Genomic DNA, 55,891 nt, shown 5'->3' with positions numbered 1-55,891 from the left:
ATGCCGCCTGCCGGTACGGCATCGACGCCCGCTTCGTATGGCCGCGGCGGGGCCGCTACGGCGGCATCGGCGAGGTCGACGCGGTCACCCTCGTACGCGACGAACTGCTGCCGCTGGCCGCGGCCGGACTGGACGCGTGGGGCGTCGAGGCCGCCGACCGCGACCTCTACCTGGGCGTCATCGAGGAGCGCTGCCGGCGCCGGGTCAACGGCGCGGCCTGGCAGGCGGCGACCTTCCACCAGGCCCTGGAACAGGGGATGTCCCGCGACGCGGCGCTGGCCGCCACCACCCGTCGCTACGCCCAGCTGATGCACGTCGGTGAGCCGGTCCACAGCTGGCCGGTGGGGCTGCCGCAGCCGGCACCCCTGGGGTGAACCGACGGACACGGGACCGGGCTGCCGTGCGGTCCCCCGCCCGGCTCTCGTCGGTGGTCAACTCCGCCTCGTCGACCAGCGTGTAGGGACGGTCGAGCGACGGGGATCCGTCCGTGGGACAGAAGAGGTCGAGACGCCGGCCGGCGTCTCGTCGTGGCGTCGTGGGCGAACGCGGCCTGTTCTCTGAGGACCAGTGCCTGGTTGCGCTCGGGGCCGTCCTGCTCGGTGCCCGAGGAGTCGCGCGGCAGCGTGCGCGGGACGTGCTGGGCCGGCGCCTTCGTCATGGCCCCCGCCCGGTCGCGCTGCGCGCCGGCTCGGCCCACGTGTACGTCTTCTCCGGCCACCCCGGCGAGCGCGCGGCGGCCGGCAGCATCGCCACGCCGACCGGGGTGGCGGCGACCTGCCCCGCCGGGGTGACCTGTGTCGCCCTGGCGTCCGCCGTGACCCGCTCGACCCACACCGCCGAGTCGGGCACCCACACCTGTGCGCCGGGCTTCCCGCCCTTCCGCAGCGCAAGGGCCGGGTTCGGGGCCGCGTCCGGTGTCAGCCGTAGCAGCCCGCCGCGGACGGCTGCCGCCGTGCCGGTCAGGACGAGCACCGTCGCGATGGCTACGCTGCGGCGAGAGGCGCGGGGACGGGGGTCGGCCGCGCCCGCCCGGGACCGATCGGGCAAGCTGTGACGTCCCATGACCGTGGTGCGGCCTGTCGTGCGCGATCTTCGTAACTTCATTCGAGACCCTGGGCGGGCATGGGGCGGGATCAGTCGACTGAAGGCAGGTATGCAGGTGAAGGCGGACCCGGCGGCCGGTTCTGAGCCGTGCGAGCGGCCCTCGCGACGGATTCTCCGGGACGAGACACTGCTCGTTCTGGCGCTTTCGCTCGGTGCGAGCGGAGTGTCCGCTCTGATCAGCTTCATCGGATCGGTCACGAAACCGGGCGGCCTCAAGGACCAGGCCGCGACCCTCAACGCCTCGGCCGCGCCGGGCCGGCCCTGGCTGGATCTCGCCTGGCAGTTGTTCGGCATCACGACGGCGCTCGTCCCCGTCGCACTGGTCGCACACCTTCTGCTGCGCGAGGGGACGAGCCTGCGCACCCTCGGCTTCGACCGCACCCGTCCCTGGCCCGACCTGGGCCGCGGAGCCGGTGTCGCGGCGGTGATCGGCAGCGCCGGGATCGCCTTCTACCTGGCCGCCCGCGGCCTCGGGTTCAACCTCACGGTGGTGCCCGAGGCGCTGCCCGACGTGTGGTGGAAGTACCCCGTGCTGATCCTTTCCGCGCTGCAGAACGCGATCCTCGAAGAAGTGATCGTCGTCGGCTATCTGCTGCGCAGGCTCGGCCAGCTGGGCTGGAGCCCGGGCACCGCGCTCGCGGCCAGTTCCGTGCTGCGCGGCTCCTACCACCTGTACCAGGGCATCGGCGGCTTCATCGGCAATCTGGTCATGGGCGTCGTCTTCGTCCACCTGTACCGGCGCTGGGGCCGGGTGGGCCCGCTGGTGGTCGCGCACTCCCTGCTCGACATCGGCGCCTTCGTGGGCTATGCGCTGCTCGCCGGCAAGGTGGGGTGGCTGCCGACGGCGTGAACCGGATGGAGGGCGTACGACCGGCTCGTACGCCCCCTTGCGCAGGTCTCAGGCGAGCAGCTCGCCCTCGATGACGGTGACCGCGCGACCGGTGAGCAGCGTGCGCTCGCCGCGCAGCGCGGTGCGCACGACGCCGGCGCGCGCCGAGGCCTGGCGGCCGGTGAGCTCGGAGCGGCCGAGCCGCGCCGACCAGTGGGGGGCGAGGGCCGTGTGGGCGCTGCCCGTGACCGGGTCCTCGTCGATGCCGACGTTCGGGAAGAAGCACCGGGAGACGAAGTCGTGGCCGCGCGCCGGGTCCGCGGCGCGCGCCGTGGCGATGATGCCGCGCGCCGAGTAGGCGGCGAGCGCCTTGTGGTCGGGCGCGAGGTCCAGGACGGCCTTCTCGTCGGCGAGTTCCAGCAGCAGGTCGCCCACCTGCGGGCCGGTGTCGAAGGCGGCGACCGGCTCGGCGCCCAGGGCTCCGGCGACGCCGTCCGGGACCGCGACCGGGGTGAGCGGGGCGGTCGGGAAGTCCAAGGTGATCGAGCCGTCCGCGCCCGGGGTCGCGACGAGCACGCCGCTGCGGGTGGCGAAGCGCACCGGCCCCTCGTGCGCGCCGGTGGTGTGCAGGACGTGGGCCGTGGCGAGCGTGGCGTGCCCGCACATCGCGACCTCCGTGACCGGCGTGAACCACCGCAGGGCCCAGTCCGCCGAGCCGCCCTCGGGCAGCCGGTGCGCGAAGGCGGTTTCGGCGTGGTTGACCTCCCTGGCGATGTCCTGGAGCCGGTCGTCCGCGGGGAAGGCGTCGAGAAGCAGAACGCCGGCGGGGTTGCCGGCGAAGGGGCGGTCGGTGAAGGCGTCGACGATTCGGATGCGCATGCCGCCGACGCTAGCGGCGGCGGTGCGACACGGGCCAAGGCCAATCCACGGCCCCTGGCCCGATTCCGCTCCCGGCACCGGTCCCGTGGACGACTCATACTGACAGGGTGGTCGTTCGAGTGTTTCCGATATATCGTTGAGGCATCGCGACAGATCAACGATGGATGGAGTGATGGCGATGCGTACCCACGGATTCGAGCGTGGACATCGACAGGACGGCCCCTCGCAGTACGGCCGGGGCGGGTTCGAAGGGCGGCGGGCCGCGTTCGGCCCCTTCGGTCCCGGCGGGCACGGCTTCGGCGGGCCCGGTTTCGGACCCGGGCCCTGGGGGCCGCGAGGGCGCGGCGGACCGCGCGGCAGGGCGCGGCGCGGTGACGTACGGGCCTCGATCCTGGCCCTGCTCAAGGACCGGCCGATGCACGGCTACGAGATGATCCAGGAGATCGCGGAGCGCAGCGGCGGGGCGTGGAAGCCCAGCCCGGGCTCGGTCTACCCCACCCTCCAGTTGCTGGAGGACGAGGGTCTGATCACCAGCGAGAGCGAGGGCGGCAAGAAGCTGTTCTCGCTCACCGAGAGCGGCCGTGCCGCGGCCGACGAGGGGCCCGACGCCCCCTGGGAGGAGGCCTCGCGCGGGGTCGACTGGGAGGCGCTCGGCGAGATCCGCCAGGCCGGCTTCGGTCTGATGGAGGCCTTCGGCCAGGTCTGGAAGACGGGCTCGAAGGAGCAGCGCGAGAAGGCGCTGACCGTCATCAACGAGGCCCGCAAGAAGCTGTACCTGATCCTCGCCGACGAGGACTGACGTCCGCGGCCGGAAGGCGCCCCGTGGAGCGATCCGCGGGGCGCCTTGGTGCTCAGGTCAGCAGCCCCTCCAGCTTGCGCAGCGACTCGGTCAGGGCGGCCGTCGCCGAGTCCTTGAGCTTGCTCGCCATCAGCGACACGGCGGCGCCCGTGAACTCGCCGTCGATACGGACCGTCGTGGCCTCGCCCTCGGGTGTGAGCGTGTAGCGGGTGGCGACGGTCACCGCCATCGGACCCTTGCCGCGGATCGCGAGCACCCGGGCCGGCTCCAGCTCCTCGATGGTCCACTCGACCTCCGCAGGGAAGCCCATCAGCTTCATGTTCTCCTGGAAGGTCCCGCCCACCGCCAGGGTCTCGGGGCCGCCCTTGGGGAAGGTGGTGTGGGTCGCGTTCCACTCCCCGTACGCCGGCCAGTCCGTGAGCCGGGCCCACACCTTGTCGGCCGGTGCCTGGATGCGTGCCTCCGCGCTGACTTCGGCCATGCGACCACCCCTTCGAATCGGGCTACGGTGTCGCGGAACGTAGCCGCAGGGCCCCGAACATTCAATACTGATGAACCGTCAGGAAATGTGTGAGGTGCGGGGGAGCACGCTTGTGGGGCGTGCCGTGGTGCGCGGCGGTTGCCGCCGGAGTGCGGGGCAAGGCGGCGCGCGCCCTTGCGGTGAGAACGGCCTGATCTCCTCCGTAAGGAGGAGATTCCGGCGCACGGCGTCCACTTTGCGTGGGACGCCGAAATGCTTCCCCTCGATGACGACTCCGGCCTGCGGGGCTGATGGGGTGGGGGATGTGCAACCCCGTATTCCCCGTCAGTCAGCCCATGAGCAGGGCACGGACCGTGTGGGCGGCGATGCCGGGCTCAGTGGCGAGCTGGCAGCGGTGGTCGCCGGTGCCCGCCGGAGGGCCGTCCGGGACGGGGACCGGCAGGTCGACACCGCCCATCTGCTGCACTCGCTGCTGGAGTCCGATCCGGACGTGCGCGCCGTCATCGGCGACGCCCCGCAGATCGCCCGCCTGCTCGGCTATCTCGTGCAGCGCAGCATCGGCTACGGCCTGCGCTGGCAGAACTCCGTGGAGGACTCGGGCCCGATCGCCGTCGTACACGACCCCGAACCGAACGGTGCGGAGCCGACGGGACCGGTGCCGACGGGCGTGGACCCGCGGGAGGCGGAGGGCTGGTCGCCGCTGGCCGCGGTCGCCATGCGGTACGCGATGACCCGCGCCGTCCTCCGCGGCGAGGACCGCGCCGACGGCACCGACCTGCTCGCGGCCATCGTCGGCGACCCGCAGTCCCGGGCCGTCGAGGTGCTCGGCCGTGCCGGGGTCGACGTGCCCGGCCTGCTCAAGCGGATCGACAGCCGCACGGGGGAGTACGCGGCCGAGGGCGGGGCACCCTGAGCCAGGGCGGACCGCTGGGCCGAGGCCGGTCCCCGTCCAGCCGATGAGACAGGTGTCAACGGGGGTGACGGTCATGACGTCGCCTGTCATCATGGCCCGGTGCGTACGTCTGAGAGCGGTCCGGGCAGTCATGGGAAGGGCGTCGGCCTCGGCCTGGCGCTGGGTTCGGCGCTCGCCTTCGGCGGATCCGGTGTCGCGGCCAAGCCGCTGATCGAGGCGGGACTCGATCCCCTGCATGTGGTGTGGCTGCGGGTGGCGGGTGCCACCCTGGTGATGCTGCCGCTCGGGGTGCGCCACCGCGGCCTGCTGCGCCGCCGTCCCGGACTGCTCGCCGGCTTCGGGCTGCTCGCCGTGGCCGGCGTGCAGGCCTGCTACTTCGCCGCGCTCTCCCGTATCCCGGTCGGTGTCGCGCTGCTCATCGAGTATCTCGCCCCCGCCCTGGTGCTCGGCTGGGTGCGGTTCGTGCAGCGGCGGCCGGTGACCCGCGCCGCCGCGCTCGGCGTGGTCCTCGCGGCCGGTGGTCTGGCCTGCGTGGTCGAGGTGTGGTCGGGGCTGAGCTTCGACGCCCTCGGACTGCTGCTGGCCCTGGGCGCCGCCTGCTGCCAGGTCGGCTACTTCGTCCTGTCCGACCAGGGCAGCGACGCGGGCGAGGAGGCACCGGACCCGCTCGGCGTCATCGCGTACGGCCTGCTCGTCGGCACCGCCGTGCTGACCGCCCTGGCCCGCCCCTGGACCATGGACTGGTCCGTGCTCTCCGGCACCGCGCGGATGCAGGGCGGGGCGGTGCCGGCCCTGGCGCTGCTCGCCTGGATCGTGCTGGTCGCCACGGTCGCCGCGTACATCACGGGAGTGCTGTCCGTGCGCCGGCTCTCCCCGCCGGTCGCGGGGGTCGTGGCCTGCCTCGAAGCGGTCATCGCGACCGTGCTCGCCTGGGTGCTGCTCGGCGAGCACCTGTCGCTGCCGCAGCTGGCCGGTGGTGTGATCGTGCTGGTCGGCGCCTTCATCGCGCAGTCCTCGACGCCCGCTCGGGGATCCGCCGAACCTGTGGCGGGCGGCGGCGCTGAGCGCGAGTTGTCCGTTCGGGGGACGGCCGCATAAGGCACCGGGCATGCCGTCGACCGCACTTGTCCTTCCGCCTCCGGCCGCCTGAGGCGGGCCTCCGGACACCACGCCCGGCACATCACCGCCGGGCCGGACGGTGCTGCCCGCAGATGAAGTCCGCGCGCCCCGCCTGAGCGGGTCGCCTCCCGTACTTCTGCACCTCTGCGGAGAGATGTCGTGTCAAACCCTGCTTTCGGCCTGCCCGTCGGGCGTGGCCTGCTCTACCTGACCGTCGCCGGTGCCGCCTGGGGCACCGCCGGAGCCGCCGCCTCCCTGGTCTACCGGGCCAGTGACATGGGGGCCACCACCCTGTCCTTCTGGCGCTGCGCCGCCGGGCTCGTGCTGCTGCTCGCCGGCCGGCTGCTGCGCCGCGGCGCCCCGCGCCCGGCCGTCCCCGAACCGCTCGGCCGCAGGGCCGTGAAGGCGGTCGCCACCGGCCTCGGCCTCGCCGTCTTCCAGACCGCCTACTTCGCTGCCGTGGCCGCCACCGGGCTCGCCGTGGCGACCGTCGTGACCCTGGGCGCCGGACCCGTCCTGATCGCGCTCGGCGCCCGGCTCGCGCTGGGCGAGCGGCTGGGCCGCGGCGGGGCCGCCGCGGTCGTCGGGGCGCTCGCCGGACTGACCGTGCTCATGCTCGGCAGCGCGGGCGCGAGCGTCCGCCCGTCCGGGGTGCTGCTCGCGCTGGCCTCGGCGGCCGGTTACTCCGCCATGACGCTGCTGACCCGCTGGTGGGGCCGACACGGCGCCGCCGACACCGCAGGCACGACCGTATGGGCGTTCGCGGTCACCAGTCTGTGCCTGCTGCCGTTCGCGCTGGCGGACGGCCTCGTCCCGCACACCGCGCATCCCGCGCGGGTTCTGTGGCTGGTGGTCTACATCGCGGCGATCCCCACGGCGCTCGCCTACGCCCTCTACTTCGCGGGCGCCGCCGTCGTACGGTCGGCGACCGTCTCGGTGATCATGCTGCTGGAGCCGGTGAGCGCGGCGGTCCTCGCCGTCACGCTGCTTGGTGAGCGGCTGACGGCCCCGACGGTGGCGGGCACCCTCCTGATGCTGGCATCGGTCGGCGGCCTGGCGGCGGCGGAGGCGCGGGACGCCCGTAGAACGGCGGACGGCCCCGCGTTGGCCTGAAACACCCGGACCCCGCCGCCCTCCTGCTCCGCCGGTCCGCGAGGGTCCGGCGGGGGGTTCAGGCCCCGCGCCGCCGCACCAGGTGCTCCCGTGCCGTCCCGTCGCGCGGACCGCGGCGCCGCGCCAGCGCCCCGGCGATCCGCTCCTGGACCTCCGCGGGCTTCTGGCCGGCGTACTTGAACTTGGCCCGTACGCCGGTCACTTCGAGGCGCAGACCGCGGATGCCGGGCAGCATCCTGCCGTACGGCGGTCCGTCCGGTGTCGCGGGAGCCGAGCCGCCCGCGGGCTGGAAGTGGCCGAGCTGGCGGTTGAGGAGGTCGGCCTTCTCGGCGGGGTCGTCCACCACCTGGGCCGTGCAGCGGAGCTGGACGGCCGCGTAGAAGCTGGTCGGGACGCCGTGCTCGGCCGGGGTGCCGGGGGCGGCCTGCCAGGGGCCGGGCACATACACATAGTCGTCGACCACGCTCAGCAGCACCTGGGGGTCGGCCTCCAGCGCGGCCCACAGGGGGTTCGGACGGGCGAGATGGGCGACGATCTCGGCGCGGTCGGCGGCGTAGGCGAAGTGCAGGGGCTGGACGGCGGGCGGCTCGCCGGGCAGGCCGTTGACCGCCAGCTGGCCGAAATCGTGTGCGGCCAGCCAGGTCTGCCATTCCGTGTCGTCGTGCGGCGCGTCCCAGGGGTGGATCAGCATCACAGCGCCTTGAGGTAGCCGGGGAGGCCGACACCGGGGGCGAGGCCGGCGTCCGGGAGCGGGGTGTCGTAGCCCGTGCGCAGCGGGACGACGCCCGCCCAGTGGGGCAGGGCCAGGTCCTCCGGCTCGTCGTTCACGCCGCCGGTGCGGACCTTGGCGGAGACCTCGGCCAGGTCCAGCCGGATCACCGCGGTGGCGGCCAGCTCCTTCTTGTTCGCGGGCCGGGAGTCGGCCGCGCGCCCCGGGACGACATGGTCGACCAGCGCGTCCAGGGCCAGCCGCCGCTCCTCGGGGTCCGTGACCTCGTGGGCGGTGCCGTGCACCACCACGGAGCGGTAGTTGATCGAGTGATGGAAGGCGGACCGGGCCAGCACCAGGCCGTCGACATGGGTCACTGTCAGACAGACCGGGAGCCCGGGACCGGCCTGCCCCGTCATCCGCAGCGGGCGCGAGCCGGTGGAGCCGTGGACGTACAGCCGCTCGCCGACCCGGCCGTACAGCGTCGGCAGCACCACCGGCACGCCGTCGCGGACGAAGCCGAGGTGGCAGACGTAGCCCTCGTCGAGTATCGCGTGCACCAGGGCACGGTCGTACGACGCCCGGTCCGCGGAGCGGGTGGGGACGGTGCGGTCGGTCGGGGGGTAGGCGGCGGGCTGCGGCGGTGTCTGCTGGGGCCCCTGCATGGCGGTCTCCCTTGCACTAGTGCATAATGTGGTTTGTGCTAGGAGAGTATCGGATCGAAGGCCGTGGCGCAGCGGAGATTGCCGCCAGTGTCGAGGGCGCGGTGGGGGACGGCCGCCTGGAACCCGGCCGACTGCTGCCGCCCATGAGGGAGTTGGCCGCCACGCTGGGCGTCAATCCCAACACCGTGGCCGCCGCCTACCGCACCCTGCGCGAGCGCGGGGTCATCGAGACCGCCGGCCGCCGCGGCAGCCGGATCCGGTCCAAGCCGGCCACGACCGGCCGTGAGCAGCTGCACGTGGCCGTGCCGCCCGGGGTGCGCGACCTGTCCGACGGCAACCCGGATCCCGCGCTGCTGCCACCGCTCGCGCCCGCGCTCGCGGCGGTCGCGGAGGCGGGGGACAGGGCGCCGGTCCTGTACGGCGCCGAGCCGGTGGAGCCGGAGCTGGCCCGGATCGCGCGGGCCGAACTCGACGCCGACGGCGTGCCCGCCGGGCCGCTCGCGGTGACGTCCGGATCGCTGGACGCGGTGGAACGGGTCCTCGTCGCCCACCTCAGACCGGGCGACGCGGTCGCCGTGGAGGATCCCGGCTGGGGCCGCACCCTGGACCTCATGCCCGCGCTCGGGCTGCGCACGGTTCCCGTGGGCGTCGACGACGACGGGCCGCTCGTGGACGAGCTGCGCCGCGCCCTGGAGTCCGGCGCGCGTGCGCTGATCGTCACGGATCGCGCGCAGAACCCCACCGGCGCCGCGGTGAGCGCCGCACGCGCGCGTGCCCTGCGATCCGTGCTGCGCGCGCACCCGCACACCCTGCTGATCGAGGACGACCACGGCCACGGCGTCGTCGATCTGCCGGTGCACCCGCTGGCGGGCGGCACCCGGCACTGGGCCTTCGTCCGCTCGGTGGCCAAGGCGTACGGCCCCGATCTGCGCCTCGCCGTCCTCACCGGCGACGCCGTCACGGTCGACCGGGTGCGGGGCCGGCAGCGGCTGGGGCCGGGCTGGGTCAGCCGACTGGTGCAGCGCACGGTGGTCCGGCTGTGGGCGGACGGCGCGGTGGACGGACCGGCGGTCGCGGCGGCCTACCGGGCCCGCCGGGACCCGCTCGTCGACGCGCTCGCGGAGCGCGGGATCCGCGCCCACGGGCGCAGCGGCATGAACGTCTGGATCCCGGTCCCCGACGAGACCGGCGCGGTCGCCCGCCTTCTGCACGCCGGCTGGGCCGTCGCCCCGGGCGCCCGGTTCCGTCTCGCCGCCCCGCCCGCCATCCGCGTCACCGTCTCCACGCTCACGGAGCAGGAGACCGTGCCATTGGCGGACGCCGTCGCGGCGGCCCTGGCACCTGCACCCTTCCGGAGCTACGGCTAGCCGGGCGTTACCTCCGGCCGCGGGGTGCGGGGTTTCGGGCGGGCCTGGGTGAGGGCCGCGCCCGCCAGCACGATCGCCGCCCCCACCGGAGTCGTCCAGGTCAGCGACTCGCCCAGGATCGCGACGCCCGCGGCGGTGGCGATGACCGGGATGAAATAGGTGACCATCTGGGCCGTCGTGGGCCCGACCTCGGCGACCAGGCCGTACTGCACGAGGACGGCCAGACCGGTGCCGAGCGCGCCCAGCGCGGCGACGGCGAGCAGCGGGACGAGCGGGAAGCGGCTCGGGAAGGAGGTGAACAGGGGGGTGACGACGGCCAGTTGGACCGTCGCGAGGAGCAGTTGCGCGCCCGTCATCGACAGATGCGAGTGGCCGGTCCCGGCCAGCGTGCGGCGGACGTAGATCCAGCCGACGGGATAGCTGAGCGACGCCAGCAGCGCCATCGCCGTACCCGTGGCGTCCAGGCCGTGGAAGCCCTGCCAGGCGCCGAGGACGGTCAGCACCCCGAGGAAACCGAGGCCGAGCCCCGCGACCCGCAGCCGCGTCGGACGGTCCTCGGAGAGGGCGACCAGGGACAGGGCCATGCCCCACAGGGGCGAGGTGGCGTTGCAGACGCCGGCCAGCGTGGACGGGATCGTCAGCTCCGCGTACGCGAACAGGGAGAAGGGCAGGGCGTTCAGCAGGAACGCGGCGACCGTCAGCCGGAGCCAGGTGCGCGCCCCGCGCGGCAGCCGCTCCCGCTTCACCGCCATCGCCGCCACGAGCACCGCCGCACCGAACACCAGCCGGCCCAGCGTGACCTGGAACGGCGCGTAGCCGTCCGTGCCCACCTTGATCAGCAGAAAGCTGAAGCCCCAGATCAGCGACAGCGCGCCGAACCGGAGGCGCCAGTCGAGGCGGGCGCGGGGGACGGCGGCGGGGCGGACCCCGGCCCCGGGGGTGGTGACGGTGCTCATGGGCGCAACGATGCGGCAGCCCACCTCGTAGCACAATCGAAATTTCTCACCGAATACCTCTTAGTATTGCTTACATGTTGAACCTGGAGCGCCTGCGCACCCTCGACGCCCTCGCCCGGCACGGCTCGGTCAGCGGGGCCGCGGAGGCACTGCACGTCACCACCTCCGCCGTCTCGCAGCAGCTGGGCAAGCTGGAGCGGGAGGTCGGGCAGCAGCTCCTCGCCAAGAACGGGCGGGGCGTGCGCCTCACGGACGCCGGCCGGCTGCTCTCCGAGCACGCGGCCCGCATCCTCTCCCAGGTGGAGCTGGCCCAGTCCGACCTGGAGGCGCACCGCGGGCAGGTCGTCGGCGAACTCCGGCTCTCCGCGTTCCCGACCGCGGCCCGCGGGCTGTTCCCCACCGCGCTCGCGGCCCTGCGCGCCCGGCACCCGGCGCTGCGGGTGCGCTCGTGCGAGCTGGAACCGGAGAACGGCGTAGCCGGGGTGGTGCGTGGCGACCTCGACCTCGCCGTCGTCCTGGACTGGTACAACAAGCCGATGCCGGTCCCGGACGGGCTGGTGAAGGCGCCCCTGCTGGACGATCCCGCCGATGTCGCCATGCCCGCAGGACACCGGCACGCGGAGCGCGCGGAGGTGGACCTCGGGGAGTTCGCCGACGACGAGTGGATCACCTGGGGCGAGGGCGAGTTCTGCCACGAGTGGCTGATCTTCACGCTGCGCTCGCGGGGCGTCGAACCGATCGTCGGCCACCGCGCCGCCGAGACCCACACCCAACTGGGCCTGGTCGCCTCCGGGTTGGGCGTGTGCATCGCCCCACGGCTGGGCCGTCACCCGGTGCCGCCCGGTGTCGTCATGGTCCCGCTCACCCAACGGGTGCGCCGTCATGTGTACGTCGTCTGGCGGGCCGACGCCGACCGCCGTCCGTCGATCCGGGCGGCGGTCCAGGCGCTGCGGATGGCAGCGGAGACGGTGGGCTGAGCCCAGGGCGAGCCGGCCTAGGACATGCCCAGTTTGCGGAAGTCCCAGGAGACGATCTTCTCCGGGGTCAGCCGCGCCCAGGCGTGCCGGCCGTCGTGCGGCATCTCGTCGAGGCCGAAGTTCTTGCGGGCGAACAGGGTCTCCGGAGTGTCGAGTTCGGCGCGCAGCTCGCCGGTGCGTGGGATCTCGCCGACGAACTCCACGGTGCCGGACAGCTCGACACCGCGCAGTTGGTCGTACTCCTCGCCCGAGTCCACCACGACCGCCACCCGCGGATCGCGGCGCAGCTCGGACCACCGCTTGCTGCGCACCACCGAGTACAGCCACAACGAGGTGCCGTCCCAGGCGAACCAGAGCGCACTGACGTGCGGCGCGCCGTCCGCGGAGACGGTGGCGACCCGGCAGGTGCGCTGGCCGGTGAGGAACGCGTCCAGTTCACCGGGCGTCATCATGATCTTCCGGCCCCGGCGTTGAGCGACGGTCATACGGCCCCCTTCTTCCCCTCTCGGGCAATGCTGGTTAGTCTCGCCCGCCCCGCACCTCGGCGAAAGGGGGCGTCGTGCCGTCCTCGGAACGGCTCAGTGAACTCCTCGATCCCACGGCCACCGTGCTGCTCACCGTGGAGTGCCAGCAGGGCGTCGTGGGACCCGACGGCGCGCTGCCCGAACTCGCCAGGGCGGCCCGCTCGTCGGGCGCCCTCGGCAATGTCGCCCGGCTCGTCGCCGCCGCGCACGACAGCGGCGTCCAGGTGATCCACGCCATCGCCGAGCGCCGCCCGGACGGCCGGGGCGCCGGCCGCAACGCACGGCTGTTCCGCGCCGCCGAACGGCTGCCCGTGCAGCAGTTGACCGGAACCACCGCGGTGCGCGTCGCGCCCCCGATCGAGGTGGCCGAGCAGGACATCGTGGTACGGCGCCTGCACGGCCTGTCGCCCATCCAGGGCACCGAGGTCGACGCGCTGCTGCGCAATCTGGGCTGCCGCACGCTGATCGTCACCGGTGTCTCGGCCAACGTCGCGATCCCCAACGCGGTCTTCGACGCCGTGAACCACGGCTACACCGTGGTCGTGCCCGCCGACGCCATCGCGGGGGTGCCCGCCGACTACACCCCCGCGATGATCCGGCACACTCTCGCGCTGGTCGCCACGGTCGCGACCACCGAGGAGGTGCTCGGCTGCCTCAGACGGCGGCGCGGGTCCTGAACCTCACGCGAGCGTGATCTCGTCCCCGGACACCGTGATGTTCTGGGCGGGCAGCGGCTGGGTGGCCGGACCGCTCTGCACCTTGCCGTCCGCGACGGAGAACCTGCTGTTGTGGCACGGGCAGACGATCGCGCCGTCGGCGACGCTGCCCACCGCACACCCCTGGTGGGTGCACTTCGACGAGAACGCCTTGAACTGGCCCGCCGCCGGCTGCGTGACCACCACGCCCTGGTCCTTGAAGATCTTGCCGCCGCCCTCCGGGATCTCGGAGGTCTTCGCGAGCACGGCTCCGCCGGCCGCGGCGTTCTCGCCACCGCCCGAACCGCCGCCACCGGAACCGCCGTCGCCTTGTGCGCCGGTGCTGCCGGCCGGGTCGGACGAGCCGGAGCCGCTGTCCGATCCGCAGGCGGTCAGAGCGACGGCGAGCCCCGCCGCTCCGGCCGCCGCGACAACGGTACGGCGGGTCGGCCCCGCCGTGAGCTGGAGCGATGCGCTGGTCATGAGGGAATTCCCTTCCGCGGAGCTGTCTCGTGATCCGTTCAGGGGTACGGCCCGCAGGGGCCGCCCGTTCAGCCTTGTTCGAAATCCTGACGTGCTCGCGGTCGGAAGGCCGTAAGGCGCGGCCGTGACACGTCACGCGGTACCCGCGCGGGTGCCGGTGGCGCCGGCCTGCGGTGGCCGGTGTGATGATCGGTGTGCCGGACCGGGTATGCTCGTTCCAGAGCCGGTCGCCGCAACTCCGGTTGGCTGGTGCTGCGTTGGTGGTCCAAGGAAAGACGTCCCGCTTCCTGCGGGGAGATGCAGGTGCAAGGCCTGCCCGGCGCTCGATCGTGAGGGGCTGTCCGCAGTGTGCGGACGGCCCCTCACACGTTTGTCCCCGTTGCGGACAGCCATGGTCAAGGCGTGCGGCACCGGCAGACCGGGCACCGCAGCCGCGCGCTCCGGCCGCCTCGGGAGAGAGGCCCGAACCGTGTCTGATCCGGTCCGATATCCTCACGGCGTGACACGGCGACCCCTCCCTGACGAGCGGCGGCCCGCGAACGACGGGCCGAAGGCCGCCGCGCGCAACCGGGCTGCCCTTGTCACCGCCGCGAGGGAGATCTACACGGAGTCCGGCGTGCGGGCTCCGCTGTCCGCGATCGCACGCCGGGCCGGCGTCGGACAGGCCGTCCTGTACCGGCATTTCCCCGACCGGGCCACGCTGGCGCTCGCCGTACTGGAGGAGAACGTCCGGCAGATCGAGCTGGCGGCGGCAGCGGACGGCACGGACATCGCCCAGGTCCTCGGCGTGCTGACCTGGCATCAGACGGAGTCGGCCGCTTTCGTCGGTGTCCTGCACGCCGATGAGGCGGGCAGCCACTCCGGCACCCCCGCCTACGCCCTGACCCTGGCCCAGCGGGTCGAGCGAGCCCTGCGCAGGCATCTGCCGGACGGGCATCGGCTCGCCGGGGCGCCCGATGACCTCATGATCGCGGTCAGCATGGTCTCGGGCGCCGTCACCGGCCCCACTCGCGAGCAGCGGGAACGCCGGGCACTGACGGCGTGGCGGCTGCTCGGTGTCGAGGTGGGAGCGGTGCGGCCCTTCGAGGGGTGAGTGGCGGGGGTGTCAGCCGCCGTTGGACTGGCGGATCCCCTTTGCCAGCGCGTCGAATGTGTACACATAGCCCCCGGCGGGCCCGCTGACGGTCATGTACGCCTTCGTCCCGCCGGGCGTGATGGCCACGTTGGTCGCCGATTCGAGCCCTTCGGCGGCGCGGGCGGGTACCTCCACGGTCGCCAGGCGTTCACCGTTCTTGCTGTAGACCGCCATCGCGGGCCTGCCGTGCAGACCCTGGTAGAGGTTGCCGTCCGCGTCCACGGCGATCGAGTCGGTCTGCGCGATCCCGCCGTCGACCCGGATGGCGGTGTGCCGGGACACGACCCTGCCCTCGCCGTCGAGGCGGAGGTAGGAGATGCGGTTCTGCGTCAACTCGCTGAACCACAGCCCGCGGTAGTCCACGTCGAACGAGATGCCGTTCGGCGCGGCCAGGTCGTCCGCCAGGACAGTGGCGTCCTTCCCTGCGCGGTCGATCCGTACCACGCGGCCCTTCGCCTCGCCCTCGGACATACCGCGTGAGTCACTGATGTACAGGTTGCCCTCCCGGTCGAAGGCGAGGTCGTCGGGGTTCATCCGCGCGCCGTCGACCTCGCCGGAGAAGAAGGTCCGCACGTCACTGCCGTCCGGGGCCAGACTCACGATGTCACCGTGGGCGAAGTCGGTGAGGTAGATGCGCCCGTCGTAGGGGCTGAACTGGGCCGAGGTGTAGGCGCCGCGGTCGTCGGTGTGGACCTTCCGTGAGGTCTTCTTCCGGACGTCGACGCGCAGCACCTTCGGTTCCCCGGCGGGAGCGGTGACATCGACGACGAGCAGCGTGCCGTCCTCGTCGAGGACCGGACCCTCCAGCAAGGTCATCCCGGTCTGCTCGTGCACCTGCGTCAGCTGCATCACCTTCTGCGCACGGATGGTGCGGTCCCCGCCGGCGCCGGCCGCCGCGTCGATGGCGGATCCACCGGTCTGCGTACCGCACCCGGTGAGGGCCAGCACACCGACCGCGGTGAGCCCGGCGAAGGGGCGGATCGAGAGTCGTCGCATGTCAATCACACTTCCTGTCCGAGTATGCGGAAGCAACCGCCACAGTAACCGGACAACGCTGTCCGGTACTTGTTACCGTAGTGCATGGCTGCTCAAGTCCCGTGACTTCTCGCCCACTTCATGGGTGAGGTGGCTGCATCGCAGCGAACCGGAAGGAACAGGTTCCCCCACATGGCGAATTCACACATGCTGTCCACCGAGGCACTCGCCGACCTGCGGAAGCGTTATCGGAGCGAACGGGAGCGACGGGTACGGCCCGACGGCGTCCGGCAGTATCTCGGCGCCGACGCCGAGTTCGGCTACTACGCCGCCGACCCGTACGCGGGAGAGGCCGCCGAGCGCGAGCCGGTGCGCGACAAGGTGGACGTCGCGGTCGTCGGCGGCGGATTCGGCGGCATCCTCGCGGGGGCGCGGCTGCGTCAGCGGGGCGTCGAACGCGTCCGCGTCATCGAGACGGGCGGTGACTTCGGGGGAACCTGGTACTGGAACCGGTACCCCGGCATCCACTGTGACGTCGAGTCACACGTGTACCTGCCGCTGCTCGACGAGACCGGATACGTCCCGGAGTGGAAATACGCGCCCGGTGAGGAGATCCGCCGGCACGCGGTGCGGATCGCCGAGAAGTTCGACCTCTGCGCTGACGCCCTGTTCTCCACCTCCGTCACGTCTCTGACCTGGGACGACACCTCCGAGGCGTGGATCGTCACGACCGACCGGGGTGACACGTTCCGGGCCACGTACGTCATCACGGCCACCGGCACCCTGTCCGAGCTGAAGCTCCCGGGCATTCCCGGCATCGAGACCTTCAAGGGGCACACCTTCCACACGTCACGCTGGGACTACGACTACACGGGCGGCACCCCGGACGGCGGCCTCACGGGCCTTGCGGGCAAGCGCGTGGGCGTGGTCGGCACCGGCGCCACCGGCATCCAGGTCGTCCCGAAGCTGGCCGAGGACGCCGGACACCTCTATGTCTTCCAGCGCACCCCCTCCACCGTGGACGAGCGCGGCAACCGCCGTACCACCGCTGAGGACGTCGGCGCCGGCCGCCCGGGCTGGGCGAGGGAACGGCGCGACAACTTCCTGCGGATCGTCGCGGGCGAGACCACCGACGAGGATCTCGTGGCGGACCGGTGGACCGCGTCGGCGGGCCTTCTGGAGAAGCTCCTGCCGAGCTTCCGCCGCCAGGGCGACCGAGCGGCCTTCGAGGCGGCCTACGAGGCCGCGGACGCCGTCAAGATGAACGAGATCCGCGCCCGGGTCGAGCAGATCGTCACGGATCCGGAAACGGCGGAGAAGCTCAAGCCCTGGTACCGGTACGCCTGCAAGCGCCCGACCTTCTCCGACTTCTACCTCCAGGCGTTCAACCGTGACAACGTCACCCTGGTCGACACCGCGGACACCCACGGCATCGAGCGGATGACCGAGCGCGGGGTCGTCGTCGGGGACACCGAGTACGAACTGGACTGCCTCGTCTTCGCCACCGGCTTCTCCGTCGGTGTCTCCGGCATCCACTCGGGCCGGCTGCCCGTACGAGGCCGACAGGGCGTCAAGTTGCAGGACGCGTGGCGGGAGCGGGGACCGCGCACGCTGCACGGTTTCACCAGCAACGGCTTCCCGAACCTCATCCAGCTGGGTGGTACGCAGAGCGCCAGCAGCGTCAACTACACACACGTACTGGACGAGCACGCCGTCCACGCCGCGGCACTCGTCGTCGCCGCCGAGACCGCGGGAGCCCTGATCGAACCCTCCCGGGAGACCGAGGACGACTGGATCGCCGTCCTGGCCGACGGCGCCCCCGACCACGAGTGGTTCCACGCCGAATGCACCCCCGGCTACTACAACGCCGAGGGTCGCGGCCGGCCGAACGGGCCGGTCGCCTACCCGCACGGCGCGGTCGCCTTCCACGACCTGCTGAGGCGGTGGCGGGAGGAGTCCATGGACGAGGCACTCAACACCAGGACCGCCCTCCCGGATCAGAAGCTGTAGCCAAACCTTCGTCTGCCGGGCGGCCGACGGAGCGCAAGGCGGCCTGCCACGAGGCTGGCGGGCCGCTCTGCCGCGGGCGCTGCCGGGGTTCGGGGCGCGCGTGGCCAACCGGCGGACCGTGCCTGAACGGCTGAGACGATGCCCCGGTGAGCTACTTCTCGTATTTCAGTGTCGACCCTGGTCACGGCTGGCAGGACGTCCCGGAGCCCAGGCGGGTCGAGCCGGGCCAGTGGCCGAAGCTGGAGGCTGCGCTCGCCGTGGTCAACCGCGATCTGATGGCGACTCTGCCGGGCCAGGACGCGCTGATACTGATGCGTGCACCGTCCTGGGAGCCGCTGCCCCGGAACGCCGTTGACGGGGATCAGATCTACGTGGCGATGCCGGACGGCCGTTGGCACGGCAACTCGGTCAATGCCGGTGACCTGGAGGAGGGCGCCCCGCGAGAGCCGGACGATGCGACGGCGGTCCTGGCCGTGGTCGCGGCTGCGGCGCAGGAGACCGTCATGGAGTTGCTCTGGCGGGTCTGGCCGATCTGCTCGGCACACAAGATCGGAACGCACCCTCGCCCCGCAGGAACCACCGAAGACTGGTACCAGGACGAGACCGACTCGGCAGGCCCAGTGGTGTGGTGGTGCAGGGGCGGCCGGGACGGCGCGTGCCACGACGTGTCCCTGGTGGGCGAGTTGGCCGCCACCCTGCCGGGAAAGCAGCGACGGGCCCTGCGGCGCAGTGCGCGCAAACGGGACGGTCGCCGATGATCGCGGGCCCGGCGTCGCAAAGGCGGTTGACGCCACCTCGGCTTCGGTGGCGGAACCTTGGGGATCTGCTGGGCTTCTGCTCCCCGATTGCTGGGCCGGCTCTCTGCTTGCGGCGGTGGCTCCGATTCCGGCTCCGGCAGTTCCAAGCCGGACACCCAGCAGGCGGCTCAGGGCACCGGCTTGGACGCGGCGGTGGCACTGCGCCCGGTGGCCGGCGGACGGCCACGCGGCGGAAGCGGATCACCTCGATCGGCACCGGCAACAGCGTCAGCGCCATGACCCGAGCCCGCCCAAGGGCAGCGCACGGCCCCGCGCCCGTCAGCCGGCCGGGCCCGCGCCTGGGGCGTGAGCGCCCAGCGGGGGGCGGTCTCGTGGCCGGATCGGATGTTACACCCGTAACATGGAGCCTAGGAGTGAGCAGCCCATAGGAGCACGTACCGGTGTGGGGGAGCGGGATCCGGTGAGCGAGATGTGGCAGATCCTGATCGGGATGGCCGGCGGCGTGCTGCTGTGCTGGTTGCTGCTGCTGGCGGCCCTCGCGATCGCCCGCCCCAAGGGCAACCTGCTCACCGGGACGGTCCGGCTGCTGCCCGACCTGCTGCGTCTCGTCTCCCGGCTCGCCCGCGACCGCAGCCTCCCGCGCCGCACCCGCTGGCTGCTCTGGATCCTGGCCGCCTATCTGGCCCTGCCCGTGGACATCGTTCCCGACTTCATTCCGGTCCTCGGGCACGCCGACGACGCCATCGCTGTCGCCCTGGTACTGCGCGCCGTCATCCGGCAGGCCGGCATCGATGCGCTCGACCGGCACTGGCCCGGCACCCCCGACGGGCTCGGTGTCGTACGCCGGCTGGCAGGGCTGCCCGTGGCGTCCCAGGAGTAGGCAGACCAGATCCGCCACCACCGCCGAGGCCTTCGCAGGTCACGGTCACCCGCCGACAACCCGGGGCGGGCGGCCGGTCTCTGACGCATCCGTCGGCAACGCGGCACCGCTCCGGCGCAGTCGGCAGCTCAGGGAGCTGCCGGACCGGCGCATTCCCGCCCGTCTACGTCTCGCGCTCCAGCGCCGCGGACTCGAACGCGGCCAGCGCCGTGGCCGCTCGCTCCAGTTCGGCGCGCACCTCCTCGCCCCGTGGTGCGCGGAAGTAGTCCCGGGCCTCGATCTTCGCCACCCACGACCGGAACCGCTCCAGATCGGCCTCCGACTCCTCCACCTCGGCGAAGACGGCTCGGCCGCGCCCGGACTCCATCTCCAACTCGGCGAAGAACGACGGAAGCCGTTCGAGCACCTCCGCGTACTCCTCGTCGATGGCAGCGGTCATCTCGGCGGCGAGTTCCCCGAGCTCACCACCGTCGGCGATCTCGACGTGCACCACCCGCATCCGCCCCCCGTCCGTACGGACCCGCTCGCGCAGTTCTGCCAGAGCGGTGGCCACGGCAGGCCGGTCAGGCAGCAGGCACACGGACTGCTGCAGGTACAGCGCCCCAAGCCCCTTCAGCTTCCGCCACACCTGCATCCGCAAGGACGAGGCTGCCCCGGCCGTCGTCACCGACACCAGCAGCCACCGCGCATCCACTTCGTTCACCACAGCGCGACCGTAACGGCTCCGGGTCGGACTGCGGTGCGTTCGACGGGCGTTCGGCGGGGCGTAGGGGTCTCGACTTTGTCTACCAGGAAGACGAAGTTCTACAAGTTCCGTCTCTCTTCTATCTGTTGGAGGCGGAAGCGGCTAGATTCCACTCCGCTCCGCCCACAGCACCCGTCGATCGGCACTGATCCTGCTCTGGCAGCTGTGCCTCCCGCTGAAAGCGGCCACGTCCGCTCCGACCGCTGACCCCAGCGTCCGTCGACGTCCGTGAATGAAGCAGAGACAGGAGATCCCAGTGGCCCGCCAACAGGGAAGACACCGGCACCCCGCGCATCGAATGAAGATGTTTCTGCTCACTCTGATCCTTCCGCTCGCGCTGGTGACGCCGGTCGCCGCGGCCCATGACGGACCGCACGAACCGCCGGTCGGCACGCCGTCCGAAGGCCAACTCCCCCGCGACGACCGCTTCCAGAAGGTCCTTCTCGAAGGCACCGGGCTGACCCAGCCGATGCGGATCAGCGTCGCCCCGGACGGCCGGGTCGTGTACATCGAGCGGGACGGACGGGTCAAGGTCTGGGATCCCAGGACGAAGTCGTCCGCGACGGCCGGCACGGTCCCGGTGCGCGTCGTCGGCGAACTCGGTCTCGTCGGACTCGCACTGGCCCCCGACTTCGCCACGTCAGGCCATATCTACCTGCACTTCTCGCGCCCGGACTGGGACACGTCGTACGTGTCCCGGGTGGCGCGCTTCACGCTGAGCCCGAGCAATGTCCTCGACCTCGACTCCGAGACGACGGTCATCGACATCCAGCATCCGAAGGGGGTGGGCGGCGGCCACAGCGCGGGCGATCTGCTGATGACCAGGCGCGGCGTGCTGTTCATCGCGACCGGCGACAACACCAACTGCTGTGCCTCACGCGGATTCCCCGGCACGGACGAGCGGCCGGGACAGGCGGGCGGCGACGCGCAGCGGACCTCCGCCAACACCAACGACCTCAACGGCAAGGTCCTGCGGATCGTGCCGAAGAAGAAGGGTGGCTACGCCATCCCGAAGGGGAACCTCTTCCCCGAGAAGGCCGACCGCCACGACAAGACCCGCCCCGAGATCTACGCCATGGGCTTCCGCAACCCCTTCACGCTCGGCGACTACGACGAGAAGACGGGCGCGCTCTGGATGGCGGACTACGGTCCGGACGCGGTGCAGCCGGACCCCGAGCGCGGTCCGGCCGGACATGTCCGCCTGTTCCTGATGAGGGGCGCGGGCAACTACGGCTGGCCCTACTGCACGATGGACAACCAGCCGTACAACGACTGGAACTACGTGGACGACAAGCCGGGCCCCTGGTTCAGCTGCGAGAAGCCCGTCAACGACTCGCCCAACAACACCGGCCTGGTCCACCTGCCCCCGATCGAACCGGCGACGGTCTACTACACGTACGACAAGCAGGAGTACTTCCCGCAGCTCTACGGCGGCGGCGCGATGGCGGGGCCGGTGTACCACTACGACCGGAAGAACCCCTCCGAGACCAAGTTCCCGGACTGGTTCGACGGCCGGCGCTTCCTGTACGACTGGACGACCGACTGGGTGCAGAGCGCGGCCTTCGACAAGAAGCTGACGACACCTCAGGACATGCGCGCCTTCCTGCCGGACGTCGACTTCAGCAAGCCGATGGACATGGAGTTCGGCCCCGACGGCTCCCTGTACGTCCTGGAGTACGGCAACGGCTGGGGCTCCAGCAACGACGACTCCGGGCTCTACCGGATCGACTACACCGAGGGCAACCGCGCGCCCCAGGCCGTGCCCGAGGCGAACAAGGACTCCGGACCGCTCCCTCTCGCCGTCGACTTCGACGCGAGCGGGTCCACCGACGCGGACGGTGACGCGCTGACGTACGCCTGGGACTTCGACGGCGACGGTACGACGGACGCGACGACGGCGCAGGCGTCGTACACCTACCGCACCGCCGGATCCTACGAGCCCCGGTTGACGGTCACGGACAGCGGTGGCAAGTCCTCGACCGCGCATCTGTCGGTGGTGGCGGGCAACACACGTCCCGTGGTCACCATCGAGTCGCCCGCCGACGGCGGCTTCTCGGACTTCGGCGCGGACATTCCCTTCAGGGTGAAGGCCGTCGATCCGGAGGACGGTGCCGTCGACTGCACCAAGGTGAAGGTCACCTACCAGCTCGGGCACAACCAGCACGGCCACCCCATGGCCGAGGCCACGCCCGACGCGAACTGCGAAGGGGTCCTCGCCCCCGGCCGGGACGCCGAACACGGCCCCGGCGCCTATGTGTTCCACATCGTGCGGGCCGAGTACACCGACGGCGGCGCGCCCGGCGGTGCTCCGGCGCTCACCGGCGCGAGCGACATCGTGCTGCATCCGGGCCAGTACAGCGCCGCCACCTATCCGCGCGGGCAGGGTGTGGGTCTCTACACCGGGCAGCTGTTCGTTCCCGACTCGGGCAACTGGTTCATGTTCCCGCGGATCAACGTCGCCGCCATCGACCAGCTCTCGATGGAGTTCGCCACCCGCACGGCCGGTGCGAACGTCACCGTGCACGCCGGCTCGCCCGACGGCCCGGTGGTGGCGACGTTCGAGAACCTGCCGCACACCGGTTCCACGTCCCTGTCCAACCGGGTCTACAGGACGTTCACCGCGGACGTGACCGACCCCGGCGGAGTCCACGACCTGTACTTCGTCGGTACGTGGCCCGACGGAGTCCAGCCCGAACTGTTCGTACGTACCTTCACTTTCGAGTGAGCGGGGCGACGACGGGCAGCGGGTGCCGGCGGCCGGTGGACGGCGTCGATGAGCCGGTGATCAGTGAGCGTCGCCAGGGGGGGGAGGGCGCAGGAGATCGAGCACGGCGTCCACCGGCGGTCTGGCGCCGAGCGAGGAATGGGTCATGGCGTAGACGGCGCGAGTGAGGTCCGTGTCGGCGACCGGCCGCAGGGTGATGTCGGGGCTCGGGTCGTGGGCGTGTGCCACGAGTTGCGGCACCAGGGCCACCCCGAGTCCCTGGGCCACCATGCGCAGGACGAGCTGGTAGCCGTCGACCGCGTGCGCAATCCGAGGTGAGAACCCGGCGACCGCGCAGGCGCGTCGGACCAGAGCGGCGCTGCCGTCCTCTCGTGAGCCGACGATCCACGGCGCGTCGGTCAGGTGACGCAGGTCAACGCCGCTTCGATGCGTCGCCGACGCGCAGGCGTGGTCGGTCGGCAGAACGAGGAAGACCGGCTCGACGACCAGGGGGTGAACCGTGAGCTCGTCCGGGGCGGGGGTCGGCGTGAGGTTGTAGCTGTAGCAGACGGCCACTTCGCAACGCCTCGCGCGGAGCGCGGAGAGGGCCTCGGGCGGTTCCAGCTCGCGGAGGGAGAGCCGTAGGTCGGGATACCGTTCGCGGGCGGTGACCAGGGCCGGGACCACATGCACTGCGGCGAAGGTCGAGAAGCATGCGACGTCGATCGGTCCGCGCGGCGTATCGGCGGCTCGCAGATCGCGCTCCGCAGTCGCCAACGCCGCCAGCACAATGCGGGCATGCGCGACCAGGCGCCGTCCCTCGTGAGTGAGCCGTACCCGGCGCCCGACCCGCTCCAACAGCGGTACCCCTGCTTCGCGCCGCCCGGGCCGTGAAGTCAGCGCCAGGACAGGAGAGCACGTTGATCGACAGGCTGTTGATCGAGCGGTATGCGGCGGAGGCATGGCCGGCTGCCGAGGCCCGGGAGGAGGACGGCTGGCTGCTGCGGCATACGCCGGACGTGCCACGCCGCCGGTCGAACTCCGCCCTGCCTCTGGCGCGAGGCGAAGCCCTGTCGACGGCTCTGTCCCGGGTGGAGGACTTCTACACCACCCGGGGGATGCCCATCGCCGTCCCGGTGGCGCCGGCAGAAGAGCACACCGCACTGGACGCCTTGCTCGCCGAGCGCGGATACCGACGAGATGGGGCGCTCCTGGTATGCACCGCACCGACCGGTACCGTGATGACCGGTTCCCGCCCCGCGGTTCCGCTGGGGGTGACCGTCGAGGAGCGTCCGACCCGCCGGTGGTTGGACGCCTTCATCGCCCTGGACGGCCACGACAACAGCCACGAGGCAGCAGAGCGAATCCTCTCCCGCGTTCCCGGCCCCGCCGCCTACCTCAGCGTCGAACGCGACGACCGGGTGGTCGGCATGGGGCTCGTCGTGGCCGCCCCGGCTGCGGTGGAGTCTTGTGCATGGCCACCCACCCCGACCACCGGCAGCAGGGCATCGCCACCGCGGTCCTGCACGTCGGTGCCCGCTGGGCCGCGGCACGCGGCGCCGAGGAGCTGTACCTGCACGTCATGGACGACAATCAGGCCGCGTGCCGACTCTACGACCGCGTCGGATTCCGCCTCTCGCACACCTACCACTACCGAATAAAGCCCTGAGCCACCCGACCGCTGCCGACGCGAGGGCACGACCCACGTGCTCCTCGATGGCACCCCCAGGCGCAGTTCCTGCTGGAGAACAGCGAGTACGGCATCGAACGCGCCGCCCGTCCGGCAGGGTTCGGGTCGCCCACGACGTTCCGGGATCGTGTTCGAATCGCGTCGTGGGCACGAGCCCAAGGGCTTGCCGCACGGCATTCCGGGCGGGCTCCGTGACGCCGGCGGCTACGTGATCGCACGTCAGGCCCGGTGCCTGTGCGTCGGCGTTACATGTGCACGGCACCACCGGTGGTGGTGTCGACCCTGTCGCGTCGGTAGAGGGCCAGGGTGATGAGGCAACCCGCGGCGAACAGGCCGGCGGACCAGGCGTAGGCGGTGGAGTAGCTCTCCAGGGCCGCACGGCCCAGCACGAGCGGGTTGCCGGGGTCCTTGTCGTGCAGATAGTGGGTGGCGGCGCTGGTGGCCAGGGTGTTGAGCAGGGCGGTGCCGAGGGATCCGCCGATCTGCATGGCGGTGTTGACGGTGGCGGAGGCGACGCCGGCGTCGTGGTCGGCGACCTGGTGGGTGGCCAGGCTCATCGCGGGGGCGATGACACCGCCGATACCCAGTCCCACCACGACCGTGGCGGGGAGCACGCCACCGCTGTAGGTGCTGTCGAGGTCGAGCCGGGTGAGGTAGACCATGCCGGCGGCCGCGATCAGCATGGCGGCAGGCACGACGGGCTTGGGGCCGATGCGAGGCAGCAGGACGCTGGTGGACAGCGCCGAGGCGACCATGAGTGCGGCGACCATGGGCATGAAGGCCAGGCCGGTGCGGACCGGGGTGAAGTGCAGGGTCTGCTGCAGGTAGTAGGTCAGGAAGAGGAAGACACCGAACATGGCGGCGCCGACGATGCCGACGGACAGGTAGGAGGCGCCTCGGTTGCGGTCGGCGAGCACGCGCAGGGGCAGCAGCGGGTGGGCGGCGTGGCGCTGCCAGAGGACGAAGGCGAGGAGCAGGACGGCGCCGGCGGTCAGGGTGCCCCAGGTGGAGGGCGCGGACCAGTCGTGCTGTTCGGCGTTGGAGAAGCCGTAGACGACGGCGAACAGGCCGGCTGAGACGAACAGGGCTCCGGGGATGTCGATGCGTACGGTGGTGTCGCGACCTGCGCGGGGCAGCAGGAAGAGCGCGCCGAGGAAAGCGACGGCGGCGAAGGCCAGGTTGACGAGGAGGGTCCAGCGCCAGGTGAGGTATTCGGTCAGCAGGCCGCCCAGGAGCAGTCCTATGGCGCTGCCGGAACCCGCGATCGCGCCGAACACGCCGAAGGCGCGCGCCCGGTCCTTGCCGTGGCTGAACAGGGTGCTCAGCAGGGCCAGAGCGGCGGGGGCCAGAAGGGCGCCGAAGAGCCCCTGCAGCGCGCGGGCGGCGATCAACACGGTGAAGTTGGGTGCGGCGCCGCCCAGCGCGGAGGCGGCGGCGAAGCCGACGAGTCCGAGCAGGAAGACGCGGCGCCGGCCGAACATGTCGGCGATGCGGCCGCCGACCAGCAGGAGGCTGCCGAAGGCCAGGGCGTAGGCGGTGACGACCCACTGCCGACTGCCGTCGGAGAATCCGAGGTCCGCTTGGGCGGTGGGCAGGGCGATGTTCACGATGGTGGCGTCGAGGACAACCATCAACTGCGCCGTACCGATCACCGCCAGTGCCCACCAGCGCCGCGGGACGGCATCGACTGGGGGTGAAGACGCCTGGACGGTTTGGGTGTTGGTCATGACGAGTGTGCCTTTCCGGGCAGGCTGTTACGCGGGGTTCGCGGTGGTGGACGAGGCGGAGGGCAGCGTGCGGCAACGGCCGACGGCGGGCTCATCCCCACCAGAAAGCTTGGAATCTCCAAATAGATTGCACCTGGGGTTCGCCTGTGTCAAATTTGGATTCTCCAACTAATAGCGAAGGTGGCAGGACATGGCACACGCCCCCCGCGACCAGCAGGCACGCGAGGACCTCACCTATGCACTGGTCGACCGCGTTCTGGCGCTCTCGGGTGCCACGTTCGGCGCGGTGAACCGGGCGCTGCGAGAGCTGGAGCTGACCGAGCCGCTGGCCAACCTGCTGTGGCACATCAGCCCGGTCGCCGCCGCGCCCACAATGGGCGAGCTCGCGGGCAAGCTGTACTGCGATCCCTCGACCGTCACGTTCCTGATCGGCAAGCTGGAGAAGGCGGGACTTGTCGCGCGCCAGCCCGGCGCGCGCGACAAGCGCAGCCGGGAAGTCCACCTCACCGATGCGGGGCGTGCGGCGCGCGGGCGCCTGGTGGAGCTGGTCACCGAGCACACCCCCTTGATCAACCTGTCGACGGCCGAGCGCGAGCAGTTCCTCGCGCTCGCGTCCAAGGCGCTGCCGCTCGAGAGCGACTCCGAGCCGCCCGAGTGCTTCGCCTGATCCTCGACTCGCGTGCGTCGACCCGTACGACGGTGAGGTGCTCGGCACCCTGAAGACGTTTGGCCAGTGGCTGCCCGCCCGGCCCTGGCTCGACGATCCGCACTGCAACCTGCACGTGGCGATGGGGGTGCTCATGGCCCTGGTGTTCTCGGCGGGAGCGCTGTGGTTCGTGGCCGCGGTTCTCTTCCTGGCCGACGGCCGCTTCCGGGGCGGGGCATGGCCTGCGCGTGTGACATATGGCGGGCGGGCGGGGCTCGTCGGTGTGAGGCTGACCGGCACGGGACCGTGGGCGGTGGCAGGGATCCTCGCCGTCGTTCTGGCAACGATCGGCGTGGCCTGGTGGCCCGTGGCCTCGGCCAGGCGCGAGCCCTGGACCCGGTCGCCCGGCGGAACGTGTCGTTCAAGGTGTGGTCCGTTGGCCAGGGCGCATCGCGCGCGGGCAGGTTTTCGTCGTCCGGTCGGTGGACGTGTGGCCACGGACGGCGTTGTCACCGAGGTCGGTCCGGGTGAGCCCGTCGTCGGCGCGGATGCCCAACTGGCCGGTACACCCCGGCTGGCCGACCAGGCCGCGGGAGTCTTCGGGCCGGTCGTGCTCGCCCTGGCCGCCGCCATGCTCGGATTCCGGCCCGGCGTCGGAGCGGAGCCTCAGGAGGTGCTGGCCGCCGGGCGAATGCGGCTTCAGGCGGGCCTGCCCGCTTCGCCCGCGCGTCTACTGCGGTCTGTGCTCCGCGCCAGGGAGAAGGCGGCCCAGAATCGACCGCTCCAGTTCGATGAGGATGGTTTCACTGCCGACATGAGGATTGGGCAGGGTCCTCTACAGGACGAGCCGGCCGTGCATGGCCGTCCACAGGTGGAGCCCGACGGTGGCGAGCGCGGCGTGAATGAGGTCCTTGACTCGGCCATGAAGACCCCACCCGCTCCAGCGCCCGCCCGGCCCGGAGTTCAACCGATGCCGGCATTCCGGCCTTCGTCGACCCGGAACTCCGGTCGTTGGTCTGGGGCGTGATCCGGATCACAGGGCGTGGGTGCAGAGTGCGTGGCATGCCAGTGCCTTCTCTTTGATGTAGGCAACTGACGAAAGCAGGGACAGTGCGGATGGCGCAGGCTCGGGCCAGTGAATTCGACGAGTTCGTCGCTTCCCGCTGGTCGGCGTTGATGCACCTCGCCCGTCTGCTCGTCGGAGGCGACCGGCATCGGGCGGAGGACCTGTTGCAGGAGTCCCTGGTCAAGCTCTGGTTCGTATGGCCCAGGGTCGCCGATGACGCACCGGAGCCGTACGTCCGCAAGGTGATGGTGCGGGCGGCGGCACGGTCGAGCCGGCGGCGTTGGTGGGGTGAACGCCCGGTCGAACGAATGCCGGAGGTGGCGTCGGCCGGCGATGTGTCCGCGGATGTGGCGGAGCGCTCCCGGCTGGAGGCCGCGCTGGTTCAGTTGTCACCGAAGCAGAGAGCGGCGGTGGTGTTGCGCTACTACCAGGACCTGCCCGAGGGACAGGTGGCGGAGGCGCTCGGGTGCCCGGTGGGCACGGCTCGGTCCCATGCCGCACGTGGCGTGGCGCGGCTGCGGCAGCTCCTCGCCGATGTCATCGAGCCGGTCCAGTGAAGGAGAACCCCATGGATCACTTCGAGCGGCAGCTGGCGCGGATGATGCACGACGCCGAGGAGCCCGCGCCCTTCGGACCGAGGCACCGGAAACGTCTCCGGGAAGGGGTGAGTGCCCGCCGTCGCGCCCGGGCCGCGAAGAGAGCCGTCGGCTCCGTCCTGACTCTCGCCGGCCTCAGTGTCGGGCTGTTCCTGTTGTCCGGGGATCCGACCCGGGCCGAGCCCGGGGAGCCCAGACCGCTGCCCGCCACACGCCCGTCGCCCCCCTCCCCGGTCATGACGCCCGGTGCCGCCTCGCCCTCGCCCACGTCCACCGAAACCTCGGACCCGAGAGCCACTGCGACGCGGTCGCCGACGTCTGCCCCGCCTTCGGATACGGAGACCACGCAGAACGCCCCGTAGGCCGCCCGGCTCTCGCTCAGCACGGCATGACCCCCGAGCGCGCCGTTGCCCCGGCCGCGTGTTCGGCATGCCCTTCACAAGAGAACAAACAAGGACGAACAGTGACAGACCGAGGATCAGTCGCCGGGCCTTCGAACTCGGCGTCCCGTCATGGACGGACCCACGAATGGATGCCTGATGACCACGACCCTGCCCACCACCGAGCCGTCGCCCCCGCTTCCGCCGCGCCGTGCGCCCGGCGGGAACCCAAAGGGTCCGCTGCGGAAACGCCCCGGCACCCCCGGGCTGCGGCTGCTCGCCCGGCTGACCCCCGCGGACCTCCGGGTGCTGCGCCTCTACCTGTTCACGCGCCTTGGGTTGTGGCTCGTCACCTACAGCACCGCATGGCTGGTCCGTGCCGGATCCGGCGCCAAGACACCCGCCTCCTGGCTGTCCCTCTGGGCGCAATGGGACTGGTGCCACTATCAACACATAGCCCAGTACGGCTACTTCGCCCCCTTCCCGGGCATCAGACCCGAGGCCGACAACAGAGCGGCCTTCTTCCCCGGCTTTCCGCTCGTGCTGCGCGCCGTACACACCGTCATCCCTGACTGGACCGTGGCCGGGCTGCTGATCTCCCTGGTGAGCGGTGCGGTGGCCGTCACGGCCCTGGCCAGGATCGCCGGAATCGGCCGGACGGACGGCGCTGTGGCCGGCCAACGCGCCACGGGCTTCCTGCTGTTGTCGCCCGCCGCGATGTTCCTGGCCGCCGGATACACGGAATCCCTCTTCCTCGCGTTCGCACTGCCGGCCTGGCTGGCGGCGAAGCACCGCAACTGGCCCGTCGCGGGGCTGCTCGCCGCCTTGGCCACCACCACCCGGGTCAGCGGTCTGTTCCTGGCCGCCGCGATCCTGGTCGAGTTTCTTCTGGCCCGCGACGGCCGCCGAGGCCCACGCCGCCTGCGCTCCCTGCTCTGGTGCTTGGCGCCCGCGGTACCCGCCGCGGCCTACACCGGCTACCTGCATGCCCGTACCGGTGACTTGATGGCCTGGAAGCACGCACAGGAACGTGGCTGGAACCGCGAATTCCACACACCCGCCGAAGCGTTCAGCAACACCTGGCGCAACGCCTTCGACCACGTTCAGAGCACCGGCTACGCGTGGGAGTTCCAGTTCGAGCTGGTGGCGATGGCGGTCGGGATACTGCTGCTCTTCGTGCTGCTGCTCCGCCGCCGCTGGCCGGAGGCCACCTACACCGGGCTCACTCTCTGGGCCCTGGGGACGTCGTACTGGTACCTGTCGGTCCCCCGCGCCACCCTGCTCTGGTGGCCTCTGTGGACCGGCCTGGCCCACTGGAGCCTGCGGCGTGGGTGGGTGACGGAGGCGTATGCCGGCGCGGTGGCTCCGCTCATGGTGGTCTTCACCGTGACGTTCGCTTCGGGCCACTGGGCCGGCTGAGGAGAGCGGACCGAATCAGCCAGGGCTCCAGCCCTGTCACCGAGCGGGGGACGGGTGCGGCCGCCTGGACCACACGAACTGTGGCACGCATCACATGGGACAGGTGCAGGGAACGAGGGTGGCCAGTGCCTTTTCCCTAGCGTGGTGGCGTTTCGGTGTCGACGACACAGACCCATCGGGCGAACCCTTCCGGGCTCCTGACGTGGGCGGCACCCCACCGCCGCACCACCACACGACGACTCCCCGTCGAAGAACATCGAAGGACATCGAAGGACAAGTGATCACGTTGCGGTTCCGCAGTATCGGGATGGTGCTCGCGGCAGCAAGCATGCTGTCCCTGTCGGCGTGCAGCCAGAACGACTCCGACAAACCCGCCTCCGTCGCGAACGACGAAGGGGGCACCCGGCGCGGAGGCAGCCCAGCGACCGAGCCGGGCGGCGCGCTGACCATTCCAGAGGACGCCGACCCGGACACGAAGAATTTCTACCTCGCCGAGAACGCCAAAGCCGCCTGCATGAAGAAGCGGGGGTTCACCTACACGCCGAATCCCGGCTTCACGTCGAACGAGGCGAACTCGTCGATCGACGGCGCGGACTACGAACTGGCGAGGAAGTACCGGCAGAAGTACGGATTCGGTATCCACTCGCGAGCCGTCTACCCCAACGACCCGGCTGCACCTGGCCCCGTCGAGTTGAGCGACCCCAACAAGCCCTACCGCGACTCTCTGCCCGGTGCACAGCAGAAGGCGTACGACAAGGCGTTGGGAACGCAGGGTGCGGCCCGGGTCGACGGCACGTACGAGGGTCCCTCCAAGGGCAGTTGCAGCGCGGAAGCCGAACTGAAGGTGTACGGCCCGGCCAAGTCGGCGGCGGAGCAGGAACAGGAGAACGCGAAGCGGTCGGAGCGCGACAGACAGGCTGGGCAGGCGCTCAACGGTGACCAGCAACTCGTCTCCCTCGCCCAGGAGTACGCCTCCTGTCTGCGCAAGGCCGGCATCGTGGTCACCACCACTCAGCCGACCAGCATCGGCGACACGGTGAAGTTCCAGGTGAGCGCCCAGGTGCCGCCGGACGCCCAGCCGCTGAGCAAGCAGGAGGCGATCCCGAAGCTCACCCGCGAGATCGACCTCGCGCTCAAGGACCTCGAATGCGGCAAAGAGTTCAGGGCCGCGTACTGGCCCAAGTTCAAGAAGAACCCCTACTTCGGGAACAACGGGTGAAGCGCGACCAGAGGCGCCCGAGCAGTCGTACGACACGACTGGGCGTGATCGTCGGGGCGGTTGCCCTGGTCGGGGCGGGCGGCTGGATCGCCGGCACCCGGATGGAGTCGCCCGCGGACGCCGCGGCCGCGCACCAGCCGCCGAAGGCGGGCCCGGTGACCGTCCCCGTGGTGCAACAGGCTCTGACCGCCACCGTGGTGGCCCAGGGAAGTCTGGAGTACGGGTCTTTGAGGAGTCTCACCCTGGCCGGTCCCGTCGGCGCTTCCGAGGAGGGCGGCGAGAGCGGTGCCGCGGCCCAGCGGGTCACCAAGGTGCCCACCCGCGGCAGCGTTCTCCGGGAGGGCAGCGTCCTCATGCAGGTCAGTGGCAGGCCGGTGCTGGTGCTGCGCGGGCCGGTACCGATGTACCGGCCCATCGGCCCCGGTTCGTCGGGGGACGATGTCAGGCAGCTGCAGAACGCCCTGAACAGGCTGGGTTTCGCGACGGGCGGCGTCACAGGGACCTACGGACAGGGCACCGCGTCAGCGGTCAGCCGTTGGTACCGCAGCGAGGGGTACGCGGCGCAGGAGCCCAGCACCGCCGACCGGCAGCAGCTGGGACAACTGGAGTCCGCCGTGTCCGACGCACAGCTCGCGCTGCTCACCGCGCAGGGCTCCGGCGAGGGAACGCAGGGCGACGGCGGATCCGGAACGGAATCGGCTCAGGCACGGTCCCTGCAGATCAAGTCGGCAAGAAAACAGCTTGAGTTGGCGAACTCCGCTCTGAGCGCCTTCAGGTCCGCGTACGGAACCAAGGTCCCGGCGGGAGAAGTGATCTTCCTGCCGGAGCTTCCGGTCCGGGTCGACAAGACCAAGGTGCGCGCCGGCGACGCTCCGGACGGGGAGGTCGCCACCGTGACGAGCTCCGACCTCGTGGTGGAGGCGGTGGTGCCCGACACGGACGCCGGATCGCTGAGGGAGGGGATGACGGTGCGGGTCACGACGCAGGACGGCAAGGAGGCCAAGGGCGTCCTCGACGAGATCGGTGGTCCAGGCACAGGGGCGGAAGGCTCTGCGGGGAACGCCGGTACCGGTGGGGGAGCCGAGCAGGCCGGGAGTTCCGGTGGTGGGGCATCCGCCCCTGTGCCGCTGCGGATCTCCATTCCGAAACCCGGCCCGCTGGCAGGCGCCGGCGCGGGCGGCACGGCGACGGTGACCATCAAGGTGGGCGACTCGGACGGCGAGGTCCTTGCCGTGCCGGTCGCCGCGATCCAGACCTCGGCGGACGGTCAGGCGCGCGTGCGCGTCCAGCGGGGCAAGCAGTCGGTGGATGTCGACGTCGACCTCGGGATCTCCGCCGACGGGCTCGTCGCGGTGAAGTCAAAGGGCAGCGGGCTCAAGGAGGGCGACCTTGTGGTGGTCGGCCTGTGACCGAGCCACCCGCACACGTCGACACGACGAAAGAACGCGACGTCATCAAGCTGACCGGGGTCGGACGCAGCTTCGATTCCGATCCGCCCGTGCACGCACTGCGTGATGTGAACCTGGCGATCCGGCGAGGGGAGCACCTGTCGATCGTCGGACCGTCCGGTTCCGGGAAGTCCACTCTGCTGAACATACTGGGGCTGCTGGACAGGCCGAGCGCGGGGGACTACTGGCTCGACGGAGTGAAGACCGGCGCCCTCCCCGATCGTCAGCGCACCGCGCTGCGCGGAAGCCGTATCGGCTTCGTCTTCCAGTCCTTCCACCTGCTTCCTTACCGGACGGTGGAGGAGAACGTCATGCTGGCGGAGATCTACCGCAAACCCCGCGCAGGCAGGGGGCGTCGGAGCCGTGGCGAACGGGCCAGAGCGGCTCTGGACCGCGTGGGGCTCTCGCACCGGCACGGCTTCAAGCCGGATCGCCTGTCCGGCGGTGAACGCCAGCGCGTCGCCATCGCCCGGGCTCTGATGAGCGAACCGGCTCTTCTGCTGTGCGACGAACCCACCGGCAACCTCGACAGCGAGAACACCCTCTCTATCCTGGAGCTCTTCGACCAGCTGTGCGCCCAGGGCCTGACGCTGGCCGTCATCACCCATGACGAGGCGGTCAGCAGGCGTGCGAGCAGGCGCGTACGCATCAGTGACGGGCGGCTCAGTCAGGAGGTCGTATGAAGACCTCGCACCGTACCGGAGCTCCGGACGAGGCCCCGGCCGAATCCCGCCAGAAACGGCTGATCAGGCCGGGGCGCGGTCGGCGTCCACGGCTGCGCTCCGCTGAGGGGCAGGACTCCGGGCAGGTCGAGCGTCCCTGGATCTCTCCCAGAGACCTCTGGACCGAGGCGTTGTCGGGCGTACTGGCCCGCCCGGTCCGGTCCGCGCTCACCACACTGGGCACGGTGCTGGGCATCGGCACGCTGGTCATCACGATCGGGGTGGCGTCCACGGCCGCCAACCAGATCGTGGGGCGGTTCGACGCCCTCACCGCCACTTCGGTCACCGTGGTGGTGCCGCCTCCACCCCCATCGTCCGACGCGGTCCCGCTGGCGGACTGGCGGGGTGTCGACGCCGTGGACCGGCTGGCCGGGGTGGAATCGTCCGCCGCGCTCGCGGAGTCCGACAAGACGGCCGCCGTGCAGGTGCGCGCCAACGACGTGGTCACGCCCGGTGGCGTGTCCGGCCAGACACTGGCCGTCGTCGCCGCCTCGCCCTCCCTGCCCACGGCGGTACGCGGCGCGGTCACCGCAGGCCGGTTCTACGACACCGGAGACATCGACCGGCACGAGCGGGTGGCGGTGCTCGGAGACCAGGCCGCTCGCCTCCTCGGCATCAAGGGGGTGGCGGACGCGCCCGCGGTCTTCTTCGACGGACACTCCTTCACCGTGATCGGGATCCTCGGCGGATTCCAGCGTGAACAGCGCCTTTCCACCTCGGTGATCCTGCCTCCCACCACGGCGAGGGACCGCCTCGGCCTGGACATGGTGAACCGTGTCCTGATCAACACCTCACTCGGTGCCGCGCAGCAGGTCGCCAGGCAGTCACCCACAGCTCTCTCGCCCAACAACGCGAAGGCGCTCACCGTGCTCGCGCCGCCCGATCTGTCGAAGGCCCGCAAGGGGGTTCAGGGCGATGTCAACGGCCTGTTCCTGGTGCTCGGACTGGTCTCGCTGATCGTGGGTGCCATCGGCATCGCCAACGTCACACTGGTGACCGTGATGGAACGGGTCGGGGAGATCGGGCTACGGCGTGCCCTGGGCGCCTCGCGTCGGCAGATCGCCGGGCAGTTCCTCATGGAGTCGACCATGATCGGTCTGCTGGGCGGCGTCATCGGCGCCTCCCTGGGTGTGGTCGTGGTCGTGTCCGCGTCGGCGCTCAAGGACTGGACTCCCGTACTCGACAGTCGGCTCGCCCTCGGCGCGCCGGTTGCCGGCGCGCTGGTCGGGCTGCTCGCGGGGGTGTACCCGGCGCTACGGGCCTCCCGGATGGAACCCGTCGAGGCACTACGAGCCCCGTCCTGAGCACCGGCGCGAGGCCTACGGTGCCGTACACCTGAACGTGGCTCAGGCAAGGGTTCGGGCCACGGTTCGGCGGTCCAGGCCGAGCCCTCGGGCCACGGACCTGTGGCTCCGACCAGAACGGGTCAGGGCGTGCATGGCCTTGATCGGGGGCAGTGCTGCGGGCCGACCTCCGCGGCGGCGGGCTTGAGTTCGGCGACCTGCCGGTGGAACGGGTGGCCCACGAGGCCGGCTTCGCCACCGCCACCGGATCAGCCGCGGCGGCGACCGGCCGTCGGTCTGTCGCTGCCGCGGGTGTACATGCCGCGGTAGGCCGATGGGGGCAGTCCGCAGTGCTGGGTGAAGTGTGTGCGGAAGGTGGCTGCCGTGCCGAGGCCGCTGAGATGGTCGCGTCGCGCGTCCGGGCAGTTGCTTGGCGTGGTCGATCCGTGCCAGTTGGAGCCATTTCATCGGGGGGAGTCCGGTATCGGTGATGAAGCGTGCCGGCGGAGGAGAGGCGTAGCTCGCTCTCGGCGAGGTGCTCTTGTCAAGAATCCATCGCCGACTGGCACTCTTGCCAGTAGTCGGCCCATGCCAGAGCAGGCCACTGTGGGTGCATGACCATCAGCAACGCATCGGGGCTGTCCCTTCCGGATCTCGCCTCCTCGCCCCTCCGCCAGGCCGTCGTCGAGCATGTCCTCGAGCTCGAGGCTCCCTCCATCGCGCATCACAGCCTCCGCAGTTACTTCTTCGCTCTCAAGGTCGCCGACTTCCGCCGGCTGCGCCGGGATGTCGATTACGACGACGACGCGCTGTTCTTCGCGGCGGTGCTGCACGACCTCGGCCTGTCGGCCCCGGGCGAGGCCCGGCCGGACCGTTTCGAGGTCGCCGGCGCCGACATGGCCGCCGAACTCCTCGCTCGCCACGGGGTTTCGTCCGAGGTGAGGGACGTCGTCTGGGACGCGATCGCGCTCCACACCAGCCCTGGCATCACGCAACGCCGCGGTATCGTCTGCGACCTCACAAGCGCCGGCACCGGCGTCGACTTCGGATACGAGGCCGACTTCGTCTCCGACGAGGAAGCCGCCGTGATCAATGAGGCGTTCCCCCGACTGGACATCAACACCGCCATCGGCCCGTTGATCATCGAACAGGCAGAACGCAACCGCGCCGTCAAAGCACCGCATCTGTCGGCCGCGGACTACTTCTACCGCTCCGTTCACGGATTCGACATGAGTTTCGTGTCCCGCTGGGGCGCGGCCTGAGGCTGCGGGGTGTCCGCTGACGTGTGCCAGGCACGGTCACATGTCAGCGGGCCGCGGCTTTGCCCGTTCGGCACCACCCGCGGCCACCCTCGCCTACCTACCGACCAGCGGGCAGCCGTACGGTGAACACCGTCTGCGTGCCGGGCACGCTCGTCACGGAGACCTGTCCCTCGTGGGCCTCGACCAGCTGCCGGACGATGGACAGGCCGAGGCCGCTGCCTCCGGTGCGCCTGCTGCGGGACTTCTCAGCCCGCCAGAAACGGTCGAACACCTTGGACAGGTCCTCCGGCTGGATGCCGCTGCCGGTGTCGGCGACCTGGATCTCGACCTCGTCCACGCCGCAGTGGGTGGTGAGCGTCACCGTGCCGCCGGGCGGGGTGTGGCGTACTGCGTTGGACATCAGGTTGCCCAACACCTGGCGCAGCCGGACCGGGTCGGCGTCGACAACCGGATCACCCGCGATATGGGTGAGCACCGTGACACCCGCCGACCGAGCGTTCGCCCGGTGCGCGGCGGCGACCTGCTCGACCACCTCCCGCACAACCAGCCGCTCCGGGTGCAGCCGCAGCGTCCCGGCGTCGGCCGCAGCGAGGACCTGCAAGTCGTCGATGATGTGCTGCAGCAGCAGTGCCTGGTCCTGGAGCGAGGAGATCAGGGCGGCGTCGGGCACGGCGATACCGTCCTGCGCGGCCTCCAGCCATCCGCGGATATTGGTCAGCGGTGTGCGCAGCTCGTGCGCGATGTCGCTGACCATGGCCTTGCGCAGCTCCTCGACGCGTTCCCGCCGTTCCGACAGGTCGTTGAAGGCGGCGGCGAGATAGCCGGTCTCGTCCTTGGTGGTGACCGGGACACGGGTGTGCTGCCCGCTCGGGTCGTGGGCCGCGTCGGCCAGCGCACGCAGCGGCCTCACCAGCCGTACCGCGATGACGGCGGTCACCGCGACCGTCAGTGCCAGGACCAGGCCGGTGACGCCCACGATCCGGGCGGTGTTGACCGGGGACAGGTCGAACACGGGGGTGGCCGGGCCGGAAGACGCCGCGACGAACAGGAGCGCGGGCGGGGCCACATAGCCGGCCAGTTGGTCACCCCGCGCCTCCTCGACGCAGTTCTCCATGGTCTCGATCTCGCCCGGAGTCCCCTTGAACGGCACGACGAAGTCCGCAAGGGGCACCAGGCGGTCGTCGTAGGCGGTCACACCGCGGCGCTGCGCGCAACCGGCCACCAGTCTCCCCAACTCCTCAAGAGCACCGGCCTCGGTCCTGGTGGGTTCCTCGAGTGCTGTGGCAGGGCACACCTGCTCGCTCAGACCGCGGGCGAAGGAGGCCGACGGGGAGGTCAGGACGTAGGGCCGCCCGCCGGCCCGGACGGCCACCTGGGCCCGGAGCCCTATGCCGGCCAGGCACGTGGCGCGGTCACGGGCGAGGCGTTCGAGGTGCTGTCGTTCCTGGGCGGGAAGGCGGTACGGACCCACGGCCCGCGGATCGATGCGTGAAGCCTCCCAGCCGGTGCCCCCTCCCGCGTCGGCGGGCGTGTTCAGCGGATCGATGACCGCCGAAGCCCGGGCCGGCAGGCCGGACCGCCCGCTGCCGGAGTCGGCGATCACCCGGCGTTCCCGGGTGGTCAGGGTGATCCGACGGCCGGTCTTCTCGGCCAGCCGCCGAACGGTCCGGGACACACCTTTCCAGTCCCGGTGGCGGGCCGCGTAGCCGGTCAGCGCGTCCTGGATCCCCATGTCGTCCGCCAGGACGTCGCCCCGCTCCCGCTCGATCGCCAGCGTGGTGCTCCGGAACACGAGCCAGGCGGTGGAGCCGATCGACAGCAGGGCGATGAGCACGGAGATGCTCAGCAGACGTACCAGCAGGCTGCGGCGCAGCGGGACCCTACGCGCCACGGCGGCCACCGGCCAGCTTGTAGCCGACGCCGAACACGGTCAGCAACAGTTCCGGGGCGCGCGGGTCGAGCTCGACCTTCTTGCGCAGGTTCACGATGTACACATCGATGGCGCGTTCGGTCGAGGCCCGGTCGTAACCTTGTGTGCACTCCAGCAACTGACGTCGGGAGAAGACCCGGCCCGGCGCCGCGGCCATGGCCTCCAGGATCCGGAATTCACCCGGAGTGCAGGACACCGGCCGGTCACGACAGGTCACGGCGTGCCTGGCCGGGTCCACGACGAGCGGGCCGACGCGCAGCGCCCGCTGCTCGCCCGAGGCCGACGGCCGGGCGCGCCGCAGCAGGGTTCGCACCCTGGCCACCAGTTCGCGTGGGCTGTAAGGCTTGGTCATGTAGTCGTCCGCGCCCAGTTCCAGACCCCGTAGCAGGTCCTCCTCGGTGGAGCGGGCGGTCAGCATCAGCACCGGCAGGTCGCCCTGGCCGCGGATCCGGCGGCACACCGCGGGCCCGTCCATGTCGGGCAGCATCCAGTCGAGCACGAGCAGGTCGGGCGGCTGCCTGAAGATCTCGTCGATCGCCGCTCGGCCGTCATGGACGACGGTGACGATGTGACCTTCGTGTTCGAGGTAGCTGCGGACCAATGCGGCCTGGGACTCGTCGTCTTCGGCCACCAGCACATACGCGCACATGGCGCCGATGCTAGACGCGCAGGAACACGTCGACGGACGAAGAAAGCGGTGGAGAGACTGATCTCGCACCATGCCGAATTCCTAACATCCGTGTGCCTCCTTCTCCTACGGAGATCCGTCAGAAGGGCCCTAACAACTTCCTCACAGGGGCGGTCGACGATCGCGGCATGGCGAATTCCGCAATCGGCTTCCCCGGCGCCGCACGGCGCCCGCGACGGTCCGTCCTGGCCGCCGCCTGCACCATGACGGCTCTTTTACTGGTCACCGGCTGTTCCACAGGCTCGGACAGCAGCGACAAGAGCGGCGGCCAGGACGATGACGTGGCGTCCGTCTCCGATCCGGGAGGAGGGAACAAGAAGAAGCCGTCGGGCGGCGCCGATTCCGCAAGCGGCGCCCCTCAGGTGCGGCTCGACACCACGGAAACGGAGAAGCTGGAGATGTTTCAGCCCTACCTGTCGTGTCTGAAGGACAACGGGGTGCCGATCCAAAGGGCTGGTGGCGGGACGAACGCGGCCGGCAAAATCGCCGGGGACCCGTCGCAGTACTGGTACCCCGGCGTCGACGTGTCGAAGTATCCCGCCGCGGAGAAGAAATGCGGCGGGAAGAGGCCGCTGCCGCCGCCGGAGCTCGATCCGCGGACGAACCCCGACTACCTGGACCAATTCCGCGCCCAGATCGAGTGCCTGAACCGCGAGGGACTCAAGGTCGACGGTCTGCCCGACGGCAGCGGCTGGAACTATCGCGGTGAGTCCTCCCTGTCCGCCGCCGAGCAGGGCCGGATCGAGAACAAGTGCCGGATGGAGGCGTTCGGCGGCGATGACTGAGCACTCCGAGTCGAAAAGGCACGGCCGGCCCGGAAGCGTCCGCGGTCAGCGTTTCCCTCGCCGCAGGGCCACGTCCCTGGCCGTCGCCGCGGCCGTGCTGCTGACGGTCGGCGTCGGCGCGGGCCTGGTGTGGGCGGGCGGCGGCAAGGAAGGGGACACCGGCTCGAAGCCGCGGCCGAAGGCCACGATCGTCACCGTCGCCAGAACCGATCTGTCGGATACCAGGGAGATCGAGGGCACCCTGGGTTTCGGCGCAGCCCGGAGCATCAAGGGCACCGACGGCGGCAAGGTCACCTGGCTGCCCGCCGTCGGTGCGAGCGTGACCCGAGGCAAGCAGCTGTACCGGGTCAACGACCGGCCTGCCGTGGTCTTTTACGGCAGCACACCGCTGTACCGCACGCTCGACAGCGTCGGGTCGGTGGGACGAGACGTGCGGGTGGTCGCCGACAACCTCAAGGCGCTCGGCTACGACATCGGCTCCCAGCCCGCCACCGGCACCACCGTGCGGCCGCAGGCGCCCGCTTCCGGCGCCGCCACCGACGAGGAGCCGCAGCCGGAGGGCAACGACCCCCATGCCTCACCGAGCCCTTCGGGGGCGGGCAAGAACGCCGACGAGCCGGCCGGCGGGCCGAGTGCGTCGCCCCGCCCGGTCACGGTCAAGGAAGGCGACGGCGTGCTCACCGCCTCCCTGATCGATGCCATCAAGCGCTGGCAGCCGACGGCCGGCATGGAGCCGACCGGTGTCCTCGACGTCAGCGATGTCGTGGTGACGACGGGAGCGGCCCGGGTCGGCAAGGTCAACGCCCAGCTCGGCGCCGACGCGTCGGCGGACCTGCTGACCATCACCGCCACCACGAAAACGGTGACCATACCGGTGGACGCCCTCGACGTCGGCTCGATCAAGAAGGGGCAGAAGGTCAGCGTGACCCTGCCCGACCAGTCCGCGACACCTGGCGAGGTCTCCGCGATCAGCACGATCATCCAGGGCGCCGCGGATGCCGAGGGCGGCAGCGGTGATCCGTCCCAGCAGCTCAACGTCACCGTCTCGCTCCAGGACGCGGACGCCGTACAGGACGTGGATGCCGCGAGGGTCCAGGTGAAGTTCGCCACCGAGACCCGCAAGGGCGTCCTCACCGTCCCGGTCGGCGCGCTGCTCGCCCTGAGCGAGGGCGGCTACGCCCTGCGGACCCCGGAAGGCAAGCTCCTCCCCGTCGAGACCGGCTTGTTCGCCAAGGGGCTGGTGGAGGTCAGCGGCCCGGGCATCGCCGTGGGAATGAAAGTGGAGAGCGCCTCATGACCCCGGTCCTCACCGTCCGAGGCGCGACCATGGCCTACCCGGGCGGCGTACGGGCCCTCGACGAGGTCTCCCTGACCATCGAGCGGGGTGAACTCCTCGCCATCGTGGGCCCGTCCGGATCCGGCAAGTCCACGCTGCTCAACATCATGGGCACCCTGGACCGGCCCACCGGGGGCAGTGTGACGATCGGCGGCCAGGACGCCGCCGGCCTGTCGGACCGCCAGTTGTCCGCCCTGCGCGGGCGGTGGCTGGGCTTCGTCTTCCAGCAGTTCCACCTGACCGACGGGCTCACCGCCGCGGAGAACGTCGCCACCGGTCTGCTCTACGCGGGCGTGCCCAGGCGGCGCAGATGCTCCCTGGCCACCGAGGCCCTGGGGCGGGTCGGCCTGGCCCGCCGGACCGGCCATCTGCCGCACCAACTCTCCGGCGGGGAGCGGCAGCGGGTCGCCATCGCCCGCGCTCTGGTCAACGAGCCCGCACTCGTGCTCGCCGACGAACCCACAGGGGCGCTCGACACCGCCAACGGCACCGCCGTCCTGGACCTGCTGACCAGGCTGAACCAGGAAGGCACCACCATCGCGATCATCACTCACGACCGGGACATCGCCGCGCAACTGCCCCGCCGGGTGGAGATCCTCGACGGCCGTCTCGTCGCGGACACCGCAGAGCATGCCGTCACCCCCGTCCGGACGGGAACCCCGCGATGACCCACCGGTCCTCCCACCCCCGCGCACCGCACGCACCGGGCACGGCCCACCCCACCGGGAAAGCCGTCGGCGGCAGCGCGGCGAGCATCAGGCCGGTCCGTCTGGCACCCGGTGACCTCCTCCGCCTCGGCCTGCTGGGCATCCGTACCCGCACACTGCGGGCCGCCCTGTCGGCGCTCGGCATCTCCATCGGCATCGCCACGATGATCGTGGTGACCGGCATCCCGGCTTCCAGCCACAAGGCACTGATGGACGAGATGTCCGCGCTCGGGACCAACATGCTGCGTGCGGAACCCATCCCCGACCAGCAGCCCCCCGTACTGCTGCCCGAGGAGTCGATCGGCATGGTGCGCCGCATCGGCCCGGTCACCGGGGTGAGCGCGGTCGCCAACACCCATGCCGTCGTCCGCCGCTCCGACCGCATCGACAGCCACAACTTCTCAGGTCTGACCGTTCTGGCCGCCCAGCGCGACCTGTTGGACGCGGTCACCGGGGCCGTGGCCTCGGGCCGGTTCTTCAGCCGTGCCGACGAGCGGTTCCCCACCGCGGTGCTGGGCTCCCGGGCCGCCACCCGCCTCGGGTTCGGCGAGATCGCTCCCGGAGAACCGGCTCCGCAGATCTACATCAACAAGCAATGGTTCACCGTGATCGGCATCCTCGACCCCCTCCCTCTGGCAGACGACCTCGACCAGACCGTCCTCGTGGGCTGGTCCGCGGCTCGAAAGCTGCTGAGGTTCGGCGGTCACCCCACCATGATCTACGTCCGGGCGCAGGAAGCCGAACTGGAGGCCGTCCGGGGGGTGCTCGCGGCCACGGTCCACCCCGAACTGCCCGGACAGGTCACCGTCAGCCGCCCCTCCGACGCGCTGGCCGCCAAACGCGCCACCCAGGACTCGTACTCCTCGCTCTTCCTGGGGCTGGCCGCGGTCGCCCTGCTCGTCGGCGGGATCGGCGTCGCCAACACCATGTTCATCTCGGTGCTGGAGCGCCGCCGCGAGATCGGGCTGCGCCGCGCGCTGGGGGCCAGCCGGGGACAGATCCGAGGCCAGTTCCTCACCGAGTCCGCGGCCCTGTCCGGCCTGGGCGGCCTGGCCGGAACCCTGCTGGGCATCCTCGCCACGGTCGGCTACGCCACCTACCAGGGCTGGTCTCCGGTCGTGCCCCTCCTCGCCGTGGCGGGCGGCTGCTTCGGCGCGCTCCTGGTCGGCATCGCGGCGGGCGTCTATCCCTCCGTCCGAGCTTCCCGGATGACCCCGACCGAAGCCCTGGCGTCGACGTAGTCCGGGCGGACCGCCGCCGAATGGCGGGAGGCCGGTGTGCGGGAGGGACTCCAGGAGGTGCTGCTGGACCGGTTGCGGGCGGCCAAGCGGGGACGAAGCAGCCCAACAGTCGGTCCGAGCCCGGTTGACCGTGAACGGCACCTCGCTGCGCGTGTCGCTGACCGGCGGACACCGCAACGACATCACCCAGCTCCTGCCGCTGGTCGACGGTCTGCCTGCTACCGCCGTCGGCTGTGTGAGCGCGGCAGCGTTCCGAAGACCGCCACGCGGGGCCGACTGCATGGTTCGGGCCTGGGCCGCGTTCGGCGGGTTGCCGAGTCCGCCATCGCCCGGCCGGCGGCCGGCCTCACCGCACCGGCTTCACGGTCACTGCGAAGTCCGGCGCAGCTCAATCCTGTGTGCCCCCGGCTCCAGGCCGGCCAGGACGACGTAGCCGTCGGCCGACCGGGCGCCGTAACCCCTTCCGGTCCCGTCGCGCCGAACGGGTCGCCCGTCGACGCGGACGGAGACGGGTTGTCCCCACGTGGGCACGGCGACCGTGCCCCGAGTGCCCCGCGGGCTGTCGACGGTGAGTCTGAACTCGCCGGACCTTTCGTTGCTCCAGCTCACCCGCAACGGGCCGTGGGGAGTGGGTACCTGTCCCTGGGCCCAGGCCACCGAGCCCGGATGCGGGCGGACCGTCCAGGTGGCGAACCCCGGTGAGGTCGGCAGCACACCGAGCAACTGGTTGGTGAGCGCGGGCAGTACACCGGTCGACCAGCCGTGCGCCATGCTGGTGTAGGCGTCCTCGTACGGTATGCCGCCCGGGCCGATGCCCTCCCAGTGCGTGACACCCGGGTCGTGCGCTTCCATCCAGCCGTAGGTCCGCTTGATCTGGTCGATCGCCGAGTCGGCTCTGCCGGTCAGGAAGCGGGCGACCAGTTCGGGGTAGGAGGTGAAGGCGTAGACCCGCTGCGAAGACCCGCCGAAGAGCGTGTCGTTGTCCATGAACGCGTTCCCGTACGGCCGCGTGGTGGTGGCCGCCAGGTGGTCCAGGGCGGATTCCGCTCGTGCCTGGTCGGCGACGCCCGCGGTGACGGCGATGGCGTTCCCGTCCTGGGCGTGCCGTACGGGGCCCGTCGCGCTGTCGAGGTAGGCGCCCGCATTCTCGTCCCACAGATGCGTGTTGACCGCTTCGGCGACCTGTTCGGCCCGTGCCCGCCAGCGGGCCGCGTCATCGGGGTGCCCCAGCAGCCGGGCGATCTCGGCGGCGTCGTTCAGGGCCTGGACGTAGGCGACGTTGTAGTAGGTGACGCGGCCGGTCCGGGGAAGGAAGGCGTAATCGCCGTAGTTGCCGGTGCCGCCGAGGCCCTTGCTCAGCAGGCCGTCCGAGTCGGTGACGCTCGGATACCAGGAGTCGAGCACCTTCACCAGGTGCGGATAGTACCGGGCGGCATAGTCGCGGTCGCCGGTGTACAGCACGTAGTCCCAGCTGCAAGTGACCCACCAGAGTGGGTAGTCGAACAGGGTCAGCGCATAGCCGGCGATCGACGCGGGCGGGATCCAGCCGTCGGCCCGCTGGTGGTCCGCGAGGTCGGCCAGGACGTTGCGCGCCGCCGCGGCGGCATCGTCATGCGTCAGGTAGAGCGTGCGCCCGGCCACCGCCACGTCGCCGACGTAGGGGTCGCGGTCGCGCTTCGCGCCGTCGTGCAGAACGAGCCTGCCGTGCAGCGTGGGGGTGTCGGCATCACGAGGGTCCACGTCGTCCGGCCGGAAGGTGTCGGTGACGAGTTCGTTGGTGTAAGCGGCCGCGTACCAGTGCCGGTTGAGGGCCTCGTCGGAGGACAGGAACCAGCCACGGAAGGTGTCGGGAGTGCCGAGGTAGGCGGTGAAGTCCAGGGAGACACTGTCGATGGCGACCTGGCCGTATGGTTGCGCGGCCGGCGCGTCGGAGGTCAGGGCGTCCAGGCTGATCTGCAGGTACCGGAAGCCGTGCAGGCCGTCCGCGTACACTTTGTCCCCGGCCTGATAGCCCTTGCGGTCCGTCCAGTCGGCGCCTTCGGCGGGGACGGCGAACTGATCGGTCCCCCCTCCGGCGACGCCGGACTGGTCGGAGCGGGTGAAGTCGGACCGGTCGGTGAGGAACTGCAGCGTTTCGGAGAAGGCCAGCCGCACACCGGGGTTGCCGTCGGACGCCCAGGCGAAGCGGACCTGTGGGTACCCCACGACGACCTTGCCGAAGTCCACGACCACCCTTGGCACATCGGCGGACGTCACCACGTCCGGCCACACCTCGTTGACGCGGGTGAAGGTGCCTTTGGGGGTGACCTGGTCGGCGGTGACGGTGATCCGTACGCGGGTGGTGGTGACGGGCGCGTCGAACGGAACCGGGCACTGCACCGCGCTGTTGCCGGCGACCGTCGCCCGGATCTGCCAAGCGGTGCCGTCCCAGGTCTCGACGGTGAAGTCGGCCGGTACGCCGTCCGTGTTGGACAGGAGGGTCACGCCGGGCAGTGCCATGGCGTCCGGCGCGGTGATGGTGAGAGTGTCCGGGTAGGCGTCGATGGTGTCGTCGTTCCAGAAGGTGTCGGGGTCCCCGTCGACGGCGTTGGACGCGTCGTACGTCCGTGGCCTGCCGTCGTTGCCGTTGTTGGGGCCGTGCACCGAGGAAGCGGCCGCGGTGGTGCCCTCCGGCCATCGGGGGGCGGGCGCGGGGACCGGGCGTCTGAGCACGGTCACCGCGCCGCCGGCGGCCAGCAGGGCCTCGGGAGCTGTCACGTCGCCGCTCGAGCGGACCACCTTCACCGGGCGGACCGTCCGGTCCGGGGGTGCCTGGACGTAGCGCTGCCAGTGCGGCGTGGACAGGGCCCCGGCCGGCTGCGGTGCCGCGCCGGACGTGCCGGTCGCCGCCGCGGCCCGGCCGACGGAGAAGGCGGACAGTCCCGTCATCGCGAGCGCGGCGCCACCGAGACCTGCCCTGAGCACGGTCCGGCGCTGCGGTGCTGCGGCTGCTTGCTCGTCCTGGGGCATGTGCGCTCCTGGTGGGTGAGCTGGGGAAGGCGGTTGTGAATCGATTTAAACGATCACTGCTCGTTCGGGGACGGCCGGTGCTCCCCGGTGGCTGCTCCGGGCCGACCGGGCCGGGTCCTGGGCGCGGTTCGACTGCTGTCCATCGCTGTACCGCTGTCCCGGGCAGGGGCTGGTACGGCGCAAAACGTAGCCTTGTGACGCGTTCAGGTCAATGGGATGAAACGATTTTACGGGGCCTCTTGGCAACGTTGTCTCCCGCTGTCCGGCGTGACCCCGCACACCCCGCTGACCGGGAGCCGGCAATCCTGGACCGGACTTCACCGTCGCGTCCCTCTCCCTTGACTGACGGGTCACGTCGTCCGCCCAGGATCAGGCCGTTCGCAGGACACCCGCGCCCACAGGAGAGACCGCCCCATGGAACGACGCGCCTTTGCCGCCGCACTGTCCGCCGCCGCCGCATCTCCCTTGCTGATGGGCGCCGCGTCGGGCCGTCCCGGGCAGCCGGTGAAGCCCCAGGCGGACGCGCACCTCCAGCGCGAGATGATGAGGGTGCTGGCGGCGGTGCTCCAGGACCGCGACACGGCCCGGACCGTGGTCCCCTGGATCTTCGACATCGGATTCGACTGGGCCCCGGCCGCCGCACCGACGGACCGACTGGACTTCATCGTCGCCTACTCCTTCGGCAACCGGCCGCCGGCCGACGGCGGCGACCCGACCAAGGTGCTTGCGGAACCGGGGCCCATGAACGAGCAACTCGCCGACGTGGTCGCCGAGATCAGGGCGGTGCGCACACTGCCGGTCTACGCCCAGTGGGAGATCGCGCACTTCCTCACCGCCAAGCACGGGCTTGACCAGGTGACCGCGATCGAGCCGGTGATCGCTGCCGACGGCACGATCACCTATCTGAGCACCGATGGCGTCGCCGCCCAGGTGGCCGAGTTGCGCAAGGCCGCGCCCGGCGGGATCGGGACGGCCGGCGTGGTCGGCTGGCGGGACCACATCAAGCGTTGCGTGCTCACCACCGAAGGCCGGGGCATGAGCGCCTTTGCGCCGGAAGGCTTCACCATGCCGGACACCTACGACCCCGAGTCCGGGCAGCCGTGGACCCGGCGCCGCGATCTCTACCTCGTGCACGACATGGTGGCGCAGTGGACCATGAAGCGGACCCAGCTGATCGCCGAGCTGTACCCGAACGGCTGACCCTGCCTGGCGGGAGGAAGAGTTGATCAGCGCGCGCCGCGGCGCGAGGGCGCCGATCCGGTGCCGGCGCGGTCCGGTCCCGGAGCGGTGTGCGGTATGCGGACCTCGGCGGTCAGCCCGCCGTGGGGCCGGGGGCGCAGGTCGAGTCGCCAGTCGTGGCGGGTGACGACGGCCGCCACCAGAGCGGCTCCCAGTCCGCTGCCGTCGCTGCCCAGGCGTCCGGCGCCGCGGTGGAAGGGTTCGACGATCGCGGCGGCCTCCTGGGGGGCCATGAGGGCGCCGGTATTGGTGACGCGGAGCAGCAGGGCGGGCCCTTCGTCGCGCAGCGTCAGCTCGACCCGGCCACCGCGGTGGTTGTGGCGTACGGCGTTGTCGAGGAGGTTGCGCACCATGAGGCGGACCAGGGCCGCCTCCGCGTCGACCACGGCGGGGTCGAGGGTCTCGCTCATCGTCACGTCGTTCTCCAGGGCGGCGGTGCGGTGCGCCTCGGCTTCCTGCCGGACGACCGACGTCAGGTCGGTCTCCTCCCGGGTGCCCCGGCCCGCTTGGGTGTCCGCGAGGTCCAGCAGCGTGCGTACGGTGCGGACACTGCGGCTGTTCAGGGTGCGCAGGTCCTGCAGGAGGTCATGTGCCGGTCCGGGCGGCTCGTCGGCCAGCGCGTCGTCGATGACCGCCTGCGTGGTGGCCAGTGGTGTCCGCAGTTCGTGGGAGGCGTTCGCCGCGAAACGGCGCTGTGCCTCGAAGGCGTCGTCCAGTCTCGCGAGCATGACGTTGAAGGTGACGGCCAGGTCGGTGATCTCGTCCCTGGTCCGGCCCACCGGTACCCGGGCGCGCAGGTCCGTGGCGGCGGCCTGGCGTGCCGCGTCGGTCATCGCGCTCAGCGGTGCCAGCGAGCGCCGTACGATCCGGCGCACGGCGAACGCTCCGGAGACGACCCCGACGGTGAGGGCGATCGCCGAGAACACCAGCAGCCGCCCGACCTCCTGCCGGGGCAGGACCGGACCCGCCGTAGCCGTGGAGGGTGGAAGCGCGCCTCCGGTCGTGCCGGGCGCGACCGCCGGTGTCCCTCCGACGATGCCGGCGGGAACGTAGGCCGTCAGCAGCGTGATGGTGGCGATCATGACCAGGGCCAGCACGGTGAAGACGGCGATCAGGCTCCCGATGATCTGGGCGCTGAGGGACCTGCGGGGAGCCGGTCGCGGTGTCCCGTCCTCGTCAGGTGCGGACAACGCGGTACCCGACACCGGGAACGGTCTCGATCGGCCATGGCCTGCCGAGCTTCTTGCGCAGCGTGGAGATGGCCACGCGGGGGGAGTTGGTGAAGGGGTCGGCGTGCTCGTCCCACGCGCGCTGCAGAAGCGTCTCCGCGCTGAGCACACCACCCTGTGCGCGCAGCAGTTGCTCCAGGATGCGGAACTCCTTGGGGCTGAGCGGCAGGAGCGTGCCGCCACGGAACGCCTGGTGCGTGAAGGGGTCGAGGCGGAGTTCGCCGAAGCGCAGCTCCGGCGGTGTCCTGGGACCGGACCGGCGTTGCAACGCCCGCAGTCGCGCGATGAGTTCGGGGAACTCGAACGGTTTGGTGAGGTAGTCGTCGGCTCCTGTCCGCAGTCCCGCGACCCGGTCGGCGAGCGTCGCCGACGCGGTCAGCATCAGCACCCCCGTCGACATGTGGTGGGCGACGATGTACCGGCACACCTCGTCACCGGAGAGCAGCGGCAGGTCCCGGTCGAGAACGACCGCCTCGTACTCCTGCGACCGCAGGTGATCCACCGCGGCCCGGCCGTCGTGGACGACGTCGACCGTCAGCCCCGCCCGGTGCAGCCTGTTGCGGACGGCCCGGGCCAGGATCGGTTCGTCCTCCGCCAACAACACCTTCACGCAGTGTCCCTCCCACGTCCGTTGCCCACTGCCCGCATCCCAGCGGACCACCTGCCGCCCAGGCGGGCCGGGGCGCCCTCATTCTCACCCCGGCCCGCCGGCGACAGGGCCTATCGCACTCGGACCGCGGCCTCGGCCTTGTGGACCGTCACTCCCGGTCCGGGCCGGTCCGCCGTCCGGCCCACCGCGCCGATCTCGGGGGCCTCGTCGGCCGCCTGCGTCCCGCCGGCCGGGGCCGTCGGGGCGGAGGTGTCCGCGTGAGCCAGCGAGGCGGCGGCGATCCCGCCGCCGGACAGGGCGAGGACGAGGGCGAGCCCGGCCAGGGGCTTCCTGATCTTCATGGTGCAGTCCCTTCCACCGAGCCGTCCTTCGGCGTCGGCGAGCGCCAGTCAATGCGGTCCGACGTTGCGGAGTCGTAAAGGGGCACCGGGCGGCAGGCGTGCAAGGCTCTTCGAGGATTGGAAGGTCAAGGAGCCGTGTAACCTGGGAAAATGCTGGCTGAGGTGACTGCAACTCGCTATATCACGCCGCTGCGTGAGGGGGGTTCGCTGCCGGGGCTCGTCGAGGGCGACGACCTCCATACATATGTCATGAAGTTCACCGGAGCGGGGCAGGGCCGCAAGACCCTGGTGGCCGAGGTGGTCTGCGGGGAACTGGCGCGCCGGCTGGGCTTCCGGGTGCCCCCGCTCGTGACGATCGCGCTCGACCCGGTGCTGGGGCTCGGCGAGCCCGACCGGGAGGTGCAGGAACTCCTCAGGTCCAGCGGCGGCACCAACCTCGGGATGGACTTCCTCTCCGGCGCGCTCGGCTTCGACCCGCTGGCCTTCGCGGTGGACCCCGAGGAGGCCGGGCGGATCGTCTGGTTCGACGCGCTGGTGAACAACGTCGACCGCTCCTGGCGCAACCCCAACCTGCTGATGCACCGCGGCGATCTGTGGCTCATCGACCACGGCGCCACCCTGATCTGGCACCACAACTGGCCGGGCGCCGAGTCCTCGGCCGCCCGCCCGTACGACGCCTCGGACCACGCCCTGGCCCGGTTCGCCCCGGACGTCGAGGCGGCCGCCGCCGCGCTGGCCCCGCTGGTCACCGTGGACCTGCTCGCCGAGGTGGCCGCGGAGATCCCCGACGTCTGGCTCGCCGACGAACCCGGCTTCGACACGCCGGACGACCTCCGGCGCGCCTACGCCCGGCCGCTCCTCGCCCGGGCCGCCGTCATCCACCAGCGCATCACCGGCATCGAGGGGTCCAAGTGACCGAGCGGCACATCATCAGGCCGGGCCAGGGCGGTGGCCGTGACGTCTTCGAGTACGCCGTGCTGCGCGTCGTACCCCGCGTCGAGCGCGGCGAGTGCATCAACGCGGGCGTCGTCGTGTACTGCCGGGCCCGGGCCTATCTGGGGGTCCGCATCCACCTGGACGAGGCCAGGCTGCTGGCGCTCGACCCGGCCGCGGACACGGACGGCGTACGGGCGGCGCTGCGCGCGATCGAAGGGGTGTGCGCCGGCGGCGAGGCGGCCGGGCAGGCGGCCGGGGACGACGCCGGGCGGCGCTTCCGCTGGCTGATCGCGCCCCGCTCGACGGTCGTGCAGCCCGGTCCCGTGCACACCGGGCTCACCATGGATCCGGCGGCCGAGGCGGAGCGATTGCTGGACCTCCTGGTGAGGTAATGGGTCACACGCGCCGGGTGGGCCGTTGACACCGGGTGCCAGGGCTTCTAGCGTCACGTCCACCGAGGGTACTAAGCGGTCGCTCACGGGACGGGCGTACCGTGGGAGCCGCAGACCGGCTCTGCCGACCAGGGATCTCTCAAGGGCGAGGAGAACCAGCAATGTCCACCACTGAGCAGCGGGTCGCCGTGGTCACCGGAGGCGCGCGCGGCATCGGCGCCGCCACCGCCGTCCGGCTGGCCGCCGAGGGCCGCGCGGTCGCGGTGATCGACCTCGACGAGGCCGCCTGCAAGGACACCGTGGAGAAGATCACCGCCGCCGGTGGCAGGGCCGTCGGGGTCGGCGCCGACGTCTCGGACGAGGCGCAGGCCGAGGCCGCCGTCGCGCGCGTCGCCCGGGAGCTCGGCGCCCCGGCGATCCTCGTCAACAACGCCGGCGTGCTCCGCGACAACCTGCTGTTCAAGATGACGGCCGCCGACTGGGACACCGTCATGAACGTGCACCTGCGCGGCTCGTTCCTGATGACCAGGGCCGTCCAGAAGCACATGGTGGACGCGGGCTGGGGCCGGATCGTCAACCTCTCCTCGTCCTCGGCGCTGGGCAACCGCGGCCAGGCCAACTACTCCGCCGCCAAGGCCGGCCTGCAGGGCTTCACCAAGACCCTCGCCATCGAACTCGGCAGGTTCGGCATCACCGCCAACGCCGTCGCGCCCGGCTTCATCGCCACTGAGATGACCAAGGCCACCGCCGAGCGCGTCAAGATGGGCTTCGAGGAGTTCAAGGCGGCCGCCGCCACCCAGATCCCGGTGCAGCGCGTCGGCGAGCCCGAGGACATCGCCAACGCCATCGCCTTCTTCACCGGCGAGGCGGCCGGCTTCGTCTCCGGCCAGGTGCTGTACGTGGCCGGCGGACCACTCGACTAGGGACCGACGAGGGACACGGACATGACTGAACTCCCTGAGCCGTCCGGCAAGGTGGCCCTCATCACGGGCGCCAGCCGGGGCATCGGCTACGGCGTCGCCGAGGCGCTGGTCGCGCGCGGCGACCGTGTCTGCATCACCGGCCGGGGCGAGGACGCCCTCAAGGAGGCCGTCGAGAGGCTCGGTTCCGACCGGGTCGTCGCCGTCGCGGGCAAGGCCCACGATCTGGCACACCAGGCCGAGGCCGTGGAACGCACCATGGAAGCCTTCGGCCGCGTCGACTTCCTGGTCAACAACGCCGGCACCAACCCGGTGTTCGGGCCGCTGGCCGACCTCGATCTCGCCGTCGCGCGCAAGGTGTTCGAGACCAATGTGATCTCGGCGCTCGGCTTCGCCCAGAAGACCTGGCACGCCTGGCAGCGGGACAACGGCGGCGCGATCGTCAACATCGCCTCGGTGGCCGGCCTCGCGCCCTCCCCGTTCATCGGCGCCTACGGCGTGAGCAAGGCCGCGATGATCAACCTGACCCAGCAACTGGCCCACGAGTTCGCGCCCCGGGTGCGGGTCAACGCCATCGCCCCGGCCGTCGTCAAGACCAGGTTCGCCAAGTCCCTGTACGAGGGCCGCGAGGAGGAGGCCGCCGCTGCCTACCCGCTCGGCCGGCTCGGTGTGCCCTCCGACATCGGGGGAGCGGCGGCGTTCCTCACCTCGGTGCAGTCCGACTGGATCACCGGGCAGACCCTCGTTGTGGACGGCGGCATCTTCCTCAACGCGGGCGTCGGCTGACCGCTGAGCGAAGCCGGGCCACGCCTTCACCCGGGCGTTGACGGACCGTCGCGAATGTAACGATCGAGTGCACGAGGGCGTCGTTTTCTTGACGGGAACGGCGCCCTCGTCCGTGCGCGGCGGGCCCGCGGCGCGATGACAACGTCGTCATGAACAAGCTGATCAGAGCCCTGTGCGAAGCGGGTTCGCCGGGCGTGGCGCTGCGGTATGGTCTGCCGACCCTTGGTACGGCAGATCGAGGAGCGTGCGCGTGTTCAACCGGAATCGATGCCTGCGGAAGCTGGCGGCGATCGCGTCCGTATCCCTGGTGGCCGGGTGCGGAGTCCTTTCCGACAGCAATCCGGACAGCAAGGGCCCGATCGTCGTCGGGACCACCAGCGCCCCGAGCACGCTGGACCCCGCCGCGGCCTGGGACGGCTCCTGGGAGCTGTTCCGCAACATCTACCAGACCCTCGTCGCCTACCCCAACGGCGCCACCACGCCCCAGCCCGACGCCGCCAAGAGCTGTGCGTTCACCGACAGTTCGAACCGCACCTACCACTGTGCGCTGCGCCCGGACATGGAGTTCGCCGACGGCCACCCGCTGACCGCCGAGGCCGTCAAGTACTCCATCGACCGGATCAGGGCCATCGACGCGCCGAGCGGCCCCGCCGGACTCCTCGGCAGCCTCGACCGGGTCGAGATCCGGGGCGACCTCGACGTCTTCTTCCATCTCGACCAGCCCGACACGACCTTCCCGTTCGTGCTCGCCACCCCGGCCATGTCGATCGTCGACCCGCGCGACTACCCGGCCGAGTCGCTGCGCGAGGACGGCAAGGTGTTCGGGTCCGGGCCGTACGAGCTGAGATCGTACGAGGAGGGCAAGCGGGCCGTACTGGTCCGCAACGACCGCTACCAGGGCTTCGCCGAACGGCAGAACGAGGCGGTGACGATCCGCTACTTCCAGGGCTCCGCCGCCATGGTCGAGGCGCTGCGCGCCAAGGACATCGACCTGACCTACCGCGGTCTCGCGGCCGGCGACATCATCGCCCTCCAGGGCCATGAGGCCAAGGACCTGCAGCTGGTCGACGGCGCCGGCACGGACATCAGCTATCTCGTCTTCAACCCGAAGGACCCCTGGGCCGACAAGATCGCGGTCCGCAAGGCCGTGGCCCAGGTCGTCGACCGCGCCGCCATCGCGCACAAGGTGTACAAGGACACCGTGGACCCCTTGTACTCCATGGTCCCCAAGGGCCTGACCGGCCACACCACCGGCTTCTTCGACGACTTCGGCGAACCGGACGTCGCCAAGGCGCGCAGGATCCTCACCGACGCGGGGATCACCGAGCGCGTCCCGCTGACGCTCTGGTACACCACCGACCGCTACGGCTCCGAGACCGCCAGGGAGTTCCGGGAGCTGAAGACCCAGCTGGAGAACTCCGGCCTGTTCACGATCACCCTGAAGAGCCGCCCCTGGAAGACCTATGTGGTGGGCTACCAGAAGGGCGAGTATCCGGTGTTCGGCCGCGGCTGGTTCCCCGACTTCCCCGACGCGGACAACTTCATCGCCCCGTTCGTAGGCGAGCAGAACGCGCTCGGCACCCCCTATCCGGCGTCCCGGATCACCAAGGAGCTGCTGCCCGCGTCCCGGCGCCAGAGCGACCGCGCCGCCGTGGTGAAGCAGTTCGAGGAGGCGCAGCAGATCCTGGTGGACGACGCCCGGCTGCTGCCGCTGTGGCAGGGACGGCAGTACGTGGCGGCCAGCGACGACATCTCGGGCGGCGAGCGCGCGCTCGACCCGTCGACGATCATGATGATGTGGGAGCTGCACCGCAAGACCAGCTGGTGACGGCGGTCGCGGCACCGATTGTCAGTGGCCGCCTGTAGGTTCTGAGACCTGCAAGTGACCGCACACCGTAAGGACGTTGACGTGACCGACATCGCCATGCTGCCCGAGTCCTGGCGCGGGGTTCTGGGCGACGAACTGCAGCAGACCTATTTCAAGGCGCTGACCGAGTTCGTCGAGGAGGAGCGGGCGAAGGGTCCCGTCTACCCGCCGCGCGAGGAGGTCTTCGCCGCGCTGGAGGCGACGCCGTACGACAAGGTCAAGGTGCTCGTCCTCGGCCAGGACCCGTACCACGGCGAGGGCCAGGGCCACGGCCTGTGCTTCTCGGTCCGCCCCGGGGTGAAGACCCCGCCCTCCCTGCGGAACATCTACAAGGAGATGAAGGAGGAGCTGGGCACGCCGATCCCGGACAACGGCTATCTGATGCCGTGGGCCGAGCAGGGCGTCCTGCTGCTCAACGCGGTCCTCACGGTGCGCGCCGGCGAGGCGAACTCGCACAAGGGCAAGGGCTGGGAGAAGTTCACCGACGCGGTGATCCGCGCGGTGGCCCAGCGGCCCGACCCGGCCGTGTTCGTCCTGTGGGGCAACTACGCGCAGAAGAAGCTCCCGCTGATCGACGAGACCCGCCATGTCGTGGTCAAGGGGGCACACCCCTCGCCGCTGTCCGCGAAGAAGTTCTTCGGCTCCCGGCCGTTCACGCAGATCAACGAGGCGATCGCCCGGCAGGGGCACGAGCCGGTCGACTGGACGATCCCGAACCTGGGCTGACCGCGCCGAGGCGCGCCGGTGCCGTACGGGGGCGCCTGACCGGGATTGCCGGTGCCCCCGGTTAGCGTCGGGGTGGGACGACGGGGAGCGCGGCATCCGGCGGGCGGTTCCGGTGCGTGCCGCCACGAGACGGAGGAGGCGCCGTGGTGGAGCGACAGGAGCAGGCCGCGCCGGACGGCGTGCTGACCCGGATCGGGCAGGTCGTCATGCTGCACCACGGCGGGGACCGCGAGGAGGCCCGGCGCCGCCTGCTCGACCTGTGGGCGGAGATCGGGCAGGACGGGGACCCGCTGCACCGCTGCACACTGGCGCACTACCTGGCCGACACACAGGACGATCCCTCGGACGAACTGGCCTGGGACCTGAGGGCGTTGTCGGCGGCACAGGAGGCGGCCCACGGCCGGCCGGACGGCGACCCGGGCGCGGTCCGCGGCTTCTACCCGTCGCTGCATCTGAACCTCGCCGCCGACTATCTGAAGCTGGGCCGCACCGAGGCGGCCCGCAGCCAGCTGCGCCTCGCCCGCGGCGCGGCCGAGTCCCTCGCCGACGACAGCTACGGCGACGGGGTGCGGGCGGCGATCAGCCGACTGGCCCAGCGGCTGGGCGACCCGTCCCCACCCGACGACGAGCCGTGGGGACCGTGGCCCCGGTACTTCCTCTAGGCCCTGTCGTCACATTCCCGTCGTTCGCCCGGGGGAGGGAGCCTGACGGCAGGGCCTGGGCGGCGCCCCGCGCATCCGCTCCGTGGGGCGGGGGCGGACCCGGCGCCCGCGGTGGGAGCAGCCGGTCCGGGCGTCAGGGCGCAGGCGTTCGCTGGGCCCCGCGGTCCCGGTCAACGGCCGTACGTCTGCTCGCAGATGCGGGACTCCGG

The 55,891-nt window shown here is 71.2% G+C and carries 55 protein-coding genes and 2 pseudogenes (2 of these 57 running past the window's edge); 38 read left to right on the top strand and 19 right to left on the bottom strand.

Going from position 1 to position 55,891, the window contains the following annotated elements; genetic code table 11:
- Positions 1-374, top strand: the end of a protein-coding gene (locus CTZ28_RS21705; protein ID WP_121891314.1) for a glutamate-cysteine ligase family protein. The gene continues 1,144 nt to the left of window position 1, outside the view; only the last 374 of its 1,518 coding nucleotides appear in the window; its start codon lies beyond the left edge, outside the window; its stop codon occupies positions 372-374.
- A 280-nt stretch (positions 375-654) separates the two neighbouring features.
- On the opposite strand, the gene CTZ28_RS49310 is transcribed toward CTZ28_RS21705, so the two are convergent.
- Positions 655-972, bottom strand: coding sequence for a hypothetical protein (locus tag CTZ28_RS49310; protein ID WP_121891313.1), 318 nt, complete (start codon positions 970-972; stop codon positions 655-657).
- A gap of 181 nt (positions 973-1,153) precedes the next feature.
- On the opposite strand from CTZ28_RS49310, the gene CTZ28_RS21695 reads away from it, so the two are divergent.
- The gene (locus CTZ28_RS21695) at positions 1,154-1,954 is read left to right on the top strand and encodes a CPBP family intramembrane glutamic endopeptidase (RefSeq protein ID WP_121891312.1); all 801 of its coding nucleotides are present in this window, start codon (positions 1,154-1,156) and stop codon (positions 1,952-1,954) included.
- Between the two features lie 48 nt (positions 1,955-2,002).
- Here the strand turns inward: CTZ28_RS21695 and CTZ28_RS21690 are convergent, their stop codons facing one another.
- Positions 2,003-2,812 (bottom strand): PhzF family phenazine biosynthesis protein, encoded by an 810-nt coding sequence (locus CTZ28_RS21690; protein ID WP_121891311.1) that lies wholly within the window; start codon positions 2,810-2,812, stop codon positions 2,003-2,005.
- A 178-nt stretch (positions 2,813-2,990) separates the two neighbouring features.
- On the opposite strand from CTZ28_RS21690, the gene CTZ28_RS21685 reads away from it, so the two are divergent.
- The gene (locus tag CTZ28_RS21685; protein WP_121891342.1) at positions 2,991-3,611 is read left to right on the top strand and encodes a PadR family transcriptional regulator; all 621 of its coding nucleotides are present in this window, start codon (positions 2,991-2,993) and stop codon (positions 3,609-3,611) included.
- A 52-nt stretch (positions 3,612-3,663) separates the two neighbouring features.
- On the opposite strand, the gene CTZ28_RS21680 is transcribed toward CTZ28_RS21685, so the two are convergent.
- Entirely contained in the window at positions 3,664-4,092 is a 429-nt protein-coding gene (locus CTZ28_RS21680; RefSeq protein WP_121891310.1) for a type II toxin-antitoxin system Rv0910 family toxin, read from the bottom strand.
- A 304-nt stretch (positions 4,093-4,396) separates the two neighbouring features.
- On the opposite strand from CTZ28_RS21680, the gene CTZ28_RS21675 reads away from it, so the two are divergent.
- From CTZ28_RS21675 to CTZ28_RS21665, 3 genes are all read left to right on the top strand, one after another.
- Entirely contained in the window at positions 4,397-5,005 is a 609-nt protein-coding gene (locus CTZ28_RS21675; protein ID WP_183154508.1) for a Clp protease N-terminal domain-containing protein, read from the top strand.
- Between the two features lie 99 nt (positions 5,006-5,104).
- On the top strand, positions 5,105-6,103 hold the full coding sequence (locus tag CTZ28_RS21670; protein ID WP_121891308.1) for an EamA family transporter: 999 nt from the start codon (positions 5,105-5,107) through the stop codon (positions 6,101-6,103).
- A 180-nt stretch (positions 6,104-6,283) separates the two neighbouring features.
- Positions 6,284-7,237, top strand: coding sequence for a DMT family transporter (locus CTZ28_RS21665; protein WP_121891307.1), 954 nt, complete (start codon positions 6,284-6,286; stop codon positions 7,235-7,237).
- A gap of 58 nt (positions 7,238-7,295) precedes the next feature.
- Here the strand turns inward: CTZ28_RS21665 and CTZ28_RS21660 are convergent, their stop codons facing one another.
- The gene (locus tag CTZ28_RS21660) at positions 7,296-7,928 is read right to left on the bottom strand and encodes an FMN-binding negative transcriptional regulator (protein ID WP_121891306.1); all 633 of its coding nucleotides are present in this window, start codon (positions 7,926-7,928) and stop codon (positions 7,296-7,298) included.
- On the bottom strand, positions 7,928-8,611 hold the full coding sequence (locus CTZ28_RS21655; RefSeq protein ID WP_121891305.1) for a pyridoxamine 5'-phosphate oxidase family protein: 684 nt from the start codon (positions 8,609-8,611) through the stop codon (positions 7,928-7,930). The genes CTZ28_RS21660 and CTZ28_RS21655 overlap by 1 nt, the downstream gene beginning before the upstream one ends.
- A gap of 35 nt (positions 8,612-8,646) precedes the next feature.
- On the opposite strand from CTZ28_RS21655, the gene CTZ28_RS21650 reads away from it, so the two are divergent.
- Entirely contained in the window at positions 8,647-9,978 is a 1,332-nt protein-coding gene (locus CTZ28_RS21650; RefSeq protein ID WP_121891304.1) for an aminotransferase class I/II-fold pyridoxal phosphate-dependent enzyme, read from the top strand.
- Here CTZ28_RS21650 and CTZ28_RS21645 read toward each other — a convergent pair.
- Positions 9,975-10,934 (bottom strand): DMT family transporter, encoded by a 960-nt coding sequence (locus CTZ28_RS21645; protein WP_183154507.1) that lies wholly within the window; start codon positions 10,932-10,934, stop codon positions 9,975-9,977. The genes CTZ28_RS21650 and CTZ28_RS21645 overlap by 4 nt on opposite strands.
- 74 nt (positions 10,935-11,008) lie before the next feature.
- Between CTZ28_RS21645 and CTZ28_RS21640 the strand changes: the two genes are divergently transcribed.
- Entirely contained in the window at positions 11,009-11,911 is a 903-nt protein-coding gene (locus CTZ28_RS21640; RefSeq protein ID WP_121891302.1) for a LysR family transcriptional regulator, read from the top strand.
- Positions 11,912-11,928: 17 nt separating this feature from the next.
- Here the strand turns inward: CTZ28_RS21640 and CTZ28_RS21635 are convergent, their stop codons facing one another.
- Positions 11,929-12,396 carry a pyridoxamine 5'-phosphate oxidase family protein gene (locus tag CTZ28_RS21635; RefSeq protein ID WP_121891301.1) on the bottom strand — a complete coding sequence of 156 codons (468 nt, stop codon included), beginning with the start codon at positions 12,394-12,396 and terminating at the stop codon, positions 11,929-11,931.
- Between the two features lie 74 nt (positions 12,397-12,470).
- Between CTZ28_RS21635 and CTZ28_RS21630 the strand changes: the two genes are divergently transcribed.
- Entirely contained in the window at positions 12,471-13,112 is a 642-nt protein-coding gene (locus tag CTZ28_RS21630) for a cysteine hydrolase family protein (RefSeq protein ID WP_121891300.1), read from the top strand.
- Between the two features lie 3 nt (positions 13,113-13,115).
- On the opposite strand, the gene CTZ28_RS21625 is transcribed toward CTZ28_RS21630, so the two are convergent.
- The gene (locus CTZ28_RS21625) at positions 13,116-13,613 is read right to left on the bottom strand and encodes a Rieske (2Fe-2S) protein (protein ID WP_121891299.1); all 498 of its coding nucleotides are present in this window, start codon (positions 13,611-13,613) and stop codon (positions 13,116-13,118) included.
- A 499-nt stretch (positions 13,614-14,112) separates the two neighbouring features.
- On the opposite strand from CTZ28_RS21625, the gene CTZ28_RS21620 reads away from it, so the two are divergent.
- On the top strand, positions 14,113-14,706 hold the full coding sequence (locus CTZ28_RS21620; protein WP_121891298.1) for a TetR/AcrR family transcriptional regulator: 594 nt from the start codon (positions 14,113-14,115) through the stop codon (positions 14,704-14,706).
- A gap of 12 nt (positions 14,707-14,718) precedes the next feature.
- Here the strand turns inward: CTZ28_RS21620 and CTZ28_RS21615 are convergent, their stop codons facing one another.
- Positions 14,719-15,744: an SMP-30/gluconolactonase/LRE family protein gene (locus CTZ28_RS21615; RefSeq protein WP_183154506.1), complete on the bottom strand. Its 1,026-nt coding sequence runs from the start codon at positions 15,742-15,744 to the stop codon at positions 14,719-14,721.
- Between the two features lie 171 nt (positions 15,745-15,915).
- On the opposite strand from CTZ28_RS21615, the gene CTZ28_RS21610 reads away from it, so the two are divergent.
- The 3 genes from CTZ28_RS21610 to CTZ28_RS21600 all read left to right on the top strand — a co-directional run bounded on the left by CTZ28_RS21610 (position 15,916) and on the right by CTZ28_RS21600 (position 19,371).
- Positions 15,916-17,733 (top strand): flavin-containing monooxygenase, encoded by a 1,818-nt coding sequence (locus CTZ28_RS21610; RefSeq protein WP_121891297.1) that lies wholly within the window; start codon positions 15,916-15,918, stop codon positions 17,731-17,733.
- A 146-nt stretch (positions 17,734-17,879) separates the two neighbouring features.
- Positions 17,880-18,491, top strand: coding sequence for a hypothetical protein (locus CTZ28_RS21605; RefSeq protein ID WP_121891296.1), 612 nt, complete (start codon positions 17,880-17,882; stop codon positions 18,489-18,491).
- A gap of 400 nt (positions 18,492-18,891) precedes the next feature.
- Complete coding sequence (locus CTZ28_RS21600) at positions 18,892-19,371, top strand: YkvA family protein (RefSeq protein WP_259471725.1); 480 nt, start codon at positions 18,892-18,894, stop codon at positions 19,369-19,371.
- Positions 19,372-19,534: 163 nt separating this feature from the next.
- Here the strand turns inward: CTZ28_RS21600 and CTZ28_RS21595 are convergent, their stop codons facing one another.
- Positions 19,535-20,077 carry a Chromate resistance protein ChrB gene (locus CTZ28_RS21595; protein ID WP_121891295.1) on the bottom strand — a complete coding sequence of 181 codons (543 nt, stop codon included), beginning with the start codon at positions 20,075-20,077 and terminating at the stop codon, positions 19,535-19,537.
- A 343-nt stretch (positions 20,078-20,420) separates the two neighbouring features.
- On the opposite strand from CTZ28_RS21595, the gene CTZ28_RS21590 reads away from it, so the two are divergent.
- Positions 20,421-22,841 (top strand): PQQ-dependent sugar dehydrogenase, encoded by a 2,421-nt coding sequence (locus CTZ28_RS21590; RefSeq protein ID WP_183154505.1) that lies wholly within the window; start codon positions 20,421-20,423, stop codon positions 22,839-22,841.
- 60 nt (positions 22,842-22,901) lie between these two features.
- Here the strand turns inward: CTZ28_RS21590 and CTZ28_RS21585 are convergent, their stop codons facing one another.
- Positions 22,902-23,597 carry a LysR substrate-binding domain-containing protein gene (locus CTZ28_RS21585; protein WP_183154504.1) on the bottom strand — a complete coding sequence of 232 codons (696 nt, stop codon included), beginning with the start codon at positions 23,595-23,597 and terminating at the stop codon, positions 22,902-22,904.
- Positions 23,598-23,710: 113 nt separating this feature from the next.
- Between CTZ28_RS21585 and CTZ28_RS49975 the strand changes: the two are divergent.
- Positions 23,711-24,127, top strand: a pseudogene (locus CTZ28_RS49975) (GNAT family N-acetyltransferase, cg3035/Rv0428c family); the annotation flags it as partial.
- Positions 24,037-24,489, top strand: coding sequence for a GNAT family N-acetyltransferase (locus tag CTZ28_RS49970; RefSeq protein ID WP_259471724.1), 453 nt, complete (start codon positions 24,037-24,039; stop codon positions 24,487-24,489). The pseudogene CTZ28_RS49975 and the gene CTZ28_RS49970, both read left to right, overlap by 91 nt.
- A gap of 266 nt (positions 24,490-24,755) precedes the next feature.
- Here the strand turns inward: CTZ28_RS49970 and CTZ28_RS21575 are convergent, their stop codons facing one another.
- Positions 24,756-26,237 carry an MFS transporter gene (locus CTZ28_RS21575; protein WP_121891291.1) on the bottom strand — a complete coding sequence of 494 codons (1,482 nt, stop codon included), beginning with the start codon at positions 26,235-26,237 and terminating at the stop codon, positions 24,756-24,758.
- A 190-nt stretch (positions 26,238-26,427) separates the two neighbouring features.
- Between CTZ28_RS21575 and CTZ28_RS21570 the strand changes: the two genes are divergently transcribed.
- From CTZ28_RS21570 to CTZ28_RS21520, 9 genes are all read left to right on the top strand, one after another.
- Positions 26,428-26,904 carry a MarR family winged helix-turn-helix transcriptional regulator gene (locus tag CTZ28_RS21570; protein ID WP_121891290.1) on the top strand — a complete coding sequence of 159 codons (477 nt, stop codon included), beginning with the start codon at positions 26,428-26,430 and terminating at the stop codon, positions 26,902-26,904.
- 37 nt (positions 26,905-26,941) lie between these two features.
- Positions 26,942-27,910: a hypothetical protein gene (locus CTZ28_RS47115; protein WP_183154502.1), complete on the top strand. Its 969-nt coding sequence runs from the start codon at positions 26,942-26,944 to the stop codon at positions 27,908-27,910.
- Between the two features lie 89 nt (positions 27,911-27,999).
- Positions 28,000-28,506: a SigE family RNA polymerase sigma factor gene (locus CTZ28_RS21560; RefSeq protein WP_121891289.1), complete on the top strand. Its 507-nt coding sequence runs from the start codon at positions 28,000-28,002 to the stop codon at positions 28,504-28,506.
- A gap of 578 nt (positions 28,507-29,084) precedes the next feature.
- A complete protein-coding gene (locus CTZ28_RS21550) occupies positions 29,085-30,344 on the top strand; it encodes a glycosyltransferase family protein (protein ID WP_183154501.1) in 1,260 nt (419 codons plus the stop codon).
- A 286-nt stretch (positions 30,345-30,630) separates the two neighbouring features.
- Positions 30,631-31,563 carry a hypothetical protein gene (locus CTZ28_RS21545; RefSeq protein WP_147481175.1) on the top strand — a complete coding sequence of 311 codons (933 nt, stop codon included), beginning with the start codon at positions 30,631-30,633 and terminating at the stop codon, positions 31,561-31,563.
- Positions 31,560-32,972, top strand: a complete 1,413-nt coding sequence (locus CTZ28_RS21540) for a peptidoglycan-binding protein (protein WP_259471723.1) — start codon at positions 31,560-31,562, stop codon at positions 32,970-32,972. Before CTZ28_RS21545 ends, CTZ28_RS21540 begins: the two co-directional genes overlap by 4 nt.
- A complete protein-coding gene (locus CTZ28_RS21535; RefSeq protein WP_121891284.1) occupies positions 32,969-33,694 on the top strand; it encodes an ABC transporter ATP-binding protein in 726 nt (241 codons plus the stop codon). The genes CTZ28_RS21540 and CTZ28_RS21535 overlap by 4 nt, the downstream gene beginning before the upstream one ends.
- Entirely contained in the window at positions 33,691-35,037 is a 1,347-nt protein-coding gene (locus tag CTZ28_RS21530) for an ABC transporter permease (RefSeq protein WP_121891283.1), read from the top strand. The genes CTZ28_RS21535 and CTZ28_RS21530 overlap by 4 nt, the downstream gene beginning before the upstream one ends.
- Positions 35,038-35,630: 593 nt before the next feature.
- Positions 35,631-36,278 carry an HD domain-containing protein gene (locus tag CTZ28_RS21520; protein ID WP_121891281.1) on the top strand — a complete coding sequence of 216 codons (648 nt, stop codon included), beginning with the start codon at positions 35,631-35,633 and terminating at the stop codon, positions 36,276-36,278.
- Positions 36,279-36,375: 97 nt separating this feature from the next.
- On the opposite strand, the gene CTZ28_RS21515 is transcribed toward CTZ28_RS21520, so the two are convergent.
- Together CTZ28_RS21515 and CTZ28_RS21510 are read right to left on the bottom strand one after the other, a co-directional pair.
- Positions 36,376-38,169, bottom strand: coding sequence for a sensor histidine kinase (locus CTZ28_RS21515; RefSeq protein WP_121891339.1), 1,794 nt, complete (start codon positions 38,167-38,169; stop codon positions 36,376-36,378).
- The gene (locus CTZ28_RS21510; RefSeq protein WP_121891280.1) at positions 38,159-38,857 is read right to left on the bottom strand and encodes a response regulator transcription factor; all 699 of its coding nucleotides are present in this window, start codon (positions 38,855-38,857) and stop codon (positions 38,159-38,161) included. Before CTZ28_RS21510 ends, CTZ28_RS21515 begins: the two co-directional genes overlap by 11 nt.
- Positions 38,858-39,024: 167 nt before the next feature.
- Here CTZ28_RS21510 and CTZ28_RS21505 point away from each other — a divergent pair, with 167 nt between their 5' ends.
- The 5 genes and pseudogenes from CTZ28_RS21505 to CTZ28_RS21485 all read left to right on the top strand — a co-directional run.
- Entirely contained in the window at positions 39,025-39,681 is a 657-nt protein-coding gene (locus CTZ28_RS21505) for a hypothetical protein (RefSeq protein WP_259471722.1), read from the top strand.
- Positions 39,674-40,978: an efflux RND transporter periplasmic adaptor subunit gene (locus tag CTZ28_RS21500; protein WP_259471721.1), complete on the top strand. Its 1,305-nt coding sequence runs from the start codon at positions 39,674-39,676 to the stop codon at positions 40,976-40,978. Before CTZ28_RS21505 ends, CTZ28_RS21500 begins: the two co-directional genes overlap by 8 nt.
- Positions 40,975-41,685 carry an ABC transporter ATP-binding protein gene (locus tag CTZ28_RS21495; RefSeq protein ID WP_121891279.1) on the top strand — a complete coding sequence of 237 codons (711 nt, stop codon included), beginning with the start codon at positions 40,975-40,977 and terminating at the stop codon, positions 41,683-41,685. Before CTZ28_RS21500 ends, CTZ28_RS21495 begins: the two co-directional genes overlap by 4 nt.
- Positions 41,682-42,965, top strand: a complete 1,284-nt coding sequence (locus tag CTZ28_RS21490; RefSeq protein WP_121891278.1) for an ABC transporter permease — start codon at positions 41,682-41,684, stop codon at positions 42,963-42,965. The genes CTZ28_RS21495 and CTZ28_RS21490 overlap by 4 nt, the downstream gene beginning before the upstream one ends.
- A 6-nt stretch (positions 42,966-42,971) precedes the next feature.
- A pseudogene (locus CTZ28_RS21485) lies at positions 42,972-43,295 on the top strand (IS5/IS1182 family transposase); the annotation flags it as partial.
- A 36-nt stretch (positions 43,296-43,331) separates the two neighbouring features.
- Here CTZ28_RS21485 and CTZ28_RS21480 read toward each other — a convergent pair.
- On the bottom strand, positions 43,332-45,974 hold the full coding sequence (locus CTZ28_RS21480; protein ID WP_121891277.1) for an alpha-L-rhamnosidase-related protein: 2,643 nt from the start codon (positions 45,972-45,974) through the stop codon (positions 43,332-43,334).
- A 414-nt stretch (positions 45,975-46,388) separates the two neighbouring features.
- On the opposite strand from CTZ28_RS21480, the gene CTZ28_RS21475 reads away from it, so the two are divergent.
- Positions 46,389-47,174, top strand: a complete 786-nt coding sequence (locus CTZ28_RS21475; RefSeq protein ID WP_121891276.1) for a hypothetical protein — start codon at positions 46,389-46,391, stop codon at positions 47,172-47,174.
- 26 nt (positions 47,175-47,200) lie between these two features.
- Here CTZ28_RS21475 and CTZ28_RS21470 read toward each other — a convergent pair whose 3' ends face one another.
- The 3 genes from CTZ28_RS21470 to CTZ28_RS21460 all read right to left on the bottom strand — a co-directional run bounded on the left by CTZ28_RS21470 (position 47,201) and on the right by CTZ28_RS21460 (position 49,393).
- On the bottom strand, positions 47,201-48,403 hold the full coding sequence (locus CTZ28_RS21470; protein WP_147481174.1) for a sensor histidine kinase: 1,203 nt from the start codon (positions 48,401-48,403) through the stop codon (positions 47,201-47,203).
- Positions 48,390-49,052: a response regulator transcription factor gene (locus tag CTZ28_RS21465; RefSeq protein ID WP_121891274.1), complete on the bottom strand. Its 663-nt coding sequence runs from the start codon at positions 49,050-49,052 to the stop codon at positions 48,390-48,392. The genes CTZ28_RS21470 and CTZ28_RS21465 overlap by 14 nt, the downstream gene beginning before the upstream one ends.
- 110 nt (positions 49,053-49,162) lie before the next feature.
- A complete protein-coding gene (locus CTZ28_RS21460; protein ID WP_121891273.1) occupies positions 49,163-49,393 on the bottom strand; it encodes a hypothetical protein in 231 nt (76 codons plus the stop codon).
- Positions 49,394-49,543: 150 nt separating this feature from the next.
- On the opposite strand from CTZ28_RS21460, the gene CTZ28_RS21455 reads away from it, so the two are divergent.
- From CTZ28_RS21455 to CTZ28_RS21425, 7 genes are all read left to right on the top strand, one after another.
- Positions 49,544-50,308: a HipA family kinase gene (locus CTZ28_RS21455; protein WP_121891272.1), complete on the top strand. Its 765-nt coding sequence runs from the start codon at positions 49,544-49,546 to the stop codon at positions 50,306-50,308.
- Positions 50,305-50,721 (top strand): DUF3037 domain-containing protein, encoded by a 417-nt coding sequence (locus CTZ28_RS21450; RefSeq protein WP_121891271.1) that lies wholly within the window; start codon positions 50,305-50,307, stop codon positions 50,719-50,721. The genes CTZ28_RS21455 and CTZ28_RS21450 overlap by 4 nt, the downstream gene beginning before the upstream one ends.
- A gap of 161 nt (positions 50,722-50,882) precedes the next feature.
- Positions 50,883-51,644 carry a 3-oxoacyl-ACP reductase FabG gene (gene fabG / locus CTZ28_RS21445; RefSeq protein WP_121891270.1) on the top strand — a complete coding sequence of 254 codons (762 nt, stop codon included), beginning with the start codon at positions 50,883-50,885 and terminating at the stop codon, positions 51,642-51,644.
- 21 nt (positions 51,645-51,665) lie between these two features.
- Positions 51,666-52,427 (top strand): SDR family oxidoreductase, encoded by a 762-nt coding sequence (locus CTZ28_RS21440; protein ID WP_121891269.1) that lies wholly within the window; start codon positions 51,666-51,668, stop codon positions 52,425-52,427.
- A gap of 250 nt (positions 52,428-52,677) precedes the next feature.
- Positions 52,678-54,255 carry an ABC transporter substrate-binding protein gene (locus CTZ28_RS21435; protein ID WP_121891268.1) on the top strand — a complete coding sequence of 526 codons (1,578 nt, stop codon included), beginning with the start codon at positions 52,678-52,680 and terminating at the stop codon, positions 54,253-54,255.
- Between the two features lie 81 nt (positions 54,256-54,336).
- Entirely contained in the window at positions 54,337-55,020 is a 684-nt protein-coding gene (locus CTZ28_RS21430; protein WP_121891267.1) for a uracil-DNA glycosylase, read from the top strand.
- A gap of 143 nt (positions 55,021-55,163) precedes the next feature.
- Complete coding sequence (locus tag CTZ28_RS21425; RefSeq protein ID WP_121891266.1) at positions 55,164-55,682, top strand: hypothetical protein; 519 nt, start codon at positions 55,164-55,166, stop codon at positions 55,680-55,682.
- A 170-nt stretch (positions 55,683-55,852) separates the two neighbouring features.
- On the opposite strand, the gene CTZ28_RS21420 is transcribed toward CTZ28_RS21425, so the two are convergent.
- Positions 55,853-55,891 carry the 3' portion of a hypothetical protein gene (locus tag CTZ28_RS21420; RefSeq protein ID WP_121891265.1) on the bottom strand. It continues 405 nt past the right edge of the window, so 39 of the gene's 444 nt are visible here — the last part of the coding sequence; its start codon lies off the right edge, out of view; its stop codon occupies positions 55,853-55,855.

Origin of the sequence: Streptomyces shenzhenensis (assembly GCF_003688995.1) — a bacterium.
Classification (GTDB): Bacteria; Actinomycetota; Actinomycetes; order Streptomycetales; family Streptomycetaceae; genus Streptomyces; species Streptomyces shenzhenensis_A.
Note: the sequence above shows the minus strand (reverse complement) of the source record. Positions and strands in the feature narration are given on the sequence as shown.

Coding starts and splice junctions, on each gene's coding strand:
- CTZ28_RS21695 (WP_121891312.1), top strand. CDS start 1,154: ATGCAGGTGAAGGCGGACCCGGCGGCCGGTTCTGAGCCGTGCGAGCGG.
- CTZ28_RS21690 (WP_121891311.1), bottom strand. CDS start 2,812: ATGCGCATCCGAATCGTCGACGCCTTCACCGACCGCCCCTTCGCCGGC.
- CTZ28_RS21685 (WP_121891342.1), top strand. CDS start 2,991: ATGCGTACCCACGGATTCGAGCGTGGACATCGACAGGACGGCCCCTCG.
- CTZ28_RS21680 (WP_121891310.1), bottom strand. CDS start 4,092: ATGGCCGAAGTCAGCGCGGAGGCACGCATCCAGGCACCGGCCGACAAG.
- CTZ28_RS21660 (WP_121891306.1), bottom strand. CDS start 7,928: ATGCTGATCCACCCCTGGGACGCGCCGCACGACGACACGGAATGGCAG.
- CTZ28_RS21655 (WP_121891305.1), bottom strand. CDS start 8,611: ATGCAGGGGCCCCAGCAGACACCGCCGCAGCCCGCCGCCTACCCCCCG.
- CTZ28_RS21645 (WP_183154507.1), bottom strand. CDS start 10,934: ATGAGCACCGTCACCACCCCCGGGGCCGGGGTCCGCCCCGCCGCCGTC.
- CTZ28_RS21640 (WP_121891302.1), top strand. CDS start 11,009: ATGTTGAACCTGGAGCGCCTGCGCACCCTCGACGCCCTCGCCCGGCAC.
- CTZ28_RS21635 (WP_121891301.1), bottom strand. CDS start 12,396: ATGACCGTCGCTCAACGCCGGGGCCGGAAGATCATGATGACGCCCGGT.
- CTZ28_RS21625 (WP_121891299.1), bottom strand. CDS start 13,613: ATGACCAGCGCATCGCTCCAGCTCACGGCGGGGCCGACCCGCCGTACC.
- CTZ28_RS21615 (WP_183154506.1), bottom strand. CDS start 15,744: ATGCGACGACTCTCGATCCGCCCCTTCGCCGGGCTCACCGCGGTCGGT.
- CTZ28_RS21610 (WP_121891297.1), top strand. CDS start 15,916: ATGGCGAATTCACACATGCTGTCCACCGAGGCACTCGCCGACCTGCGG.
- CTZ28_RS21600 (WP_259471725.1), top strand. CDS start 18,892: ATGGAGCCTAGGAGTGAGCAGCCCATAGGAGCACGTACCGGTGTGGGG.
- CTZ28_RS21590 (WP_183154505.1), top strand. CDS start 20,421: ATGTTTCTGCTCACTCTGATCCTTCCGCTCGCGCTGGTGACGCCGGTC.
- CTZ28_RS49970 (WP_259471724.1), top strand. CDS start 24,037: ATGCACCGCACCGACCGGTACCGTGATGACCGGTTCCCGCCCCGCGGT.
- CTZ28_RS21575 (WP_121891291.1), bottom strand. CDS start 26,237: ATGACCAACACCCAAACCGTCCAGGCGTCTTCACCCCCAGTCGATGCC.
- CTZ28_RS21570 (WP_121891290.1), top strand. CDS start 26,428: ATGGCACACGCCCCCCGCGACCAGCAGGCACGCGAGGACCTCACCTAT.
- CTZ28_RS21560 (WP_121891289.1), top strand. CDS start 28,000: ATGGCGCAGGCTCGGGCCAGTGAATTCGACGAGTTCGTCGCTTCCCGC.
- CTZ28_RS21550 (WP_183154501.1), top strand. CDS start 29,085: ATGACCACGACCCTGCCCACCACCGAGCCGTCGCCCCCGCTTCCGCCG.
- CTZ28_RS21530 (WP_121891283.1), top strand. CDS start 33,691: ATGAAGACCTCGCACCGTACCGGAGCTCCGGACGAGGCCCCGGCCGAA.
- CTZ28_RS21520 (WP_121891281.1), top strand. CDS start 35,631: ATGACCATCAGCAACGCATCGGGGCTGTCCCTTCCGGATCTCGCCTCC.
- CTZ28_RS21510 (WP_121891280.1), bottom strand. CDS start 38,857: ATGTGCGCGTATGTGCTGGTGGCCGAAGACGACGAGTCCCAGGCCGCA.
- CTZ28_RS21505 (WP_259471722.1), top strand. CDS start 39,025: ATGGCGAATTCCGCAATCGGCTTCCCCGGCGCCGCACGGCGCCCGCGA.
- CTZ28_RS21500 (WP_259471721.1), top strand. CDS start 39,674: ATGACTGAGCACTCCGAGTCGAAAAGGCACGGCCGGCCCGGAAGCGTC.
- CTZ28_RS21495 (WP_121891279.1), top strand. CDS start 40,975: ATGACCCCGGTCCTCACCGTCCGAGGCGCGACCATGGCCTACCCGGGC.
- CTZ28_RS21490 (WP_121891278.1), top strand. CDS start 41,682: ATGACCCACCGGTCCTCCCACCCCCGCGCACCGCACGCACCGGGCACG.
- CTZ28_RS21480 (WP_121891277.1), bottom strand. CDS start 45,974: ATGCCCCAGGACGAGCAAGCAGCCGCAGCACCGCAGCGCCGGACCGTG.
- CTZ28_RS21475 (WP_121891276.1), top strand. CDS start 46,389: ATGGAACGACGCGCCTTTGCCGCCGCACTGTCCGCCGCCGCCGCATCT.
- CTZ28_RS21460 (WP_121891273.1), bottom strand. CDS start 49,393: ATGAAGATCAGGAAGCCCCTGGCCGGGCTCGCCCTCGTCCTCGCCCTG.
- CTZ28_RS21455 (WP_121891272.1), top strand. CDS start 49,544: ATGCTGGCTGAGGTGACTGCAACTCGCTATATCACGCCGCTGCGTGAG.
- fabG (WP_121891270.1), top strand. CDS start 50,883: ATGTCCACCACTGAGCAGCGGGTCGCCGTGGTCACCGGAGGCGCGCGC.
- CTZ28_RS21440 (WP_121891269.1), top strand. CDS start 51,666: ATGACTGAACTCCCTGAGCCGTCCGGCAAGGTGGCCCTCATCACGGGC.